Raw genomic sequence first — 55,551 nt, 5'->3', positions numbered from 1 at the left:
TCATACTTTCATCCCCCTTTTTAATAAAACTCAATATAAATATACGGTTTATAAAAAGGCATCTTTAATTAATAGGTAAATATTGGAATTGACTTAATTTTGTTTAAACGATATGATAAAAACTCAGATACTTAAATTCTAGTTTTTTAAATTATAAGAGCTCGAGCGATGTGTTGCGAAATTATTTAATGTCGCCAACATCAGAGCCCGTTGCTCAAATGAGAAAGCTACACACCTAATGTACATTGGGATGTGTAGCTTTTTTACATTTTATTATGTAATTTAGTAATATTTGAATTATAATAGTTTGTACTTATACTAAGCTTTATAGTTTCAATTCGATACGTATCAAAAGATACATTTTAAATAACTAAGCTTTATTCGTTTGAGCTATTTTTTCTGTAGTTTTTTGATCTATTTCTTTCTTCAAATCTTTTAAATAAGATGAGAATTCAACCTTGTCCGAACCGTAAGTAAACTGTAAGTCATATTCTAATGGAATCCAAGTACTAATATCTGCCTCATTATGCTGAATAACTGCTTCTAAATTGTCTAATGCTTTGTAAAGCTTTGCTTCATCAGTCTGACGTTCATTCATTTCCTTTAAAAGATCTGTAAATTCATCACGATAAGGAGCAGGGAAAGTTGAAATCCACTTAAAAAATATCTCATCCTCTTTTTCACTATCTTCTTCTTTCTTTTCGAAAGTAGGAATATCACCTGTAAAGGCTTCACCTAAATCATGAATTAAACACATACGAATTACCTTATCCATATCAATATCTGGAAATTCATCACGCATTAATAATGCCATTAATGCAATACGCCAGCTATGTTCTGCTACACTTTCATGTCGTCCACTTGACGTCCATGAGTGTCTAGTATTACATTTTAATTTTTCTGCTACTGTTAATATTTCTAAAAATGTTGCTGTATTCATACCAAGTTCCCCCTTAAAAATTTATAGTTATCTATATAATACATAAAATACAGTTATTTATCAGTATATATTATCAATTGCCTTGTTTTACGTATATTAGCCACTCTCTATATTTTTTGCAATCATCATATTTTATAGCATATTCTGCATACTTTTGTGCAATTAATTCTGATCCAAATGGTGTCTCTATTATAAATAAGTAATAAGATATTAGATAAGATAAATACGCAACTTCTTTGTAATTTTTCTTATCTAGATGTAAGTAATAAAGGTTTAATAAATAAAAGTATGTATTGTTTATATAAAAATCATCTTCACTAGATATTTCACCTAAAGTATTTTCAGTTATCCAATAAATATCATATATTTCATCTACATAAAATAAATCTATTGCTTTCTTTAAATCCATATTCCCCCCACACACATCTATTTTATTTAGATTATAAAGCTTATAATCTAAATAAAATTTTTAGGTATACATTAATTTTAACAAAAATCTAGGTAATTCTGATGGTTTGCGTGTATAACAGAAATCCAATATAGCAAAGAAAATTACTATAACACAAACTATTAAAAACTTTTTTAAATTAGAATTCATTTTAAGTCTCCTTCAATATTTCTATTTACTCGTGAGTATACCTAATTGATTTTATAAATGTCAATATCTTTAAGTTGTTATATCTAAACTTGAACTTGTTCTTTAACTTCTAGACATGTATCTTCTTTTGATAATTTATTAGATAAATAAACAAAGTAAGATATACATAAAATAATCTGAACAAAAGTAGACATTGGAGTAGCAAGACCAACATTAAATAATGAAACTGGCTCTAGCTTGCTCATTATAAATGACACAGGGATTCTAACACAGAATGCACCTATAATCCCTTGAATCATAACAAAAGTAGTTCTACCACAACCATTGAAATATCCAACCATACTAAACATGATAGCAGTAAATAAGCAATCAATACCGTAAGCTTTCATATAATCCCAAGCAGCTAAAATAACAGCCTCATCCTTAGAGAAAATACCTGATAATAAATTACCATGGAAGAAAGTAATATAAAACATTACAATACCACAACATAAAGATGCGAGTATAGAATATATTAAAACTCTCTTAGATCTATTATATTTCTTAGCACCATAGTTTTGCGCAACAAATGCAGATACAGCCTGAGCAAAAGCCATTGGTATTAACATTATAAAACCAACAAGTTTTTCTGCAACACCTATACCAGCTGAAGCAACAACCCCCATAGAGTTACCAATCATCATAATTACCAAGAATGATAAATTTACAAGGACATCTTGTAGAGCTATTGGTGCACCAAATTTAATAATTTGAGTAGTTAAATTTTTATGGAACTTTATACTTTTTAATGAAAAATCAAACGGAAGTCCACGTTTTTTTATTAATAGTAATGATAAAATTACACTAGTGGATTGAGCCATTACAGTAGCATACGCAGCACCAATTGCAGCCATTTTAAAAATACCTACAAATACTAAATCTCCAATTATATTAACAACACAGGCTATTCCAACTGTGATAAGAGGAGTTTTAGAATCTCCAATCCCTCTAAATACACCACCAATAACATTATAAGAAATTACAAATACTGATCCCATAGCACAGATTTTTATATAAGATACTGTGCTATCAAAAGCTTCAGTTGGTGCGTGCATAAAAGTTGCAATAGATGATGCAAAAGTAACAACCAATACAGTTAAAATTATAGATATAATAGCAAATATTGAAATACCACTACCTACAACATTTCCTGCTTCTTCTCTTTTACCCTCACCTAGTTTTTGACCAATTAATATAGTGATACCCATAGTAAGGCCTGTAATCATAGAAGTTACACCCATCATGACTTGGCTTCCTGTTGATACTGAAGATACATCAGCCGCATTACCAAATTGACCAACTATAAGTAAATCTACAGCACCGTACATAGCCTGCAAAAATAGTGCCATTAATATTGGAATAACAAATTTTAATAATGGTGAAAAGATTTTGCCTTCCGTAAAATTAGATACTTTGTTCATATATCAATCTCCTTTTTGAAATTTAAGTTTTGCACAAAACAACATATATAAAGATAAAACCGCTCTAAATTATTAACGGTTAATCTAAGTTATTTCTTATTTTATCAAGTACTTTATAAAATACTTTTAATTCATCTTCAGTTATTTCTTTGATTAATCTATCTTCAACTGAGTTAATTGCTGTAGAAATTTTTTCGTAAAGCTTATGTGATTTATCTGTTAATACTATTTTCTTCAAACGAGCATCCTCTGCAACAGGAACTCTTTGGATTAAACCATTTTTCTCCATGTTATTTAGCATAAGGCTTATAGAACAACGTTTAAGATCAAGTCCTTTTTCTAAATCTTTTTGAAAAATATCCTTGTCTTCACCTTCTAAGATAATAAAATCTATAGTATAAGCTTGGGCAACAGTTAAGTTATCATCTATGGCTTTTATAACAGCTGCATCTACCTTTCTTGATATTATATGATTGATTTTACCAATATCAAGACCAAGTTTAAGTTTATTTTTGGTTGGCATAAATACACTCCTTTTTATAATAAAATGTTTTGTACTAAACTATAATATCCCATTATATAAATTTATGTCAACGCATAGACGATATAAAAAATTCTATGTCTACATTATATAGATAAAAAAGAAAACCAATCAATTATTATGAAATAACTATTCATATCTAAAATATACCCACTAAGACAATATGTATTGATTAAATTTTACTACAATGATAATTTTAAAAAATAAGTAATATAACCATTAAGATATAAATTTTTAACAAAATATAAATTTTCTGTAACGAAATAAGTTTTTTTCGGATATATGTTTGAAGGAGGTGATGCTGTGCATGAAATGGACTGCATATATGAAGAACATGCACAAATGGTTTTTAAATACTTAATGGTTCTTTGTAAAGAAGAAAATCTGGCAGAAGAGCTTACACAAGAGACATTTTATCGTGCAATAAAATCCTCTAATAGATACGACGGTACTTGCAAAGTATCAACCTGGTTGTGTCAAATTGCAAAGCATATTTGGTATCAAGAAATCGATAGAAAAAAGAGAAAAGAAACATCTGAATTAAGTGAAGAGATTGTATCTAATAATATTTGTATAGAAGAAAAAATCTGTTTAAAAGAACGAAAAATGGAACTTATAAAAAAAGTCTATAAATTAGATCAAATCTCAAAAGAAGTAGTTTTACTTCGGATTACAGGAGCGTTCTCATTTAGAGAAATTGGAGAACTATTTAATAAAAATGAAAACTGGGCTAGAGTTACTTTTTATAGAGCCAAACAAAAAATAGGAAAGGGCGTGTAAAAATGAAATGTGAAATAATAAAAGATCTTTTACCAAGCTATATAGATAATCTTACAAGTGATGAAAGTAATAAAGAAATTGAAAATCATATAATAACTTGTAGTAAATGTAAATCAGAATTAGACAATATGAATCAGGATATAAATATAGAAACATTAGAAATTAATAAAAAAGATATTAAGCCATTAAAAAAATTTGATAAAAAATATAGAAATGTATTTAGAAATATCTCTATATGCTCTTTAATCATCTATTTAATAGCACTTTATTATACACAATACTCTTTTAATGACGTGTATGATACTAGAGCTAGATTAGCAATAGATTTACAGACAATATCTGAAAATCATGATATAAAAAATTCAAATTCATACTCAACTGAATTGCAAAAATTGTTAAACCAAAATTATAAAAATGTTCTTTCTTTAGAGATATATACAACTGATTATAAAAATACTCTATATACATATAAAAATAAATCAAATGCAGACACAGATATAATCTCAACACATATAACGGGAGATGTTTTTAATAAAAAGAAAAAAAATATTGCTACTTTTTATGTAGGTATAGATTATAAACCTGTAATTATGGGAAATGCTATTTTAAAGTATAGTGCTTTAATTGGATGGATATCTTTAATAACATATATAATACTGTTATTAAAGTCTAAATTTGTAAGTAAATTCTAAGTAAAGCCTTTGTTTTAAGAATCTTATTTAAATGTATTAAACATATATTAATAAATAAAATAATGCCTAGGTTTTACCTAGGCATTGTTTTAGGATAGAATATTGCAGCTCTTCCATTTCTAGTTCTTTCATTAATAACAGCATGCTCAAACTCTGCAAAGCTACCTAGCATCTGTAAAAATAGCATCGCTTGTGGTGTTGATGTATCAAAATGTGCTGTAATTCTTACTACTTATTTTCTTTTCATACCACAAGATTTTGGTTCTGCATATTTAAAATTAAATTTAGTATATAATTTATCCGCAGGCTTTTTAGCAAGTAAAATAGTATACGCATCTTCATCTGTATTTAATTCTAAATAATCATCAATTTCTTTCATAATAGCTTTTCCTATGCCTTTTCCTTGATACTCTGAGTCTACCATTATGTCAGAAACAACATAGCTTATTCCTCTATCTCCTACGATTCTTCCAAACCCAATTAATTGGCTGCCTTCCCACACCGAAACTACAAAAATGGAATTTTCTAGAGCACATTCAACGTTTGATAATTTTTTTGCGCCCATATTAGCTTTTATTCTTAAATCGATATATTGCTTAGCTGAAGGTGATTCGTGTCTTATATCCATTTTTATTCCTCCTAATTCATTTTTTCTTATTATATCATTGTTATAAGTTTAATATTAAAATAAGTATTTTCAATGTTTTACTCATAAGTAGTATTATTTGTTGCAATTCATTAATTCAAAAAAATATTTTGAATCATTAGTTTTATAAAGATTTATCCAAGAACTTAATGCTTCTTCTTTAAAGACATCTAAAACTTTTAAGACGTGTATCGTAAATTCTAATGGTGCAATTCCTGAAGCAGTAATTAAATTTTCATCACTAACTACAGATTCTATTTTATAATATTTTTCTCCATTATAACTTGGTATTACCATTTTAAGAAATTCTAAATCATTACTAGTATGATTTCTAAAATCTAGTAACCCTTTTTTAGCTAGCCCTAAAGTAGCACCACAAATAGCTGCAACTACAGACCCTTGTACCAAAGCCTCTTTAGTTTTTTCTAATATTATCTCATGATCTATCGATGTCCAAGTATCCCCTCCTGGTAAAATTAATACATCATTACTTTCCATATTAAACTCATCTATTGTAATCTCAGGTAAAACTTTCAATCCCCCCATTGTTATAATAGGATTTTTATCAATTCCTACTGTAGTTACTTTTAGTGGTTTTAATCCTTTTTTGAAATATCTTCCTGTATTTAATTCAGCAGTTAAATATCCTACTTCCCAATCTGACATAGTATCAAATACATACATATACACTTTTCTATTTTTCATCTTTTTACTCCTTATATGGTTAATTAATATACCTAATTGTAAAATAACTTAACTGACATATTCAGTCAGTTAAGTTATTAAATTTGATAATGATTAATTAATTCAACTAAATTTTCAACTATTTTCTTTCTAAGACTTAATGGTTCAATTATTTGTATCGATTTTCTATAAGGTAAAAGTATATTTGGTATATATGTACATATCACTTCTTCTTGAAGTTTAAATATTACTTTATTTGGAGTTCTTTCTTTCAAGTAATATCCTAAAAACCAATGCTGACATAAGTTATCTAATGCATTTATACTTCCTTCTATAACTAATGGTATAAGATTATCCTCATCTCTTATTTCAGTCATGATTCCTCTTATGAAAAATTCACTTGCTGAAAATTCCTTTGGTCTATTAAATGCGTTTACTGTTTCTATGACACTACTAATTCTATCTACTCTAAAGCTACGAATCTCATTTCTCATTTGACAAAATGCTACTATGTACCAATTATTATTCCAATGAACAATTCCATATGGATTTATAATCCTAGATTTTGATTTTTCTTCGCGACCTGTACGATAATTGATTTCTATAGATAACTCATTTGCTATACTATTTTCCAACTTTTTAAGTACAGATTCTATGGATATTTTTCCAATAGGTTTTATTACTTCAAAGCCTATTAAATGCCTTGTTAAAACTTCTTCTTGTTTTTGATTTGAATGCATTTTTAACTTTGATGTTGCTTTATCTAATGCTTCATCTAAGAAATAGCCCTTTTCTTTAGCAAATATAGCTGCATGAAGTAAAGCAGTTTGCTCTTCTATATCGAAAAAAAGAGGTGCTTTAATAAAATTATTCAAAAGTGTATACCCACCATTATGACCTGTGTCTGAGATTATAGGTACTCCACTGGCAGAAAGTGAATCAATATACCTATAAACAGTTCTTATATTTATTTCTAGTTTTTCAGATATTTGCTTTGCTGTAACTTTTTTATCTGAGTTTAACATCCATAGTATAGACATCATATTATCAATTTTAGCCATGTAGCCTCACCTCTTTATATCTGATATATAAAGTTATTATATATCAGATATATTAATTTTTTACAAATAAAAAATAAAATGAAGAACTCATGCTCCTCATTTTATTTCAATTAATATCAAATTATATTGCTAACTACATAGTATTTCTTTATAATTAAATGCATTTATTTTAACTCTATATTAAACTTATTGTCATTACAATAGTCATCATCATAACTCTCAGTTCCATTGTTATGACTTACAATCCACCACATTTTTAAATTATTTAATTCATCTACCTTTGTTTTAACTAAATTAAACACTGCATATCCTTCACTACTTTGTTTTGCATCTATGTCCACGTCATATGTACCATCTTCTATCAAATCGCCAACTTCTCCAGTATTTGTAACAAAAGGTCTTACTGATGTATAATTAGTAATTGCAAAATCGTTATTATTTTCTACTTTAAATTTAACAACTACAGTTACTTTACCTTTGTTTTCATTATTTAAAACATCTTTACAAATTGTATATTTCTTAGATGCATCAGTCATATTATTAAATACACCGACCTCTTCTATAGTTTGAGTTATCCCTTGATCAGAACTTTTTACATCTTTGATTTCATAAATATTATATTTTTCGGAGTTGCTTTTAATTTTATCCTCTTTAGTCTTGCTACAACCAAAGATTGAGACAGATATTAAACTTATAATTACTAAACTCAGTATTTTTTTCGAAATTTTCATGTTAATCCCCCTTTTATATTATTTAAAGAATCTAACTTATTATGTCCTTTTTTATTCAAGTTATCATTCACTTTGATAACTCATTTTTTATCCTAATTATACAACTTTAATAACTTTAATTCACCTACAAAGTACTGAATTTAAAGAAATACTGTATTTTCTGCATGTTTCTAATAATAATTCTTTGCCAGAATGGTAATAGTCAACTCTGAATCCTTGGTTTCAATAAAATACTCCCTCAATAGAAACAGTTTTATTATTTTAACTGTATACTATAAAGGGAGCATATCACATTTTAGATATGTAGCTTTTTTATATTTTACTATTCAATTTATTAATATTTGAACTTAAAGAATTTATACTTAAATTTTCTAGTTTCTCTTCGATACGTATCAAAAGATACTTTAACTTATTCTTTTTAACTTTTCATTTGAATAACTTCCAATAATAACTGGTACTTTTTCAACACTTATTACACTAGTATCAATTCCATACCATTTAGCTTGCGAAATTGTAAAATGCTTTATCAATAACTTAACACTTATTATGAAGTTATCCCACTTAGATAAATTTGTATTATTAGGTAAAGTTTCTTCTAGCATTACAAATTTAAAATCACCTACTGTTACTCTATTTTCATAGTTCATCCAGTACTTTTTAGGAGATATTTCAATTTCTTTATTTTGTATTAAGTCTTGAATTATTTGAGATAAAAATTCATTAATTTTCTGATCTACCCTAAATCCTAATCTAAAATTAATTACATATGCTTCATTAGGTACTATTGTTTCTACACTATACTCTTTTGTATAAGGTTCATCAGTTACTTTTATATTTACAAACCAATAATATTTTGCTTTCTTAGGCTGTTTATTAAATATAGAGTATATTATCTTACTCTCTATATCTCCATCTATTTTTGCATCTGATAAGTATACTAAGTTAGTACAGAATAATGGTACTGTAGAATCTTCTTTTAAAGATCTTAATTGCTCTTTATAGTCAGATAGTTTAACCCATTGAGTGTATCTTTGTTTTATTTTAGTACCTTGCATCCATATATACATTAAAAATACTAACATACTTGAAATTAGTATTGTCATATATCCACCATGTGTGAATTTAAATAAGTTAGCATAAAGGAAACTTATTTCTATTGTTCCAAATACAATTAATATGACTTTAGATAAAATCGGTTTATTTTTATTGAATTTTATATATTGTGATAATAAAATAGTGGTCATTAACATTGTAATAGTTATAGCAAGTCCATATGCTGCTTCCATATTGCTAGACTCTTTGAAACTAACTACTAGTATGACACACCCAATATATAATATCCAATTTATAAATGGTACATATAATTTTCCTTTATCTTCATTTGGAAATCTAACTTGAAGTTTTGGGAAAATATTTAATTTTATAGCCTCTGATACTAATGTAAACGATCCTGATATTAATGCTTGTGATGCAATTATAGCGGCTGCGGTTGCTATAATTATTCCTGGTAAAACAAACCAATCTGGCATAATCAGGAAAAATGGATTTTCCTTAATAACTTGTCCTTCTCTTGTCATTAAGTATGCACCTTGACCAAAGTAGTTTAATAATAGACACGTTTTAACGTATATCCATGTATAATGTATGTTTTTTCTTCCACAATGACCTAAGTCTGAATATAGTGCCTCTGCTCCTGTTGTGCAAAGGAATACTGCACCTAAGAGATAAACACTCTTTGGAGAATTTAAAAATAATTTTATTCCATAGTATGGATTTATAGCTGCGAAAATTTCTTTATAATGCACAATTTGCGAAACTCCTAATATAGCTAACATTGTAAACCAGATAAACATCATAGGTCCAAATATTTTACCTATAAAATCAGTTCCAAATCTTTGTAGTAAAAATAAAAATGTTAAAATTATTACTACGATAGAAACAGTAGTTGCCTGTTTTAGGTCTACTACTAAACTCAATCCTTCAATAGCTGTGGTAACTGTGATTGGAGGTGTTATCATACCATCTGCTAATAAGCTAGCTCCTCCTATTACAGCCGGTATTATTAACCATTTTCCTCTTTTCCTTAACAAAGTATATAATGAAAATATACCACCTTCACCTTTATTATCTGCTTGTAAGGTAAGAATTACATACTTAATAGTTGTCTGTAATGTCAGAGTCCAAAAAACAAGTGATATACCATCATAAACTATATCTTTTGTTATTAATCCGTCATTAACTCCGATTAGAGACTTAACTACGTATAATGGAGATGTTCCTATATCGCCATAAACAATACCTAAAGCCACTAATAATGATGCAATACTGATTTTCTTTTTCATATGCATTTTCTCCTTTCAAAATAATAATTCCCAATTATACTCTCGCTGTATTTATGTGTCTAGATTACTTTTTTAACTTTATATAAATGATTTTCTAAGAATATTGATAATACAAGGTTGCGTTAGTATTATGTTAAATTTTTTTATCAAATCGGTTTACTAAATAGACGTTTTAAGTAATTTGAAAGCTAATTAATATACTTTAAAACCATATATAAGTTTTATGAAAATGATAAATAAATAGGAGAAGAGATAGATAAAAGAAGTTATAAATATTGCTATAGTAATTATATTGGTTGACATAATTATATTTATTTTTTAGAAATTATGTATTAATGTATAACTTTATATATGTCATAGATTATAATTAATTAAAGCTATTTATTTACATAGAAAAGGATGGAGTACATATGAAAAAACATAACTTCTTAATGTTAGGATGTATACTTATAGCATCAATTTTTATAGTATCATGTAGTTCAAATAATATAGAAACTAATGAAACACTTATAACTAGAGATTACTTAAGTGAACCTAAATTAAGTGGAAATAAATAAAGAATTACCTATTCTAGGATATATAATAGGTGATGAAATTAAAGGAATAGAAAGTTCAAATATTGATGAAATTTTTAATCATAATTCTGAAGGTGAAATTATGATATACATGAAGATAAGTAGTGTAAAATAATAATTTATAATAAAAGAACTTATTTATGGGGGTTAGTATGAATTTAGGCTCAAAGATAGGAAATATTTTAGTTAAAGGATATGATCGTAGGGTTGCTTTTCAAAAAGATGTGAGAAGTGGAATGAAGTTTTTAATAGAATCTCTATTGATGCTCCCTAAAGAGGCTGTACAATATTTTAATTAGAATAAAGAATAGTAATTATTTAATTTAGATAATATTAGGAATAGCTAGAAGTGTTGTAAACAACTAATTCTAGCTGTTTTTTATTATAAATATAATAATTTTAGTCTTTAATGATTTATCAGTTTTTTAGTTTATCCATTTAATTATATTATTAAATAATATTTACCTAAATATATATTTTCTCAATTTAATAATAAAAATTATTGACTTTTCTTGTTAAATTTTATAATATGAAGTTAAGTTCATGTGAAATAAACTTCATATGAACTTAACTTCACACTATATAGGAGGATTATAAAATGAATAAGTTTATTTTGCAAATCATAACATCAATATTTTTTATATCATTTGGTGCAATAGAATTATTTTTTAATAAATCTATAAATAGCTTGCATGGTTATTATGCTGTAATAATAGGTTCTATACTTTTAATTTATAGTATAGTTTCTTATATAAAATATAAGAGAAATCGTAAAGAAGTTGATTTAGAACTTTCAAAAGAGTTTGATGAAAGAGATGAGCTGATACAAGGAAAATCCTCAGGTCTAACATTAATACTTACAACATTTGTATTATTTATAACTATGTCAGTTGCTAACTTTATTACAATACCAGCAACTAACGCTTTATTTATAGTGCTTTTAGCTGGTATCATCATTCAATTTTTATCTAGAAAATATTATGAACGCATAATATAGTTAGGTGGTGTCAATGAAAAATAGAGTTAAGGATTTAAGATCAGAGTATGGTATAACACAGCAAGAATTAGCAGATAAAGTATATGTTTCATCAAGAACAATTATATCTTTAGAGAAACAAACATATAACCCATCTGTTTTACTTGCATTTAGAATAGCGTCGGTATTTGATTTACCGATAGAAGAAGTTTTCATCTTTGAAGATAGTGATAAATAATTAGATTAAAAGAAAAAGGAGAAATTTAAAATGTTAGGTGTAATAATAATAGTTTTCGGATCAATATTAACTGCTTGGGGTACATTTATTATAAAAAATAATAATATGTTATTTGGAAAAAACAAAATAAGTAAAAATGTATTTGACTTAGTAATAAATGGAGAAGCATCAGGAATAGGACAATTTTTAGGTGGTATCATATGCATAATCTTAGGTATAATATCATTCATAGTAAAATAAAGTTGAAATGTTACAATAGTTTTGTATCTAATTAATACATATAATTTGCTTTTTATAAAACTTTATAGAATGTAAAAATAACCTCTTTTTAATAAATGGAAGTAGTGATAAATCCATACTAAAGAGGCTATTTTTATATATTTTAAATTTTAATTAAACATATAGTGATACAATTCATTATAAAAGGGGGATAAATCAATTATGAAAATTATAGAAACAGATAGATTAATATTAAGAAAAATAAATCAAAATGACTATAAAGAAATGAAATCTATTCTTCAAAACAAAGATTTAATGCTTATTGGATGGGGACAAACTTATTCAGATGATGAAGTACAAACTTGGATAAATAAAATCATGGAACAATACGAAAAATATGGATATAGCTATTATATAGCCATAGAAAAGAACAGCAACAGAGTAATTGGAATAATGGGGATAATCCCAGTAAATATAAAAAATACTGATTACATTGAAATTGCATACATATTAAAACAAGAGTATTGGGGAAATGGGTACGCAACAGAAGGTATAAATGCTTGTATATCTTACGCATTCTCTACACTTAATACAGATAAAATTATTGCTCAAGTAATTCCTGAAAATAAAAGCTCTATCAAGGTTTTAGAAAGGCTTGGTATGAAATTTATAGATGAATATATTAGAGATTATGGTGATAAAAAGTCACTTCACTTAATTTATGCATTAATGAAAGAACAATATATTAAAAACATGAAATAAGTCATCAGAAGTAACTTTTAAATCCTAATAAAAAGGCCTATAACCCTGTATATAAGGGTTGTAGGCTCTTTTATTAGATATCTTAAAATTAATTTAATAAATATAATCAAATCTAGAACTTTTTAGAGTATTGATTTGATAGAATTATCTCAAATACATACTTTGAAATAAAAATTGCTAGCAATGAAAAAGTAATCCATGATGGAGAATTCATTGCAATGCACACATAAGCAATTATAATAACCAGCCAATTAATTATTTCTCCTGATTTTGCCTTTGCTTGATATTTTATAAATTTATTTCTTTCATCTTTTCTTTCAACTTCAATTTGCTTAAACTTAGCAGGGTCTTTTTTCAATTTTCTAACCCCGTATAAGCCTCCTAATCCCCCACAGATTGAACCAAAGCCTAATCCAGTACATAAATCTGATATCCTATCCAAAACATCATTAGATGGTCCTAATATTAAAATTACAACTCCTATTAATAATATAATTACACCAAATACAAATAAAAGTTTGCTGAACTTCTCATCTTGTTTAATTTGCATTATAATTCTCTCCCTAATAAATATATTTTTTCTTTTCATTTAATTAATAAACCTAGCTAATGTTAAGCACAATCTATTAATCTATATATTGTATAAAATCCCTTTTTCTAAGTATATTTAACCTATTAGTACTCATTATTTTTTTTAGAAAAATAATAGAAAAATGAAAAAATACGAATAGACCATAAAACAAGTACTGCTAATACAAAACCTACATTATCTGAATATATAGCATATGCAGTTATTCCTAATATAACAAATGTTTCTATATCATAAGCACATGATTTTGATTTTTCTACTAACATTATATTTCTTTCATCTTTAAGTTCAATTTGTTCATTAGTATAAGTTTCAGGTCTTTTGGTAAAAGTACAGACTCTTTTTATTTGGAACAACGAAAGTCCAAGAGATGCTGCTGAAACCCCTAATAACGCTGATGAGTAATTTTCACCATTCAATACAATATAACCTAAACTAAAAAAAATAACAGTACTAAGTATTAAAAATATAAGTTTTACTTTTTCTTTATATAACTTTATAGTTTTCATTTTTAATCCTCCTCATAAATAAATATTTCTTCAATAGACATTCCAAAATATCTGGCAATTTTAAACGCCAAAAGTATAGATGGATTATATCTACCATTTTCTAAAGATCCTATAGTCTGTCTAGATACTTCTAGCGCAGATGCTAATTCCTCTTGAGTCACTTTATTTTGCTTTCTAATTTCTTCTAACCGATTTTTCAAGACATTCTCTCCTTTTCTCGAAGGAAAGTTAACTTTCCATTTATTATTAAATTAAATTTATATGTAAAGGTTACTTTCCATTAAATTGTATAGTTGTATTTATATATTGTCAAGCTTACTTTCCTTTTTCCTATATAAATATAAAGTAATATATATAAATTTAATTGTATTTGAGCAAAAAAAGAAACTATACACTCTACATGGCTACTTGTAGTAGTGCTAGTTTATTAAAAAATATTTTAAGATTTAGTTTAAACCACAGATATTGATTTACCTTAATTATAGCACAGTGACATTAGAATTTGGGCAGATTCATAATTAATATTGTCATCAATAAAAAGCGTAGATTATAGCTTATAAATTTATTTATGTATTTTTATTATTGTACGTATACTAAGTAATAATATAATTTCTTAATAAAACTTAAGATTTACTTATAAATTAATTAATATCTAGAATTTAAAATTATCTTATCAAAAGTAGATAAGGAGAATTCAGATATGAAATTTAAATCAATAATATTAGTAGGAGTACTATCAATAGCAGCATTTTTTATAAGTTATAAATATGAGGACTTAAGTCTTAACTTTGCAAATGACAAAGGAATTCAAGAAGTTGAAGAGGTTGAGCCAAATTTAATTTTAGTTAATAAAGAAAATCCATTAGATTCAGACTATAAGCCTAGCAATCTAGTGAAGCCAAATATACCTTTTGCAGATAGCGCTAATGAGGAAGAAAGGTATATGAAATCAGAAAGTTCAATGGCTATAGAAGAGTTATTTAGATCCGCTGAACAAGAAGGTATAAAGCTTTTAGGAATGTCAGCATATAGATCATATGACTCTCAAAAGAATATATATTATAATAGAATAAGATCTGTTGGAAAAAAAGAAGCAGATAGATATGTTGCAAAGCCTGGTAAAAGCGAGCACCAAACAGGATTCGCAATAGATATAACCAATGAAGATAGATGGTTTGTTAAGTCTACTGAAGAAGCACAATGGCTAGCTAAAAATGCACATAACTATGGATTTATTCTTAGATATCCTGAAAATAAGGAAGATATAACAGGTGTAGCATATGAGCCTTGGCATATAAGGTATGTAGGGAAAGAAACTGCTAAAAAGATTTATGAAGAGCAAATAACATTTGAAGAGTTTATAGAAAATTAATCAGGAGGTAACTTTAAAATTGAAAAATAAAATTCTTGTTGTAGATGATGATAATGAAATAAGAAATCTTTTAGAAATATGCCTTTCTAATGAGGGTTTTAGTGTTGTAAAAGCATGTGATGGGCAAGATGCTCTTGATATTTTAGAAAAAGAAGAATTTCAGTTAATTATATTAGATGTAATGATGCCAAGATTAAACGGAATAGAAGTATGCAGTAAAATCAGAAGAAACTTAAATATACCTATTCTAATGTTAAGTGCTAAGTCAGAGGATATGGATAAAATACAAGGCATAATGACTGGTGCTGATGACTATATTACAAAACCATTTAATACTTTAGAGTTGCTTGTTAGGGTAAAAGCCCTTTTAAGAAGAGCTTATTATTTTAATAATGATAAAAATTCAAATAATCTTATTCACATAGAGAATTTAACTATAGATAAAAATCAACATAGAGTTACCGTAGATGAAGAAGAGATACCTTTAACATCTAGAGAGTTTGATATATTATGCATGCTAGCCGTTAATAGGGGCTCAGTACTTAGTTCCGAAGCTATTTTTAGAAAGATATGGAAAGAAGAATATTACCAATCTAATAACACTGTTATGGTTCATATTAGTAGAATAAGAGATAAAATCGAAAAACATATGAATGGACAAAAGATAATCCATACTGTATGGGGGGTTGGCTATAAAATTGAAAAATAAGATAAAAGCTAACTTACCTATATTAAGATACATGTTTATGCCTATTATTTACCTTATTTTTAGCTGTTCTTTAGCAGCAGGATTGTTATATATTTTATATAATAAAGCAGATGCATTATACAGAACATCTAAATATGACTTTATTACTTACTCAGTTGACTATTTTATGTATCTAAAAAGCCTTTTAAATGGAGACTTAATTTATGTAATTATATTTACAATAATATCACTATGTATATACACTATAATATCGTATAAAAAAAGCAAGAATATAATATCTCTAATAGAAAACGTAGAAGAAATGGCAAATGGAAATTTAAATAACGTAATTGATTTAAATGATGCTGGTAATATAAAAAAATTAGCCAATAACATCAATAATATAGTCGCTCAATTAAGAAATATCACAATTGAAGAAAGAAAAGCTCAACAAACGAAGACAGATTTAATTACTAACGTTTCTCATGATCTTAGAACACCTTTAACATCTATAATAGGCTACTTAAGCATTATTGAGGACGATAAATATAAAGATGAAGTTCAACTTAGGTATTATACAAGTATAGCTTATGAGAAAGCAAAAACTTTAAACTTACTTATAAATGATCTATTTGATCTTACTAAAATGCAAAATAATACTATGACATTAAATACCATTCAAATAGATTTAGTTGAATTATTGGGTCAAATAGCATCTCAGTCTGAGTATATATTTAAAAATGAAAACGTAGAATGTAGAACAAAATTTTCAGAGGACAAGCTTATAATACAAGCTGATGCCATTAAGTTAGTTAGGGCTTTTGAGAACTTAATTACTAATGCTATTAAGTATGGAAAAGAAGGTAAATACATTGATATCGTAACTAAAAAAGAAGATAATATAGCTATAGTTAAAATTGTAAACTATGGAGAACCTATACCAACAATTGACCTACCACATATATTTGATAGGTTTTATAGAGTAGAAAAGTCTAGAAATAGAAATGATGGTGGTTCTGGTCTAGGACTAGCTATTACTAAAAATATTATAGAACTTCATGAAGGCCATATTTCTGTTTCAAGTGATTATGACTGTACAATATTTGAGGTTCAATTAAAGTTAGATAATATTTAAAAGTAATAATTATATACAATATTTATAGATATTTTAAATATGAAATAGATAATAATTTCTTAAGGTGTACTTAAGTTTTTATTATCTATTTTTTTGATTAAATATTAAACTTAAGTTATTTAAAACTTAATAAATCTTAAGGTTTACTTATATTTTTCTTAAAACTCTTTTTATAGAATAAAAGAGCACTAAAAGTGATTTAATAAAAATATTAAAATTTAAGGAGAATTTTTATGAAAATGAATTTAACAAAAATCTTAGTTGCTGCAACAGTTTGTGTGGCCATGGTGGGGGGGATTGTTTGCATATCAATAAAATCAAATGATAAATCTTCTGTAGATTTAAATGATTCTAAAAGTGAATCAAAACAATCAAAGAACATTGAATTTGCAGGAAGACAGTTTGATGACTTAGGAGTTTCATTTACCTATCCTGATAAATGGAAGTCTAAACAAGAAAGTATAGATGCATATGCAACAGAGCCAGAGGAAAATATAAATGGCCAATTAATTATCAGTTTTATACCTGATGAGACTATGGAAAAAGCTAAGAAATTAAATAAAGATTCAGAGAAAATTCCAGAAACGGATAAAGAAAAGATTAAGGAAATTTCTACAAAAATTATGAATTTAACTAATGAATTTAAAGAGCTATGTCGTGTAGTAACCATAGATACAAGCAAGAAAGATGGTAAGGTTCAAAAAGAATTATTTTCAAAATATACAAATAAAGATTCAATAGGTAAAGAAGGGAATTTAGAGTTTTTTTTACTGTACAATGATAAACCAAACACAAGTAACATCTCTGAAAAATCTAAAAAAGATTATGAAAATGTATATAGTGAGATTTCAAACTTTAAAAACTTTGTAAAGGTATATAAACCAGTTACTGAGGTAGAAAAGTTAAGTGAAAATAGTAAGTTTACTTTTAAAACTAAAACTTTAGATAATAAGGACATAGATAGCACTATATTAAAAGATAGCAAACTTACAATGGTTAATATATGGGCTACATACTGTGGTCCATGTATAGAAGAAATGCCAGAACTTCAAGAACTTTATGAAGAAGTTAAAAAAGATGATGTTAATCTAATTGGTCTTGTTTCAGATACACCAGATAAAGATATTGAAGATTTAGCTAGGCAAATAGTATCTAAAAAAGGCGTTAAATATACTAATTTAATTCCAGATAAAAATGTTACAAATGGTTTATTAACAGATGTATCAGGTGTTCCTACTACATTCTTCGTTGATAGTGAAGGTAACATAATAGGTGACTTTATAGTAGGTGTACTTAGCAAAGCTGAATATAAAAAAGAAATTGATAAAAGATTACAAGATTTAAATTAATAGGGTGTGGGACTTATGTGTATATGTAAGATGATAAAAAAAGAGAGTTTTATTAGGTACAGTATTTTAATAATAAGTATTTTGCTTATTTCAACTGGTGTATATAGAGATGAGGTAAGCACCGTACTTAAAAAAGCAATAAATATATGTCTGGAGTGTATAGGAATTGGATAAGAGAACAATAACTCAAATAATTGCATCTATTGCTACGAATGCAAATATAAGCGGATTTTTTAAGGGGAATATATATAAAGGAAATGTAAAGAGTATTTGCGTACCAGGCTTAAATTGCTATTCTTGCCCTGGAGCAATGGGGTCTTGTCCCATAGGATCTTTACAGGCGGTAATCGGTACTATAAAATATGATTTTTCATTATACGTATTAGGATTTATGAGTTTATTTGGAGTAATATTTGGGAGATTTATATGTGGGTGGTTATGTCCGTTTGGGTTTATACAGGATTTATTATATAAAATACCTTCAAAGAAAATAAAAGTTCCTAAGAAAGTTAATAACGTACTTAAGTATTTGAAATATATTATATTAATCTTATTTGTAATAATATTGCCTATGTTCTTGGTAAATGAATTTGGAATAAGTCCTCCATACTTCTGTGAGTTTATATGCCCTGCAGGGACTCTTGAAGGTGGAATACCATTAGTACTTTCAAATCAGTCTTTAAGGGATGCTGTTGGCTATCTATTTGCTTGGAAGATGTTTATCTTAATATCAATTATTTTACTTTCTGTGTTTATATATAGACCGTTTTGTAGGTATGTGTGTCCTCTAGGAGCATTCTATTCATTATTTAATAAAATTAGTTCTTATAAATATGAAATAGATAAAACTAAATGCACAAGTTGTAGTGCTTGCCAAAGTAAATGTAAAATGGATATAAAAGTTTATGAAGACCCTAATAGTCTTGAATGTATTAGATGTGGGGAATGTGCTAAAATATGCCCTAGTAAGTGTATAAAAAAAGGTATTGGAATTTAAATATAAAAAGCTACACATCTCTATATTATTTAGGTGTGTAGCTTTAAAATATAATAAATAAAGTTTTATTACTTATTACTATTTTTATTTATTATGTCAACTATAGCTTGCCCTTTATTTAAAAGTTCATTGTAGCTATTTTCATTTTGAATTTCTTTTACAATATCAATTGCTATATTATCTGGTGATATATTAAAGTATTTACTCAAAATCTCATATTGAGTCTTTCCATCCTTATTGTAACCATCTTCCATATCTTCTTTCCAGTTAATATCAGCTTTATCCATTATTAATCCTAAGGCTGCTCCAGTTTCATATTTAGCTGACCTTTTCAAATAAGATGAATTTACCTTATCTTCTGCAACACAGTTAAATACATATGAAAATGTCACATAATATGGATTTTCACTCACTGGGATTATCTTCAAATTACCACCAATTAAATTATTATATTTATATTCTATATACCTTGCTGTTCCTTCAATTGCTTCAGTATTAGTTTCTGCAAGTAATTGAGGCCACTTTTTATATTTATATGTTTTTATAGTAGTTAATTGTTCTAAGTATTTTTTTACATTATCAACATTTTTAGATTCAATACATTTATCTAACAGTTTAAATTCTAATCCTACTAAAGCATAATACTCTTTATTTTTAGGATAATTTTCTATATATTCTCCATCATCTTTATCATAGGTCCAATATTTTTGTTTATAGGTATGGAATGATTCATGCAAGAAAAATGAATCAAAATCAAAGTATAAATCTGGATTTTCCATCATTTTAGGATGATATTTAAAATAGAAAGTATCATTTTTATCTATATCTAAAACTCCAAAGTTAGATGGCATAAATGTAGAGTATAATATGGGGTCTAAATTACTTATTCTATAGACATCCGGTAGATTAAAGTCTTTTGGTACATCTACTTTTTTAGCAAAAATACTATTTTCTATCCCTTTTACATTAATCGCATATGCATGTTTTCTAATGATCCCTTTATCTTTCTTAGTCCTTATTAAAATAATTGGCTTATCGTTTATTTGATAATTTGAACTCCAAAGATTTTCATATTGATTACTAAATGTATTGTAAATTCTAGATAAATGTTCAAACATTTGTGCATCACATGAGTCAAAATCACTATATTTGGTATGTACAAATTTGTTTCCTAAGATATTTATTATACAAATCATTATTACTAATGTTGATATAACTAAAATACCTTTGTATATTTTTTTCAAGATACTTCACTACTCCATTTCTAATTTGATAAATCAAATATTAATATTATCAAAATAAACACTCATTATTTTAATAATATTAAAGATTCTATCATTATTGACTTTAATATTATTAAAGTGTATATTAATTATATTAAAGAATTTATTATTTTTCAAATACTATTTTTGTTAATTGCCATAAAGTATATAAATAATTAACGATAGTTATATAAATTCATTAGAAATATTTACTTACATAGATAATGTTAATGATAGGAGGAATTTAATGAGGAATTTACCAGATTGGATGGAACATCTAGATGATGAGGATTTAAATTTTATAAAAAAATTTGTACTTGCTTCAGGATCTTTAAAGGAAGTAGCTAACTTATACGGTGTTACTTATCCTACTGTAAGATTAAGATTGGATAAGTTAATACAAAAAATAAATTTACAAAAAGATCAAAGTTCAGATTCATATGTTTCATTAATTAAAAAACTAGCTCTAGATGATAAAGTTGATTTTGAAACAGCTAAATTTTTAATAACAGAATATAAAAAAGTAAAAGAGGAGGTTTAATTAAATGATAATTATATTAATAATGGCAGCTATTGCAGCCCAAATTTATCTTTCAATAAACAAAAATAAAAACTTAGGATTCATTTTACCAGCTCTAAGTGGAGTAGGTTCAGTGCTTACAATGCTTTTAACATGTACATCTACAGGCTTTGGTTTAGGAAATATTTTATCTTATCTAATGTCATTTGTATTATTTAATATCCCAACTTTAGTATTGTTAGGTATTTACTTTATAGCTCAAAAGCGAGTAAAGTTAAATTCTGAAATAGACAGAATGAATATACTAGATTTATAATAAAATGCTTAATAAATTATAGTAAATACATTGGAGAAGAATATGGAATATAATAATAAAGCAAACAAGTTAACTAACATATTATTTGTAATTTATTTAATTATGTTATTTTGGATTATAGTATTTAAATTAGCGCCATTTTCTAATATTAAATTAGTACCATTTTCTGATATGGTAGGAATTAGAAGTGTAAATCTAATTCCATTTAGTAAATCTTTAATTATAAATGGGAAACTTCATTTTAGTGAGATCATTATGAATGTATTGATTTTTATACCACTTGGTATCTATGTAGGAACTTTATTTAAAGACTTGGATATTAGAAAAAAACTTTTCTTATTTTTCTTAATTAGTTTAATATGTGAAGTATTACAATTTATTCTGGGAGTTGGGGCTTCTGATATTACGGATATAATTAATAATACCTTAGGTGGAATACTTGGATTAATGATCTATAAAGGAATTGAAAAAATATTTCCAAATAGTATTAGCACACAAAAACTCATAAATATAATCGGAGCAATAGGAACTATCTTAATAACTTTATTGTTATCATTACTAATAATAAACAACCTATGGATATTTAGATTTTAATATCTAAATATTTTGTAAATAATATAATATTTAATAATAATTTAAATAAAAGACTATCTATTATTTGCAATCTGTGATATAGTAGTATTTGTAGCAATACACAAATAAATTTAAGAAGACCTATTAATAGGTTACAGGAGTATTTTTAATGAATAACGGAATAGTAAAATGGTTTAACAATGAAAAAGGATTTGGTTTCATATCAGTAGAAGGTGGAGATGACGTATTCGTACATTTCTCAGCTATACAAACTGATGGTTTTAAATCATTAGAAGAAGGACAAAAAGTAAACTTTGATATAGTTAAAGGTGCTAGAGGTCCTCAAGCAGAAAACGTAACTGTATTATAATATATATATAAGTTCGTAAGAAGACACATTTTGTGTCTTTTTTTTATTGCAATAAAACTCTTACTAATCAAGTAAAGTAATTTTGCAAAATTTTTTATTATATTTTTCACTCTATAATAGATTACTATCATCTTAAATAAACCAAAACCAAGGAGGAATTTAAAATGGCTGTAGTAGCAACTAAAAATCCAAGTGGATTAAAATTAAGACTTTCAGCAGGCAAAGATCCTGAAACTGATAAGTTAATAGTAAAATCAAGAACTTATGGAAATGTTAATCCATCTGCTTCTAATGATGCACTCTATGAAGTTGGAGAGGTAATATTTAATCTAATGGATAGCACTAAGTTCTCATTATTAGAGGTTTCAAGAGTAGATAATACAGTATTATCAGCTTAATTTTAAATAGGGAGGAAAATATAAATGGAAACTAAAAAGAGATTAGTTATGAGTTTCAAAACAGAATTAGGTAAAAAGGTTTCAATATCAGTTGATGAACCTAGAGAAGATATAAGCCAAGGTGAAATCAAAAATGCTATGCAAACAATAGTTGATAAAAAAGTCTTCTCTGACAATGGAGATGATTTAATAGCTTGTATTGATGCTAGAGTAGTTGAAACTAATACACAAGAATTTGATTTAGCTTAATATAAAATAAATGTGAGAGGGGATGAAAAGCTTGGAAAATTTATATCAAAATATTGCAAATTTAGGCTTTCCAATAGTGATAGCATTTTATTTGCTTATTAGGATTGAAGGTAAGCTTGATACTTTAACAAATAGCATAAATGAATTGAGCTTAAATATAGAAAAGTTAATAAATAAGCCTCTTGCATAAAAACATAAAAAAGGACTTTATTATTAAAGTCCTTTTTTACATGTATTTATAATATATTTTATTTCTATAAATCTCTTGATTTTATATTTCTAGGCCAAGATAATAATAATTTTTTGTCTATTTTTAAATCTTTTTCACCATTAAAATGTATATCGCAAAAATAATTATGATAATTTGCAGTCCATACATACTTGTCCCATACTCTCATATTAGTACTATGAGTGCATAACATTTCTTCTAGCTTATTTTTATGTCTCAATAGTAGCGCATATTGAACTCTTTCAAATTCATACTCATTACTACATTGTGTATAGTATTTAAATATAGTATTTAAGTAGTTTAAGAACCATCTACCATCAGTATCTATTAGAACTTTTGCAGTCTGAGGTGCTACATCATAGTATTTAATATGCTTTTTTAATAGATTAGTTGTTTTATCATCTATTACAATCCTTGGGTAACATGCTAATTTACTTTCTACATTGTGTGCCTCAAGTAATGCTGGTCCAAATACTATATCTTCATTTATGTAGAAATCACCTGTACTAATTCCGCCCCTTACAAATAATCCTTCTAAAGCTAAGTTAAATTGATATTCTGATACATTATCAAGTATTTCATCTAACTCTTGTTCTGCATCCCCTGATATTGGATATGCCACTACCATATTATCAGTAAATATTTTTATCCTACCTTTACTATATTTATTTGGTATTATACAACTTTTATTTTTATTTATTAGGTAGTTTATTTCTGCTAATAAATTATTACCATAACCTTGTTCACATGATTCTTGTATCATTTGTGAAAATCCTAGTATATCTATTGCACATACTATTGAATTTATTAATGCTGGTTTTTCTTCATTATATTCTTGTATACTCATATAACACTTCCTATAAAATAATAATATACTTTATTATAACTTATATTATTATTGTTTGAAAAGTAAATATATATATTTATATTTTAAATAATATACTTAATTAATTACAATAAAAAAAAGACACAAAATGTGTCTTTTTCACGAACTTATATATATATTATAATACAGTTACGTTTTCTGCTTGAGGACCTCTAGCACCTTTAACTATATTAAAGCTTACTTTTTGACCTTCTTCTAATGACTTAAATCCTTCAGTTTGTATAGCTGAAAAATGTACGAATACATCTTCTCCATCTTCTACTGATATGAAACCAAATCCTTTTTCATTGTTAAACCATTTTACTATTCCGTTATTCATTAGATATAACTCCTATTAACCTGTATCAAGTCTTGCTTGATAATTATTTGTTGTATTTCTACAAATATTATTATAGCATGTATAAACATAAATAGCTAGTGTTTTATATTTAACTTTAATTTTATATGCTAAGATTAACTTAAGTTTATAAAATATATAAGGGGTGAAATAATGAAAAAACATAATATATTAGGCATAGTTTTATGTAGCGTTGCAATGTTTTCATTAAGTGTTTTTTTATATTTAATATTTATAGGTGAAATCAATAATAGTTATACATATTTATTTGGTGCAATAATGCTTTTTGGAATAGGAATGGAAGATTTATTTAATAACTACATAGAAAATAAATCTTCACCACCTGATACTAATCTAGACAATCAAATGGATTATTTTTTATATACAAGTAAAGCGAAATCTCTTGATATAACAACTTTTATAATCTCAATAAGTGTATTTATAATAATAACTATGCAATTTTTTAATTTTTATTTTAGTGGTCAAAATTGGATCCTATTCACATTATTATGTATTTGGATAATTTCTAAATCTATAAAAATTACATGTTATCTTAATATGCTTAAGAAATATTAATTTTAAAATCAATAATTTCAATATATTCAATTATATAAATCAATATTTTTAATATAATCATTAAAAATATTGATTTTTTAATGACATTTTTAAAAATATTTAATATACTGATATTAAAGGAAGTGATAAAGTGCATAAAGTTATAACTAAGTGTCCGGTTTGTACGGAAGAGATGAAGATTATGAAATTAAAATGCAATCATTGCAACACAATTATAGAGAATGAATTTTCAATTTCAAAATTTGATAGATTATCAAAAGAACAGCTAAATTTTGTAGAAGTATTTTTAGCTTGTAGAGGAAACATAAAAGACGTTGAAAAACAACTCGGCATATCTTACCCAACTGTAAGAGGTAAGCTTGATGAGATTAACAATGCATTAGGTTTAGTGATAAAAAAGGATACAACGAAAGAAAAAGAAAAAATAATGGATATGTTAGAAAATAAGGAAATAAGCTCTGAAGAGGCTGTTAATCTTTTAAAGAAATTATAAATATATAAAGGGGTGTTGTAAGATGGAAGATAAAAAGAGAATTTTAAAGATGGTTGAAGAAGGAAAAATAACTGCTGAGGAAGCCATTGGGTTATTAGATGTATTAGATACTAACAAAAAGTGTGAAGTTGTTACTAATGATGAAAAATTTGAAGATGATGATTTCTTTGATATAAAAAATGATGGCAAAAGAGGAAAGATGCTATATGTAAGAGTCAAGAGTCAAGATGGAAGTACTGTTAAAATTAACATACCATTAGAATTCATAAAAATAATGGGTGGAATAGGAAGTATGTATAGTGACCAACTAGAAAAACATAACATAGATATAGCAAAATTAATGGATGCAATAGATAATGGATTTGTTGGAAGAATTGTAGAGGTAGAAGATGGAAAAGACAAAGTTATAGTAGATATACAATAGGTGTTTGGATATGAAGATAACAGTAAAAAGCAAAGAGGATAAAGTTAATATAAATCTAATAGTACCTATTGGTGTCCTAACGACTTTACTTCGAGTATCTAAGCCATTTATAAAAATAGATTTTAGCAAACATCTTAAAAATAGTAACGCAGATTATATATTTGGATCTAATGATGTAGATGTAATTATTCAAGGTCTGAAGTACCTAAATAAAGAACATAAGGGGCTACATCTAGTAGATATAGAGCAAGAAAATGGAGATATTGTAAAGATCAAGATTTAAGATTAGAATTTTCAAATGATTTTCTAGTTTAGTTTAAATTGAGATTGAGGTATTTAAGGATTATTATCTATTTAAATAAAGCAAGGGGGATAAAAATGAATTCATATTATTTAACAATTCCATATTGGGTAATTGCAGTATTAGGAGTTGCAGTAATTGGAACTGGTATATTTTTATATAATAAAAATATGCGTAATAAGTAATTTATATATGTATATGCTTTAGATAGAAGTAGACATAGAAACAATCAATATAAAAAGCGAGTATGTAGATAGATTTGTGCAAAAACAAATTTACCTACATCCTTTTTAATATATTTAAATAGTAAATTTTGAATAATATTCATATATGAATTTAAACTCGAGTACGCATCCTATTAAGCTTAATATAATTACAATTCATTTATCATTTCTGTTACAGATATGTTTCGAATTCGTTTTGATGGAGCATAAACCGCCGCAACAGATGCAATAAAAACAAATAGAATTATAATTAATAACGGTATAACAGGCACACTCCAAGTAGCGTAGTTAAAATGAGATGTAATAAGATTGTCATATAGCAGTTTACTAATCAATAGACCGACTATACAACCGACAGCACATCCAGATAAAGCATAGGTAAATGCTTCAGCAGCTATCATTTTTGTTATTTGATGTTCGTCCATACCTATCGCACGCATTGATCCATACTGCTTTATTCTTGCAGATACACTCATAGAAATACTATTCATAATATTTAATACCGTAACTAAAGCAATAATTGCTAAAAATCCGTATACAAAGAATAAAAATGCCATATATGTGCTAGTAGTCTGCTGATCACGTTGATCATTAAATTTGTACTCTCCTCCAACTACATCATGAATTGCTTTGACATTTTCATCCGTCACATTTTTTTTAGTTTGTATCATAACAAGTGAATAATCATTTATACCAGTCAGGTTCCTAAAGGTTTCTCCAGAAGTAATGATGGTTATTTTTCCATTTGTATTGCCATCACTGCTGAATGGGTCAAATTTTAATAAACCTGCAATTTCAAGTTCCTTGCTGCCTACTCGTATTTTATCACCAATCTCTAATGTACTTTCTTTATCCCACGTTGCAAGTACATATTTGCTGTCACCATATACCTTTGAAATATCGCTACCTTTTTTAAGCTGTTTATCCTTAGTAAGGCAATCTAAGTCAAATTCATCATAGGATATAATATCAATCGTATTTGATGGCACATTAGATTTGTTTAATTCTGCTGGAATATCAAGAAGGTTCCTACGACCAAAAACACGTTCTACACCTTCCATGTTACTAATCTTATAAAGTAGTTCACTATTTATGGAATTTGAATTTTTATTACTTAAAATATTGATTTCAGAAGCATTCGATGACTGAGGCATAAGACAATTAACAAATTCTATCATGACAGAAAAGCTTAAAAAAAGTATAATACTAAGCGCAAACGAGCTTGTCATAAGTATTAAATTTTTCTTTGCTGATACTGCATGATGAATACCAAGGGCAGTTTCAATTTTTAAGAAACGTGTATTCACACCATAAGTCATATTTTTTGTATTTTGTGAATTACCTGATACTGCTGTTATAGAAGAGACTTTAGCAGCTCGTTTAGCCGGAACGCTGGCAGCAATAAGAACTGTAACAATACCAACAACAATTCCACTAATAATACCAATTGGGCTGATTCCAAAAACGGGCATATCAGAAAACTCCTCGACTACAACAAAGCGTAATAAAGCACATAATCCCCATGTGATTATAATTCCAAGTATAACACCTATGGGAACTGCAGTTTTACACCAGTTAAGAGATTCCAGTCTTACAAAACGAATAATTTGTTGTTTACTCATTCCAATACAGCGCATCATTCCGAAAAACTTTGTTCTTTGAGCAACAATACTATTTATACTACTTGAAATCATCAGTACTCCTGAAATAAGTATCAAAACAAATAATACTATAGCAGTAGAGTATAGTGTATGTGCCGTTTCATTGCTGCTTAATCCTTGAAGTGCCATACTACCATGCTTATTCAGTAATCTTATTTTCTCCATTCTAACGCCCATGTCTGCCATACTAAACACAGCTGTTACCAAAAATACAGCAAAGATAATACATAGAAGCGTCATACGATTCTGACGTCTATGCACTTTTGCAGAAATCGGAATTAGGCTAAGATAGCTTTTCATTCTTAGCACCTCCCAAAATCAGTCAGTACCCCGTCTGAAACTTGCAGTATCCTGTCTGCTGTCTGAGCGATACTTCGGCTATGTGTAATCAGAATAATTGTCTGTTCATACTTTTTTGCAGCCTCTTTCAGTAATGCAATTACTTCGCTACTGTTTTGCGTGTCCAAATTACCAGTTGGTTCATCGGCAAGTATAATGGATGGTCGTGTAATCAGAGCACGTCCTATCGCTACACGCTGCTGTTGTCCACCAGATAATTGACTTGGTAAATGATTACGGCGTTCTTTCAAATTAAGTACTGTAAGTAATTCTTCCAGATATTTTTTGTCTGGTTTTTGGTAATCAAGTAATACAGGAAATATAATATTTTGCTCAACTGTTAATTCTGGAATTAAATTAAAACTCTGAAAAATAAATCCAATATTTCTACGACGAAATATTGTTAAGCTACTATCTTTCATTGTAAAAATATCATTTCCATCAATAAATACCTTTCCTGAAGTAGGGGTATCAAGTCCTCCTACCATATTCAAAAGTGTACTTTTGCCAGATCCTGACTCTCCGATGACTGCCACAAACTCGCCTTTTGGGACGGAAAAATTGGCGTCTTTTAATGCGTGTACAGCAGCCTCACCGCTGCCATATGTTTTAGAAATTGATTTAACTTCTAATAAATTCATAGTCTAAACACCTCTTTCTGTATTTATATAGAAAGATTATCATGTCAATCTTACTGTAAAATTACACTAAGCCTACAATTCTGTAGGAATTAAAAAATTGATTGTAAATGTTGTACCAATACCTAATTCGCTGTCAACCTCTATTGTTCCGCTGTGTGCTTCTATAATAAGCTTTGCAAGGGGCAATCCAAGTCCAATACCTTGTGTATCTTTAGAAAAACGGCTGCGATAAAATCTTTTAAAAATATGATGTAAATCCTCTATATGAATACCACTTCCGTTATCTTTTATAATAATTTGAATAATAGAAGCGAATTGTTTCCATTCTATGCAGATTGTATTACCTTTTTTAGTATGGTCAAAAGCATTTTTAACAATGTTGCTAATTGCTTCAATTATCCAATTACGGTCACATAATAAAGTAATAGTGTCATCTCCAGAAAAATTTAGTATCTTTCCTTCTTGCTCGTTACGGTAGGTAAAGTGTCTTTCAATATAGCCCATCATTTCAGATACATTCTCTATAGATTTTTCTATTACGATTGTTCCTGCATCAAATTTTGTGATTTTTAAAAGGTTTTGTACAAGTATTTCTATTCTATCAAGTTCTTGCTCTGAAAGATAAGTAAATTCCTTTATTACAGGTAAATCATTTACTTCTTCCTGCATAATACCGTTATATATATTAAGATTCGTAAGTGGGGTTTTCAATTGGTGCGAAATATCTGATATGGTATCTTTTAAAAATTTTTTTGATTTTTCTTTGTTTGTAGCGTTGGCACTCAAAGTAGAAACTAAGGAATTTACTTCATGAAATAGTCTATACAGCTCACCCTCATCATTACATTCAATACGTGCATTTTGATTTCCAGAAATATATTGCCTAATTTGTGCTGTGGCATTTTCCATAATTTTATTTTGTTCCTTAAAGTACCAATACCCAATCGCCAGTATAAATATATCCATACATAAAGAAGATAGAAGTATATATAATGCTGCGTTTTCTAATTTAAAACCTATGAAAGCAACTGAAATAAGTGTAAACACTATCATGAATAACAACACTATGTAAAAAAGTAATTTAGTTTTTCTGTTTGATAATATTTTCATATTGTACCTCAATTTATAGTCTTCCATTTATATCCCATACCTCTAACAGTCACTATGTTTCGTGGTTCACCTGGGTTATCTTCAATTTTTGTACGAAGTCTACGTATATATACAGTAAGGGTGTTGCTATCTATATAATTTTCGTTGCAATCCCATAATTTCCCTAAAATTTATTCTGGCGAAAGAACATTATTTGGATTTTCCATAAAAAGACATAATAATTTATACTCGCTTGCAGTTAAGTCAAGTTGTTCTCCATTTTTATAGACTTCTCTTTTTAGTAATTGTACTTTTATATCATTAGAGTTTAACTCAGTATCTAATTGATTAAAATTATCACTTCTACGAAGCAACGCATTTATTCTAGACAGAAATACTGCCAACTTGAAAGGCTTTGTAATATAATCATCACCGCCGATGTCAAGTCCCATTATAATATCAGTTTCCTCATCAGCAGCAGTAAGAAACATAATCGGTACCTTTGATACTTTACGAATTTTTTTACATAAATCGTATCCTGAGCCGTCGGGAAGTGATACATCTAAAATTACTAAATCATATTTTCCATTTATCCATAATGCTTGTGCTTCAATACTTGTACGAGCAATATCTATTTCGTATCCTTGCTTTTTAATAGCAAAAGATAATCCATTGCTTAAATTTAAATCATCTTCAACAAAGAAAATACGTTTCATTTGCTTTCACCGTCCTTCAAAAATCTATACGATATTATTATATACAGTCAGTCCAGTAAGTACAATAAACAAACTGTGAGTACTATTATAATAACTTCTGCTAAACCCTAAATAATAAGATATAATTTAAAATGTAATTACTAACTAAATAAAAGGAGCCTATCTTATGAAAAACTATATTAATACTAACATTCCTAATTTCAAAATTAGATTTGCAACAAAAGAAGATAATAACTTAATACTTACATTTATTAAAGAATTAGCAGATTATGAAAATCTATTAAGTGAAGTAGTTGCAACAGAAGAAATATTATATGAATCTTTATTTGTTAAAAAGCAGGCTGAAGTAATAATAGGTGAATATAATAATGAACCAATTGGATTTGCGTTATTCTTCCATAATTTCTCTACATTCTTAGGTAAAGCTAATTTATACTTAGAAGATTTATATGTAAGACCAAGTATGAGAGGTCTTGGAGCTGGAAAGGCATTACTTTCAGCTTTAGGAAAAATAGCTATAGATAGAGACTGTGGCAGACTAGATTGGTGGTGCCTTGATTGGAATAAATCTTCTATAGAATTCTATAAAAAAATGGGAGCAATTCCTATGGATGAATGGACTGTTTATAGAGTAGAGAACCAAGCTCTTATCGATCTAGCTAATGGCCTAAACGGGTAAACGTTTTATTTGAAATATAAACTATACATCTTTAAACTTATAAAATGCTTATAATTATATTAATTTATTTAACTTAGGGGATGGTTGAGTGAGAAAAAATTTATTAAAACAAGTTGTAACTAAAAGTTCAAAAGAACTAACTTTAAGGTGTTCTAAGCCAAGTGATGCAAAGGAACTAATTGAATATCTAAATATTATTGGTGGAGAAAGCGACAATATGACATTTGGTAAGGATGAATTTAGATTATCAGTTGATCAAGAGGAAACCTATTTAAAAGCATTAGATGAAGATAATACCTCTATAATGATTGTAGTTACTGAAAGTAACAAAATTATAGCCCAAGGATCAATTGTAAGTGACAAACGAAAAAGATTTTGCCACAATAGTGTTTTAGGTATATCTGTTAGAAAAGAGTTTTGGTCTGATGGTATCGGATCTATAATTATGGATGAGTTAATAAACTTTGCAAAACAATGTGAAGTAACTAAAATAGTTACATTATCTATTAATACAGAAAATAAAAATGCTATAAAATTGTATAAAAAATTTGGATTTGATGAAGTTGGAATACATAAAAATAAATTTTTTATAGATGGTAAATTTTATGATGAAATAATCATGGATTTGCATTTGATATAAATTAAAATATACTTATACTAAAATTAAAGCCCTTGGAATCCATTTTAAAAGATTATAAGGGCTTTTTTACTAAACTATCTTATTACATCATAATTACTTTAATCTACAAAACTACAAGCTCTAGTAGTTACTAAATCACAAACTTCTTTTGGACTGCTAAAACTTAGTTTTGCTTCTGCACAAGAAACTCCTGAACCATTCCACGTTACTAACCCTGATATAACTCCTGCATTATTTGCACACTGTATGTCAGTTGGCATATCCCCAATGTAAATACATGAATCTTTATCTGCTCCTGTTAGTTCAATATATTTAAGTAATGGTTCTGGATTTGGCTTATGATCCTTTGTATCATCTTCCAAAACAATAGTCGTGAAAAATTCTTCTAAATTAAATGTTCCAAAGAATTTTTCGTACTCATTTTTGCTCCTCGATGATACAGCTCCTAGAGAACATCCATTATCTTTTAGATATTTAAGCATTTCTTTTGCTCCATCGAAAAAATCTGCTTTTGAAGAATACTTCTCATAATTTTCCTGCCATTTATACGTGTATTTCTTATCCACATTAGCATTCAATCGTTGCAGGCCTATATCTGTTGTAACGCCTAGCACCACTTTTACTTCATCTAATGTATATTCATGACCATATTCTTTTAATGTATATTGCCATGTTTTTAATATAGCATGTTCTGTATCAATTAATGTTCCATCTAAATCAAATATATAATGTTTTAAATTCATATCTATTTCCCCCCTATAAGTTCCGTTTTAAAACTTATTTGTTATGTTAACTATAGCATAATTTTATTGTTTAATATAGCAGATGTAGATATGTACCAACAAAATTAAAACAATAAGGGTATCGAGGATTGATCATAGGGGCATGGTCGATATAGGAGTATACTTAATTGACTATAATTTTTATAAATCAATTTTTTTAAGCTACCTTAAAATCTATTTATCTGGTGATTTTGAGGTAGCGATTGTAGTGAAAATCCTTTTGAGTGTTTTTTGATCCATTGCGGTAGCGAAACACTTTGCTTAATGTGTAAGGTCATAACCCCAACATATAAATAAGTAGAATTTATGTTGATAAAGTTTTTGATCCTACTTCAACGTTCTTCATTTATCGTATATCATGAAACATATGGATAGGTTTTAAATATATTATATAATATATTTAATGTACTCCCTAAAAATTGCACATATATAGTTTTTTATACAATTAAAAATATATTCTTTTTTATAGTTACAAAAACAAATAAAATTCATATATTAGTATTAAAATATGCATTTTATAAGGAGTGTATTTAAAGTATGTATAATAGAAATATGACTATATATCCTTGTGATGATATGAAGTTCATGCCTATTGATGAATGTTCTAATTCATCCCATGGATCTTGTCTGATAGTTCCTGTATATATTCATAATGTATGTGAAAATGAAAATTTATTAGTTATAGTAGAAGTTTATAAAAATGATAATTTATACGCTAGAGAAATAAAAAAAGTTTTTACTGGATGTAATAAAAAAAGTTGCTGTACGTACAATAATAAAAATTGTTGTTGTGATAGTAATATGATTGATAAACTATTCATTGGAAACTTTGAATTTTATTTTTTAGATGAATGTAATCCTAATTGTATATGTGTAAAAGTAAAAACTCAATATATATATGATTGTTAATTAAACTATATAAATATGGGGGGAGGGATAATTTTGCTTGATAATATATCAATAACAGGAATAACACCCTTAGAATGTTATCCTAAGGGGTGTAACATAAAAAATTGTAAACAAAATATACAACAAATTAATGTATGTATTCCTTGCCAAAAGCCTGAGATGGAATCAATTAATGAAATAAAAGCTACTATATGCATAAACAAATACAAATTATTAAATACAATATTAGGACCTAAGATTTTAATTAATGGAGTAATTAAAATTAAAGTAATATATACAGCTAAAAATATAGAGCAATCTCTTCATTCTGCTCATTGGGACATTGAATTTTGTGACTTCATATTATTAGATAATATATGCTATGATGAATGCAATATTTGTCTCTCTAATTTTTTTACAGGGATAGAGGATATATGCATAAATTCTTGTGATGAAAGGTATATAGATTTATCACTACTATATATAATTTGTGCTAATTTTAATAGTCAATTACATGAAAAAAACTATAGTTGTAATCATTTTCAAGATTCTTGCTCTAAAGGATATAAAGCTACTTACAAGTCTAATGGTAAAAATAATTTAAATACTTATTACTATCCTGCTCAACATTATGAAAATTTAGATTCTAATAATATTAAATAAAAAAATAAACTTAATTAAAATTAAGTTTATTTTTTTATTTAATAATTTATTTTTTATAATTTTTATTTTATCATAGAAACTTAATTGCTTATTTTAATTGCATGCAGTACTTGGTTTAGCTTTTAAAAATATTGTTACATTTTTAAATATTCTTCTTAAATCTAATGGATATACATAGATATCTTCTATACATTTTTCAACATTAAATTCTTCACATAAATCTACATTTATACCATTAACTTCACTATATATATATCCATTTATAAGTTTAGGCCCACCAGTTTCAGGATCATACACTTGTATACCTTCTTCGTATTCTAATCCTTCAAATTTAGCATATGGTATTATGAATGCTATAAATGGAACTTCATAATGAGCTGAATGGACAGATTGAATATCTACTTCAGCTGTATAAACTACTTTTTGTTTTAATATGCCTTCTATTATTAATTTTCTACCACTTAAACAAGTTCCTTCAGCATTAGGAATTATTTCAAATGCTGATGATTGATCACAGTTAACTGGAAGTAATGCATTTAATATAGCAGTTATTGCTGCATTTACTGCTGCTATTGCTGGAGTCAAAAGAGCAGTTATCAAATTATTTACAGCAGTTATAAGGTCACTGATTAAAGTACCTAGTCCTGGAATACCTGCTGCCGCTGCTGATATAGCATTTAATAGTCCATTTATTATACCTACTATAGAGTTAATTAACGTACTTAATGTAGTTAATGTATCTGTAAGAGTTTTCACCGCTTGACATATTAATTCTGCTGAGAAAGGTACTGTCAATATAGCTGCTAATAAATTATTAGCAGCCGTAACAACTGCAGCTAGAGCTTGATCTATACTATCTACTAAATTAGCAATAGTAGTTATTGCTTGTTGTACCACTGTAATTAGTGCTGCTAATCCTGGAGGCTTTATTGGTATAAGATTTAAAGCATCTAATAAATCAGTTAAAAGAGTTGTTAAATCATTACTTAATATATCAGTAACATCACCAACAGTTCCTGTTAAATCGATTATTAAATCTGTCAATGTTCCTGTTAAATCATTTGCTGCATTATAAAAGCTAAATAGAACATAGCTTTTATATGCAAAAGGTGTTTCTATAAGTTTAATATTATCTAAAATTACATTTGCATAAACTTGGTCGATCTCTTCAATATCTGGTTTTAAGTCTGGTATAGAAAGTATTTCAGGGACAGATATTTCTGTCCAGTTTAAGTCTGATCTATTACTACCATTTATAGTAATTCTTGAAACATCACATGTTCCAACTGTTTTTATATTAAAATCACAGCCGCATTTTACATTTTTATTACAATCCATTACTAATCCTCCTTATTTTATTAGCATATTCTTGATGCTTTTATAAATATAGTTGTATTTTTAAATACACTTCTTTCTGATAATTTACACGCAAATATATCTTCAATATATGGAGTTATTCTGAACTTTTGAGATAGTGGTGTGTCTTTTTCTATTATTATAAATGTAGAAAAAGGTATATCGAAATGTGCTGAATGAAGAGATTGTTCATCAACCGCTGCAGTGTATATTATTTTTTGCTTTAATATTCCCTCTATTATTAATTTTCTCCCTGTCAAATTAGTACATTCTGCATTTGGTATATTTTCACCTAATATCGGTGTTGAATTAGATGAAGTGTATCCAGTTACAACAGGAGTTTTTATTACTCTTTGAGATATAATTTCTATACAAGAATTAACTTCAACTATCCCCTCTATATCAGGCTTTTGAGTTGGTATATCCACTATTTCTGGTAGGAAAAATTCAGTCCATTTATCTGTATCTGTAAAACAAGATAATACTTTTTCAATTTTATTGGCAGGATATTGTCCAATCATATTTATACTTTCATTTTCTACACAACATTTGTTATAAAATTTATAGCTTGTGTTCCCTGTATAATCACAATTTAGCATTGTCTTCACTCCTTGATGATTTATTTTATACTGATTGATTTGGAACGGCATATAGTAATAAAGTTACTTGTTTTAATATATTCCTAAAATCTAACATTTTAATAGCAACATCTTCTATACATGCATTAACTTGGAAATCTACATCTAGTGAATCTATAGTAGTAGTAGTAGTTCCATTAGTAAACTCGATTTCACTTGGAACTACTATATACGCTGAGAATGGGACATAAAAATGTGCTGAATGGACTGATTGATCAGGTTCATTAGCTGTATATACAACTTTTTGACACAATTGACCTTCTATTATTAACTTTCTACCTGTAGATACTTTACCTTCTAAATTAGGTATAAATTCTCCATTTGCATCTACTGGTGAAACTGGTACTTTAACAACTTCATTTCTAATTATATTAACAGAAATATTAACAGAGTTTATTTGTTCAACGTCTGGTTTTTGCTCAGGTATAGTAAGAGTTTCAGGAATATTCATCTGAATCCAATACGGATATTGACTTATAACACCTGTAACATCAGATGGGTTGCAAAGTCCTGATATATCTATTAATTCACAATTGCAATTTGTTATACTAGACTTCATATTATATTTTTCTCCTTTTTATTCTAAATTAAGGTTTTTTTCTCCTTAATTTATAATACTTTTATTGATAAAAAATGTTACTAAGTTTTACGGTTTATTTAAAATATAGTTAAAGTAAAATTAATTTTATTTTAACTTTTAGTAAGTATTTATATGAAAAATGTTTCTAAAAATCTCAGATCTTATTTACATATAATATGATTTATATTAGCAGGTTTATATTTAATCGCATCTTCTAGTAGTATGTACAAGTTGCATTATTAGTTATATCCATAGCACTTTTTATTAAGGCTCTATTTAATTCTAAAGATAAATATAACTAATTTAAAAATTATTCTTCACTTAAAAGTTCTCATTGCAAGCTAAATATACTTGTAAATAAATTTAAGCCTCACCTTCACTATGACCAATTAAAAAGTATATCATAAGTTGAAAATGAGGCTTATTCCCTTAACTAATATAAGCATCCCGTCTTAAATTTTCTAATTTATAGGCTCAGAGTACTGTTCCTTTAAATCATTCAGTTTATCAAGCATTTTATTTAAATCTTCATCAACACGTTCACGTGTTTTTTTCCACCCATAACCTAATTCCTTATTTACATCAAACACATCATCTACCGGATCAACATCAACATCAATCGTTGCAGACATAACTTTCCATTCTCCATCTACCTTGGATAGATATACAATATAATCATTGCCTGCTCCAGCGTCTTTATTTATTTGTCCTGTATCCTCATCCTCATATGAATAATTTTCATCCATGTAAACATTAACCTTTACGCAATCTCCCCATTTTGAAAAATCTTTATAGTCAAATTCAAACTTTTGTGAAAGAACTTTTTTATAACTACTCTTATGATTTGTATATTTTACAGCATTTCTTGCTATTAAATATTTTTTTAAATTTTCATTTCCAACTGTTGAAAAATCATTCTTCCCTCCATTATAGTTATAATCATCTTTTATGAACGTTTCTAACACTTCTTTTATAGATTCTTTTTCAGCATCAATGTTATATTTTTCTCCAGTTGCAGTCTTTAGATATATTAAAATACCAAAGATAAGAATAATTGATAACACTAGTGAAAAAGTAAATACTTTATTTTTATTTTTCATTAGTAAATCCCCCTAATTTTACTATACATGTATTTTTTCATAAAAAATATAGCAATATTTATTAAACCTAACGTAAAACTGTAATTATAGCAGTTTAGGCCCATTTTTATATTTGAGCTAATATTATTTTAACATATAAAATTTAAATATTTTAAAACATATCACTATAGAAAATTAAAATTTAAATATTATTTGATTTTTATATATAAACCTTATAAACTTTATGCCGATAAATAAAGTGAAGAATGCAGTTAAATTCATATTTGTGATAAAAAGTCTATATTGTAACCATTACATAAAGGATTAAATTATAATAAGGGGAATGAATTTAATGAAAAAAAAATCAATATTAATTGGAATTATAACTATTTTTATGATTTGGGGAATTAGCAACACAAGTATAGTTCAAGCAGCAACTAATGCAACAGGTATGTATGTTAATCCTGTAAATGAAAAACCATCAGATATTATGACTACTGATTGGAGTTCGATCAAAAATCCACCATATACATATTGGGCGGTTCATAATTGGAATGCCGGTGGAGAAGGTGGCGGTTATGCCGGTTTCCAACAACAGGCTAATAAACGTACAGCACATTTTGCAATTTGGGATCCAGTATCTGTTAGAAAACCAATAGAAGCAGAATACCTTTCTCCAAATTCATCTGCATCACGTTTTGGTGGTGAAGGTGAAGGAATGAAAGTTGAAACAAATTATAATTGGCAACCAAATAGTTGGTATAAGATGACTATGCGTAATTGGCAAGAAGATGGCCATACAAAATTTGGTCAATGGATACAAGATGAATCTACAAAACAATGGAAACAAATAGCTATTTTAGATTTTCCAGTAGCAAATGTTCATTTTAATTGGGGTACTGGAATGTTCCAAGAGGATTGGGCTGGAAATGGTCAACAAGAAAGAGAAGCCAGATTAAAAAACTTTTATAGTAGAAATATTTCTGATGGAGCATGGAACTCTTTAAATAAACAGAGAATAACTAGCCAGTATCCTAGTATGAATTGGAATGGTGGAGGAAACTCAGATTACGTTTGGGTTAGTGCCGGGGGTAATACAAAACCATCTATTAATAGTGGACAAGTATTTACGCTGAATCAACCAAATAAACCAGATGTTGGGGTTTTAGACTTTGATATTGTAAATAATCAATATGAAAATGGAAAATTAAATATTTCATGGAAACTAAATAATGAAAGTACACCTCAATTTAAAGGGAAAATAGAGGTGTATAATAATTCTTCTATGACAGGTGCAGCAATAAAAACTATTGATAATATAAAATCATATAAGAGTGAAGTAAACGAATATATTTCATTAGATAATACAAATGATCTTTATGCAAAAGTAATAATAACAGATTTATTTGATAATACCGTTGTAAAGGCAGTTAAGCTTAACAGTGATAACAAACCAGGCGAGGATAATGATACTGAAGCACCTACAGCGCCTAAGAATGTTAAGGCTATTAATATAACAGCTACATCAGCACAAATACAATTTGATCCTTCAACTGATAATGTAGGAGTTTCTAAATACTGGGTTTGGGATGATATTAATAAAAAATATATAGGTTCTTCTACCTCTACAACAGTTGATTTAAAGGATTTAATGCCTAATACAGATTATTCTTTAATTATTAGAGCTTTTGATGCAGCAGGAAATTATTCATTACCATCTTATGTATCATTGAAAACAAAATCAGAAAGTGAAGTAATAAATGATACTTGGAATCCTCATATAAACTATACAACTCCTGGAACAAAGGTAGTTTTTGAAGGAAATACTTATGAAAATAATTGGTGGATTAATGCTGGAGTGAAACCAGATCCAAAAGATAGACAAGGAAAATCTACAGGATGGAAATTAATCTCTGGCCCAGCTCTAAATGATAATGCATGGTATTCAGATGTAGTTTATATTGAAGGTGATGAAGTAGTTTACAATGGAAAAACATATATTGCAAACTATTGGACAAAAGGCGATAATCCTGAAAACTCACATGGTATGGGAAAACCTTGGAGATTAAAATAATAAATGTCTTGTAATTTTAAAATATGTATGTGAATCATAAATATTGAACAAAGTATTATGATAAAATATAATTTTACAAGTAAATATAGTATATAAATATGATTGTGCATTCTTCAAATCAAATCCAAATTTTATTACTTCATTTATAGCCTCTGTTGCAAATCCTTGTCTCCAGTAATTTGAGTTAATATCATATCCTATGGTAAATACTTTTAAGTATACAAACATCTATCATCCTTAGATATATATCAAGCTTATTGAACTAAATTAAATCATGAGTGTCTTAGTATAGATATTTCTTATTTGGAAAATTCTTAAATAAGGAGTATAATGTAAAAAATTAACTATTACTATATAAATTAAGATTGGAGGAAACATAGTGAAGAATAATTTTAAGTTAAAAAAAGGAGATGCTATCGGCATTTTTTCGCCATCAACACCTATAACAGCCTATGCTCCCAAAAGATTTCAAAGAGGGGTTAAATATCTACAAGATAAAGGCTTTAAGATTATAGAAGGTAACTTAACAGGAAAAAGTGATTTTTACAGATCTGGAAGTATTAAAGAGAGATCAGAAGAACTAAATAACTTAATTAGAAATCCTAAAGTAAAGTGTATCATGTCTACTATTGGAGGAATGAACTCAAACTCATTACTTCCATATATAGATTACGAGGCGTTTAAGGAAAATCCAAAACCTATAATCGGATTTTCAGATGTTACAGCTATATTATTGGGGATTTATGCTAAAACAGGCATTTCAACATATTATGGGCCAGCACTAGTAGCCTCTTTTGGTGAGTTAAAACCATATGTAGATTTAACTTATAAATACTTTGAAGATATATTAGTAAATGATATTAGTTACCCTCATATGCTTGAAAATCCAGAATTTTGGACTGATGAATTCATTGATTGGGAAAATCAAGATAGAGAAAAGAATAGAGTAAAAAATGAGTTAATTACGGTCTATGAAGGTAAAGTACAAGGTAGATTAATTGGTGGAAATTTAAATACTATGACAGGCATTTGGAATACAGAATATATGCCTGAGATAAAAGAAGGAGATATACTTCTTATTGAGGATTCTCTACACGATTGTGCTACTATTGAGAGAAGTTTTTCATTATTAAAGTTAAGTGGCGTATTTGATAAAGTTTCAGGAATTATCTTAGGTAAACATGAATTATTTAAAGATTCTAATACAGGTAGAAAACCATATGAAATATTATTAGAAGTCTTAGGTGATAAAGAGATTCCTTTCTTAGCTGAATTTGATTGCTGCCATACTCATCCAATGATAACTTTACCAATCGGATGTACGGTTGAACTTGATGCAACAAATAAAAGGATTTCTATTATTAAATAATTACATGTTAGAATCGAAATGCAAATAATAATTTAGAATTTCTTTAATAAAAAGTGGACAATTGTATATCTCATAATTATTTTTTAATGTTTTTATAAAAAGTCCTCTATTAGTCCACTTTCTTATTTTTAAAATAAATAGTTTGATCTATTTTTATGTATCATATTTAAATATTAAAGTTATTTGAGATATTATTTCTTAATTTTTCTAAAAATATAAGTAACAAAGAAACCTCTATCATCTTCATTTTCAGCATACTTAACTAGTTCAAAAAATTTATTTATATCTTCAAAATCATCAGGCTTAATTAAGTCATCTTTTCTAATTTTAGAATCTACTTTATGTTTGTGGCCAAATCCACAAATAAATAAAATTCCACCATCTGATATATGACTTGTGATAACATTAAGTTGATCCTTGCTTAACCTATAATGATTAATTAGTATATTATCAAATACACCTACCTCACTTAATGCATTCAAATCACTTAGATCAATTAGTTTTGTGTCTACTAAATAATTAGCTCTTTTAGCAAATATCTTTAATCGCTCTATGGCTTTAATGCTAAAATCAACACCAGTTACTTTAAAACCATTCTTAAGTAGAAATAAAGTATTTCTTCCATCGCCACAAGCTATATCAAGAACAGAGCCTTTTTTGAAATACATAATATTTTCAATCAGTGCTTTTTCTGGATTGAGTGGACTATCTTTTCTATTTTCAAATTTGTTATTCCAAAACTTCTCATTTCCCATATATTCCATTGTATACACCCCACTTTAAAGTTTTTATTGCTCAATAATTTAGTTTGATTATACCAAAACTTATTGGCTTACAACATAAAATAAATGCTCCTTTAAAATTACTGTGTAATATACAGGTACTGTATTTTATAGCTTTATTTTTTTAAAACATTAATTACATATTCATAGCAGTCATCGATTCCATAAATGTAATTTTTATATGTTTGTTTTATCTGTACATCTGGCTTAACGCCTCCATTATATCCTTCTTTTAATTCTCTAAAACTATAAGGATGTTTAACTTTTATTTTAGAATTAGGTAGTGTAATAAATTCACCTTCAGTTCCAAATATATTTACATTTCCACCAGTTTCCTCACCTATTATAGTTGCACCTAATTCATTTTGTAATCTCCACGCTAAAATCGCTCCAGCTGACAAAGTTTCTTTTCCTGTTATAACTACTATATCTTCACTATTTAAGTTTATTTTATATTTTAAATCATGTATAAGTAAATCAACTAACTTAAATGCACCACCACGATTTTGTCTTAAGTCTATAACAAGTTTTTCATAATTATTATTATTTATTTCTTCTAAAAGATTGTTATGAAAATCATAATAATCTGGATAATTAGCTGAATCCTGTTTGTCAATATTAGCTCCCTGATTTGTTAGACACTTATTATATTTAAAATATAGTACATTATCTTCTTTCATCTGTTTTGTCCAGTAAAAATCATATTTGCCTTCAAATTTAGTACTTATTTTAGATTGAGTTTTATCTAAGTTAACATAATTAACTTCTTTATTTTTTATAGCATTGACATTTATTTTTATTTTTTCTTTATTATCATTTTCAAATACGTACTCTGCCTTAGTCCCATCCACTATTTGTAAAAATTTTAAGTATTCATAGATTTGCATTTGTGACCTAGCTAGCTCTTTGGCAAATTGTTGATTATCATAACTTATAAGAGTTGATACTTTTTTTACTATCTCATCTGTACATACGTTATTAATAGATATTAACTAATAACCTAGTATACTCTTATACTGGCTATCACTAGCTATAGCTCTTAACTCATTTGAAAAATAGTCAAATTTAATTGGAAATTCAACTATTTCATCATAGTTAAATTTTTCCTTTCCTATAGGTGTTAATATTTCAAGAAAATCTATACTTGTATGAGCATCCCCTATTGAAGATATAATTTGGCTTATTCTCATAGAAATCTCAATATCGGATAAATTCTTTAGGTCTGAGTTTAACTTTTGTATATTTTCGTTCCATGTTTTTTCTGATATGCACCTAAATAAATCTGGATGTTTCTTTCTTAAATTTTCGTCCATATTGTTAATATCTTCTTCCCATTTTTTATTAGATAATATCTTTTCTCCGCTTATCGTGTTACCACATCCTAATGTCATGATTGTTGATAATATAAAAATTATGACAATCAACTTTTTCATATTTTCCTCCTTTATTTAGTTAATTTAAACTTTATACAAAGATTTATCTATCCTATTTTAAGTTAATATTCTGATTTTAATAAAAAATTCCTTTAAAATAAAAACTACATAGTTAGTAAAGTTTTTTATCTCAAAAAATAGCTATCTTAGTCCACTTTTATTGATTTTTAAGATTTAATAATCTAATGTATTAGTATAGGAACAAAATAATTTAGTAGTCTTAATATATTAATTTATAAAATTAACTAATAATATTTAGACTTAGATAAAAAGGGGAGAAATTTTTTGGAAGATTATATAGGCAAAACAGTAAAAGCTAACTACTATAGAGGTATTGAGGCCGTTGGAGGTCATATTTACTTTGATAAAACTGGACTTGTATTCGGTTCTCATTTGGCAAATATTCAAACAGGTGAAACTCGAATTGAATATAAAGATATTAATTCAGTAAATAAACGTAATACATTAGGCTTTGCACCAAATGGACTTTCTATATTTACAAATGATAAAGTACAGCATAAATTTGTAGTTTACAATAGATCCTCAATACTAGAATTTTTAGAGCGTGTAATATCTATCACACAAATATAACTGTTATAAAAGTCAGAATGGAGGTAATATAAATGTCATCTTTAACAATAACAGCAACTTCAATTATATTAACATCTATTTGGCATTTTAATAGAGGTGATAAGTTAAGAAAAACTAAAGATATTAAAAAATATATATGGCCTTATCATAGAAATATAAAAGATATTGATGGATATATAAATTTTTATTCTAAAATGTATTTTTCAGAAGGAGTTTTCCTTATTACTTTAGGTATATTTATTATATTAAATGAATGCTATTTCGACTTATCTATAAGCATATTGACAATATTATTTTTTATACTTATTCTTATAGGATCAACTATAATTGAGAAAAAGATTAAAAAATTTCTTTAATCTTTTTCTTTTTTAATATAATCAATCATTCGCACTTCCTAGAATCCATTTTTAATTTCACTTAAACGTGAAAATTATCATATTAAAATTCATAATTTTGAACTCAAATTCAAGTCAATTTTCTGTTAAAAAAAGGTAAAATTTTAACAGGAAATTTTATGCTAAAATACAGTGTTTTAAAGGTTTTCAAGTTTTCCTTAATACTAGAATTAAAATGCTAAAAATAAAATCTATTGACATTAAAGCTAATCCACGGTTTAATATCAATAGATGGGTTTTCAAAAGTCTATCAATAAATATGACAAAAGGGGAATATTATCATGAATAACTATAACGCAGTATTATCTAGAAATTCGGAAAACGTTAACAAAGAATCTTTATCTTCACAAACTGTAGCTTTCTCTCATTACAATAATCTTTCAGCTCAATTACCTATCGATTCAGAAACTGGTAAATTAGTAGCTGGTGGTATAAAAGAGCAAGCTGAACAGTGCTTTAAAAACATCAAGTCAATTGTAGAAAGTATCGATCATGTTATGAATGATATTGTTAGAATCACTGTATTCGTTAAAAATATTAAAGACATGGATGCTGTAGACGAAGTTTACAAAGCATACTTTACAAACTATGTTCCTACACGTACTGTAGTAGCAGTTGCAGCTTTACCAATGGATGCTTTAGTACAAGTTGAAGCACTTGTTTCAAACGCTGAAGGTACAATTCCGAATGCACCACAAGCAGGCGACATAATAAAGCTTACAAATAATACAGCAAATGCACCAACAAGTGCTTTATCTTCACAAACTGTAGCTTTTTCTCATTACAATAACATTTCAGCTCAATTACCTATAGATCCGAAATTAGGTAGAATTGTAGCTAATGGTGTAAAAGATCAAACTGTACAATGCTTAAAGAATATCAAGGCAATTTTAGAAAGTATCGACGTTCCTTTTGACGATATTGTTAAAATTAATATATTCCTTAAAAATATCTCAGATACTGATGCAGTAAACGAAGTTTATACTACATTCTTCCCTGATTCAGCTATAGCAAGAGCAGTAGCATATATGCCTGCACGTACAATAGTTGAAGCATCAGCTTTACCAATGGATGCTTTAGTACAAATTGAAGCAGTAGTATCACATGGAGATGGTACACCTCCACAAGCTATTGAAGATAGACATGGACTAATTATAGAAGCAAACAATACTGAGAATGCACCAATAGATTCTCTACATACACAAACTGTAGCTTTCTCTCATTATAATCATCTTTCAGCTCAATTACCTTTAGATCCAAAAACTGGTGAAATGGTAGCTGGTGGTGTAAAAGAGCAAGCTGAACAATGTTTAAAAAATATTAAGGCAATTATAGAAAGTGTTGACCACGTTATGGATGATGTAGTTAAGGTAAACGTATTCCTTAAAAACATTGAAGATATAGACGCTGTAAACGAAGTTTACGCAACATTCTTCCCAGGCGGAGTTCCTGCAAGAAGAATAGTTGGGGTATCAGCTTTACCTAAAGATGCTTTAGTACAAATAGATGTAGTTGTATCAAATGCTGAAGGAACTCCTCCACAAGCATAATAGAAATTAACTTGAAAATGCAAGCATTACCGAAGTTACTTGTTTATGGCAAAGGTGAATGCTAAATATATAATATACTAATTAATAAAGGGAGCTAAAAATATTATCAGCTCCCTTTATCCATAAATACCAACTCGTATTTAAATATATTTTATAACCACCTATTTAACTCTCAAATTTAAATGATTATTTATTTTAATTATATTAAATTACCAAGGTAACCATATCTTCTAGTAACTTCTTTGCAAATTCATCTAATTTAGCAATAGTATTTTTTATGTCTTCTTTAGTAGTCTCATGGTTGATGCAACACATTCTTAAAACAACTTTATTGTTTAAAACAGTTGTAAATATTCCTGCATAATTACTTTGAAGCATTAATTTAGAAATATTATTATTTATATCCTCTATTTGTTTTTGTGAAATACCGCAAGGAGCATATCTAAAATTAATAATAGCTAAACTTGGCTTTGAAATTATTTCCCAGTTATCCAAACCTTCTAGCAATTCTTCAACATACTCTGTAATATTAATACCATATTCTATTCTTCTACTTATTTCATCAGTACCTAAAGTCTGCAAAGTAGTCCAAAGTTTAAGATATCTAGCAGGTCTAGTTAATTCCATTCCAATATTTCCATAGTTGATTAGACCATTGTCTACATCTAAATCTCTTAAATACTCTGGATTTTCACTAAAACTGTTTACTGAATTATTTTTATCTTTTACAATAACCACTCCACAAGCGTATGTTTGGAATAACCATTTATGAGCATCCCAACTTAAACTATCAGCATTTTCAATACCATTTAATAAATTATTATAGTTTTGGGATAATAATATTGATGCTCCATACGCTCCATCAACATGCATCCATAATTTATACTTGGAGCATACATTAGAAATTTTATACATTGGATCAATACTTCCTGTATTAGTTGTTCCAGCACTTGCAATTATTACAAATGGTTTTAATCCTTTTAAAATATCCTCTTGTATCGTTCTTTCAAGTTCACTTATATTCATTTTATAATTTAAATCAGAAGATATCTTTCTTATGTTTTGAGGAGATATCCCAGCTATTTTTAAAGCCTTTTTAATGGAACTATGTGTTTGATCAGAGACATAAGCAACTCCTAAATGAAATGTTTCCGGTGAAAGTTTATTATCTCTCGCAGTTACTAAAGCGGTAATATTTGCCATAGAACCTCCTGAGACAAATAACCCAACAGATTTAGTTGTATCATATCCTACCTTTTTAGATAACCATTCAATTAATTTTTTTTCAATACAGCTTGCACCAGATGATATCATCCAGCTTGCAGTATGTAAATTATATGCACTTGTCATAACATCCCCAATCCAAGAAGTAATATCTGCTGGTCCAGGTACAAATCCAAAAAATCTTGGGTGATCTACTTTCCCTCTATAATCATAAACATCTTCAATCATTTCATTTATAACTTCTTGAATTTTTCTACCTTCGTTGGGTATATTAATATTTTTAATTTTTTCAAGTTGACTAGAATCAGCTATTTTTAATATATCACTTGATGGTAGATTTTCTATTTCTTGAAAATATTGTTCGATAAAATAATTTAAATATTCTTTTATTTGTGTATTATTCACTTTAAAACGCCCCCATTTTTATCCAAAATTTGGATTTTGCAAATTAATAGTAGCACTAAAGTATACATTAATCAAGTTAGCAGGTTGTAATTTTATTTAAATGAATAATTATCTATATATTCAAATTTTTAATCACAATATACGATTTAATCCATCATAAATTGCTATTTAGTAATTAGTTATCTTGATTTATAGCATCTTCAATATATGATAATGAAATTGTCATTGCATCTATTATCTTTTTTAAACGTGTATATGTTCCTGTACCTTCTTTTGCATTAATCATTGCCTTTTGACTTTTACTAATAATAGAAGTAACTTGAGGTACTGATTTTAATAATTCTTCTTGTGTGTAGTCCTTTTCTTGACTTGTAATTAAAGATTTTGAAATATATAAAGCCTTTATACGATTTCTAGAAAGAGAGAGTTGAGGTGTCCCTTCTTTGAATTTAGGTTGTATTTTTTCACAATTTCTAATTGTAGACTCTATGATATTTAAAGTATCATCTATTTGCTGATTGGTATATTTGTTCATCATATTCCTCCTTGTGTCGTTATAGCATTTAAATTTTATAATTTAATATTTACTTTAAGTGATTATTTATTAACTCGGTTTGATAATGTTTTTAAATAGTCTTGAAGCAACAAGTATAATCCAACTCCAAGCAATATAGTAGCTATTATCATTGGAAAAATTAATACTGATGCGCCTGTGCCCTCTATTGCAGTCATGAATTTACCTGGCGGATCTGACCACCCACCTAATTTATTTACATGAAATGATATGCTTATTAATAAAGCAATATTTGAAAATGCTCCAACCATAGTTAAGCAGCATCCGATAATTATTTTTTTCATATTTACTTTCTCCCTTATTTTATTTCAGTTTTTCCTACATATTAGTTATAACTTAAATTTATTATAACATAGCATATATTTTACCAAATTCAACAATGTTTAAGTCATAAAAATAGTTAAATATAATAACATTAATAATCTAATTACCTATATCTTATTGAATTAAATTAAATAAATTTATAAAATAACAGATGAGGGATTAATAAATAGAGGGAGATGTATAATGAAAAGATTATTACTAATGTTTTTGATTTCGATACTTATGGTTGGATGTTCAAATGTAAGTACTGAAGTTAAAAATTCAAGTAAGCAAACCATAACTAGTTTTTTTGAAGCAATAAACAGTATGGAAGACTACTCGTCTGAATCAGAATTAAATAAATTAAAGGTTTATTTTACTAACGATAGTTCTATAACAGATAGTCTAATTGAATATTTAACTACTTTTGAATCAGATAGACAAAATGAGTTAGTAAATTATGATTTTAATATTTCTGAATTTAAAAAGTTGAATGGAATGTATAAAGTAAAAGTTGAATATGACATAGTCTCAAAAGAAGACAAATCAATACTGGATAACAGCGACATGTATGTTTATTTAAAAGATGAAGATGGTAAATTCAAAATTGAAACTGCTGATTGTCGTGGTTAAAAACTAAAAAAATCTCTAAAGGCTTTAGCTATAAAGCCTTTAGAGATTTTTCATTCTAATTTACCTTTGAAGATTTAATTTCTTCTATACAATAAGATACAGTTTGTACTAACCATATAATAATTACCATTGTCATAGGAACAATACCAAAGTCCCATAATTCATAACCTATGATACTAACTAAAAAAAGTATTAAACATGTTGTTGAAACACACTTAAGTGACTTATATGAACTTTTATATATTCTCATTTTTATAGACTCATCGCAGCTATCTATCCATTTTTTTGAAAATTTCATATCATATATGCTACCTTTTAAGAAAGGATTAATTTCTTTTCTTAGATTAATTACTTTCTTCTGAATTAATGTAGTAGATACAAAACACAATATAAATCCTATCATGAAACAATTAGCTTTTAGCATGCTAGGATCACCATTTATATCATCAAAAGGTAACAACATACCTCCAGTTGCCATAAAGAAAAATCCTAAAATTTGATTTACTGAAATAATTAACATTAAGTAAGATAAATTTTTTTCAATTCTATCAATGCTATTATCATCTTCATTCGCTTGATTCCACAAATCATATCCTTTTCGTGAATTAGTATATACTATTGTACTTACTATTATAACTAATATAGAAAGAGCCAGACTTGCAAATGGTGTAATTACCTCAAGTATATTTATTACTAAACTAGATAAACTTTCCCCAAAAACTTCTTTTAAATTGCTATAAGTAGAACCAAAAACGCCTCCAAGAATTGTACTAATTATTAATATAATAAAAAAACCTTTAAAAGCCTTCTTATCTTCTTTTTTAATCTCATTTACACGGCTATTATCCATCAATCTCATCCTCCTCATAAATAAAAATATCTTCTACACTCACATTTAATATCTTTGCTATCTTTAATGCTAAAGTAACTGATGGAGAATAGTCTCCACGTTCAATTTGACTTATCGTTTGCCTAGATACTCCAACTAATTTCCCCATCTCAGTCTGATTTACGTTAATTTTAGCTCGATATTCTTTTAATCGATTATTTAATGGCATGTAATTCCTCCTGACTATTTTTATCACCATGATGACAACTATAATTGTCAATATAATAATAGTTTATGACAATTATAGTTGTCAAGGTGTAAATTCATCTTTTTTATATCTTTGAAGTTTTTAACGTAAAAAAAGTATTTATCTTAGATAACAAATCATCTAAAATAAATACTTTTCTTAATAGCTATATACCTGTACCTACTCGGTTATTTATATATATTAAAATCTATTACTTTATTTTCTATCTCTACTTTTAACTTAATTTACTTATGTATATTTCTTCTTCTATAAAAAATTGTTCCAAATACTGCTTCAACTATTATAATTTATTAAATCAGCACTTCTTTTAACTATATATCTAACATAGTTTGGACTAATTTGGTGTTTTCTTGCTATTTCTACAATTGCCATTCCATCTCTATACAGCTCTAATATTTCATCATTTCTAAAGTGATTTTTTAGAGTTTTTACTGTTGGAAAATATATATTGCCACCACCATATAAATAGCAAAACTCAATAAATTTATCTATTCCCATCATTGAAGCAATATCTTGATATGCCTCTGGTATATCAGACAATGTTACATTATACCTAAAATTATCAAATTTCATCTAATCCCCCCCTTACTACTATTATTATATTATGTAAACTTAAATATATCAATAATACATATCCTCTATTAATAAGCCCTAATTTCCATTTTTATAACAAACATAACTAGTTAGTCAACTTCAATTACAAAACCGTTCTTATCGCGTCCTATCAGCTCAAATAGTATAGTATACGCTCTAAATATATATATAAATTTAATCTATAAAACTATAAAAAAGTATAACCTTTAAATCCTCTCAATTTCATTACTTTCACAGTTATCAAATTGACATATTAAATCATTTCTAAGAAGTACATATCTCAGTTATAGTCATTCCAATGATTGTGCACGATAGTCTACATAGGTGGTATACTTTTGTCTACATTCTTTATTATAGATAATCTATTTATAGATTATCTTCTTTGTATTGTTATGTTTTTAATTATTTATTCTATATGAAAAGTCGCTTCACTCCTATCGCCAACTACTTCGTCCGTTTCTCAAAATGTAGCGTAATAAAGTATGATAAGTAAAGGTTGTAGGGTAATTTTTATAAATAAAAGGTAAATTTTTCATATTTTTATTTTTATGTTATTATAATTTACGTAAAAAACGTCTGAATATTTCAGGGGAGCATTCAGGCATTAGCTAGATTAAGTTATAATAATCAACCACAATGTATCTAGCTTAATTAACTAAAAAGAAAGGCAATTAAAGTATGGGAATTGAGAAAACAACAGAGTATAATCCTATTTTGGAGGCTTTTGAGAATTACAAACAAAGTGAAACTTATAGGCTCAGACGAATTCATATAAAAGAACTTGAATATCAAAGATATATGCTGTTTAAAAATGATTACATTAAAGAGGACACAGCCATTTCAGGGAAACCCGTCAAGGAGGTTTTTTGCCTACCAATGCCAAGTTCAAATGAAATCTTAAGAAATAGACAAATAGACTTAAGAACCTATGGATCAATAATGTTAGAAAGCAACTGGGGAGGCAATTACAAGAATAAAAATAATAGATTCATATATAAAGAAAAGCTAGACTCTAGGCTAAAAGAAATCGCTCAAGAAATAGGAATTAGTGAATCTAAATTAAAAAAGGATATTATAAAACTTAGAAAGTGCAATGTTGATGGAGATATAAAGTTAATTGAACTAACTAAAGACAATAAAGATAATCCTGTATATATTTTAAATTACGGTGTAAAATGTGATGTTACAGAAGTATTGAAACAATATGTTACAATAAGTAATGTTGCTTTGAAAATCCTTAAAAAATCAAATAATGATAATATAATTAGAATTTATCTTATTTTATTATATAAATTAAGAAATGGAGATACTTGCTTAACTCAAGAAGAGATATGTGACAATATGGGCTTTAGTTACAAAAGTCGTAAAGTTATTTCAGACTGTTTAAATTCTCTTGAAAAACTAGGTTTTATAGATATTAGACAGGACTATAAGGAAATTGTAGCCACTAGAAAAGATGGATTAAATTATGCTCAAATGATACCAAAGTTTTATTATAAACTTTCAGATAGATACTTAGAAAGTACTAAAAAAATCGTTACATAAGTGTTTAATCAAGATAAAACAGATTTAAAACACAATATATAAACCAAGGCACATTAATATTATGTGCCTTTTTTAATTATAATAATATTATAATACTGAAAAATATAGGAATTAGTTTAATAAAGTTTTTGTAACATATATATTGCATTTTGTAATATATATGTTACAATTCATAGTATGGAGGATAATATTTTGGAAAATAAAGTAAAGATAGCACGTGTAAAAGTAGGTTTAACTCAACAACAGTTAGCAGATAAAGTAGGAGTTACTAGGCAAACAATAAGTTTGATTGAAAAAGGTAAATACAACCCATCTCTAAATTTATGTCTACAAATTTGCTATGTAGTAGAAAGTAAATTAGATGAAATATTTTGGGTTAATAAGGAGGATTTAAATGAAAGTAATTAATGATGAAAGATTAAAAATTAAAAATTTAAAACATATTAAAGTTGCATTTATTTTAGAGACACTAGGTATTATGGTAATTTTGCTTTGGAATTTTATAAATAATGGGGCAAGAGCTGTTTTTGATAGTCCATTATTTTTTCTGCTTATTTTAGTTAGTACCGTACTTTGTTATATGTCTTTAGATATCTCTGTTGAATATGATGAAATTAAATCACCGAAAAAATCTCTAATTATACATACAATAGTTTCATTAATAGTTTCAATTGGATTTGGTTTTATTGCTACTTTATTAGGATCTAATTATGCGGAGGGAATAATTCTAGGTATTGTATTTTTCATATGCTTTTTTATATCATCAATATATCTTTATAAATTAAGAAGCAGCAAACTAAAAGAATTTGATCAAGAAGATTAATTTATTTAAATTATTTAAAATATTAGTAAAAATAAAAATAGGATAAACTATCCTATTTTTATTTTTACATGTAATATACTAATATCATCTACCAAAGCATTTCCATCTCTTGTCTATGTTTGATATCTTGTTGTTCCTCAATTCTATACTCGATAATTTTATTATCTAAAGTACCTTTAAAAAATTTATAAGATACTGCTTTTATACTTTCTACATTATCCTTATCAAATGTAATCATTACCGCATCATTAAAGGCTTTCTCCATATATTGATTTTTAAAATCAATACTTTTAAAATCAAGTTTAAAACTTCTTAATGTCCCCGTTGTAAATACTGATTCATCTGGTACAAATATATCTTTTCTATCTAATTGGTCTATATCATTTGAATATAAACTTATAATATCTTGATTTTCACTATCTCTTTCATCGTAAGGTATTACAACATCTTCTAACATAGAATTAGGAATTTCATTTATAACATCATCTTTGCTGAAATACTTTCGCTTATCCAAATCTTGTACTATAAAGTCAATAGAGTCAACCTTTCTACCAACTTTATTCTCTTTAAAATCTATATCAAAATACCCAGTTTCATTAAGTTCTTTTATAGCTGGAACTACTATCCTTCTTTTAAAATCATTGTATCTATCATATTTACCTTCAATCATCAAAAGTTCTTTGAGGTCATCTACCTTATAATTTATAATAGACTTTGTTCCACTCCAAAGCCTTAATAAATCATAAAATCTTTGAGCATTTGGATTTATAAGTCCAAAAAATATAGCTAGGTTAATAGGTGTATACCCAGTATCCAAATAATTTTTTATATACGTATGTATTTCTTTAGATGCTTCAATTTTAAAAGTTTTTCTAGATTTTATATATTTAAATCCATTTATAAAACCATATTCACCCCATCCCTCTTCATCTTTAAAATAAATACTTTGCTTTCTTAAATTAACTAATAAATTTGAAATCGAATCTATTGAACTAGTTTGCTTTTTCTTTATTATAGTTTTAAACTCTTCATGAGAAATTTCACATTTAATTACATCATCATTATTTTTTTGTAATTTGTATAAAAGCATTAAAAATATTCTATTCTCTAATGTAGATATATTGTATTTAGCCTTTATAATTATGTTATTTTTCATAACTATATTTTTTTCATTTCTATCCATCCCTATTCCTCCACCCAATAATTAACTCTATTTATAATTTAATATAAAACTTTAAGTACGTCAATTTTTTAATTTATGCGTACTTAAGGTTCCTAGATGTCGTATTAAAAGTTCCCTCCTGTCGTACTTAAGGTTCCCAGGTGTCGTATTAAAAGTTCCCTCCTGTCGCACTTAAGGTTCCCA

77 protein-coding genes (1 of these 77 only partly in view) are annotated in these 55,551 nt (G+C 27.2%); 39 read left to right on the top strand and 38 right to left on the bottom strand.

Features of this window, described 5'->3' with window-relative positions:
* The 5 genes from BLP75_RS16085 to BLP75_RS16065 form a co-directional block, all read right to left on the bottom strand.
* On the bottom strand, positions 1-4 hold the 5' portion of the coding sequence (locus tag BLP75_RS16085; protein WP_092727560.1) for a hypothetical protein. Its footprint begins 689 nt before the window's first position; 4 of the gene's 693 nt are visible here — the first part of the coding sequence; the start codon lies at positions 2-4; its stop codon lies off the left edge, out of view.
* A gap of 366 nt (positions 5-370) precedes the next feature.
* The gene (locus BLP75_RS16080; RefSeq protein ID WP_092727559.1) at positions 371-940 is read right to left on the bottom strand and encodes an HD domain-containing protein; all 570 of its coding nucleotides are present in this window, start codon (positions 938-940) and stop codon (positions 371-373) included.
* Between the two features lie 73 nt (positions 941-1,013).
* Positions 1,014-1,349, bottom strand: coding sequence for a hypothetical protein (locus tag BLP75_RS16075; protein ID WP_092727558.1), 336 nt, complete (start codon positions 1,347-1,349; stop codon positions 1,014-1,016).
* Between the two features lie 272 nt (positions 1,350-1,621).
* Positions 1,622-2,998 carry an MATE family efflux transporter gene (locus BLP75_RS16070; RefSeq protein ID WP_092727557.1) on the bottom strand — a complete coding sequence of 459 codons (1,377 nt, stop codon included), beginning with the start codon at positions 2,996-2,998 and terminating at the stop codon, positions 1,622-1,624.
* 79 nt (positions 2,999-3,077) lie between these two features.
* Positions 3,078-3,521 carry a MarR family winged helix-turn-helix transcriptional regulator gene (locus BLP75_RS16065; protein WP_092727556.1) on the bottom strand — a complete coding sequence of 148 codons (444 nt, stop codon included), beginning with the start codon at positions 3,519-3,521 and terminating at the stop codon, positions 3,078-3,080.
* 330 nt (positions 3,522-3,851) lie between these two features.
* Here BLP75_RS16065 and BLP75_RS16060 point away from each other — a divergent pair, with 330 nt between their 5' ends.
* Positions 3,852-4,319 carry an RNA polymerase sigma factor gene (locus BLP75_RS16060; protein WP_330385836.1) on the top strand — a complete coding sequence of 156 codons (468 nt, stop codon included), beginning with the start codon at positions 3,852-3,854 and terminating at the stop codon, positions 4,317-4,319.
* Positions 4,320-4,321: 2 nt separating this feature from the next.
* Complete coding sequence (locus BLP75_RS16055; protein ID WP_092727554.1) at positions 4,322-5,011, top strand: zf-HC2 domain-containing protein; 690 nt, start codon at positions 4,322-4,324, stop codon at positions 5,009-5,011.
* A 73-nt stretch (positions 5,012-5,084) separates the two neighbouring features.
* Here the strand turns inward: BLP75_RS16055 and BLP75_RS16050 are convergent, their stop codons facing one another.
* The 6 genes from BLP75_RS16050 to BLP75_RS16025 all read right to left on the bottom strand — a co-directional run bounded on the left by BLP75_RS16050 (position 5,085) and on the right by BLP75_RS16025 (position 10,475).
* Complete coding sequence (locus tag BLP75_RS16050) at positions 5,085-5,234, bottom strand: recombinase family protein (RefSeq protein ID WP_278335061.1); 150 nt, start codon at positions 5,232-5,234, stop codon at positions 5,085-5,087.
* A 9-nt stretch (positions 5,235-5,243) separates the two neighbouring features.
* Positions 5,244-5,639, bottom strand: a complete 396-nt coding sequence (locus BLP75_RS16045) for a GNAT family N-acetyltransferase (protein WP_092727552.1) — start codon at positions 5,637-5,639, stop codon at positions 5,244-5,246.
* A 93-nt stretch (positions 5,640-5,732) separates the two neighbouring features.
* Positions 5,733-6,362: a type 1 glutamine amidotransferase family protein gene (locus tag BLP75_RS16040; protein ID WP_092727551.1), complete on the bottom strand. Its 630-nt coding sequence runs from the start codon at positions 6,360-6,362 to the stop codon at positions 5,733-5,735.
* 77 nt (positions 6,363-6,439) lie between these two features.
* Positions 6,440-7,402, bottom strand: coding sequence for a helix-turn-helix transcriptional regulator (locus BLP75_RS16035; RefSeq protein ID WP_092727550.1), 963 nt, complete (start codon positions 7,400-7,402; stop codon positions 6,440-6,442).
* Between the two features lie 164 nt (positions 7,403-7,566).
* A complete protein-coding gene (locus tag BLP75_RS16030) occupies positions 7,567-8,133 on the bottom strand; it encodes a hypothetical protein (RefSeq protein ID WP_092727549.1) in 567 nt (188 codons plus the stop codon).
* 404 nt (positions 8,134-8,537) lie between these two features.
* Complete coding sequence (locus BLP75_RS16025) at positions 8,538-10,475, bottom strand: KUP/HAK/KT family potassium transporter (protein WP_092727548.1); 1,938 nt, start codon at positions 10,473-10,475, stop codon at positions 8,538-8,540.
* 410 nt (positions 10,476-10,885) lie between these two features.
* Between BLP75_RS16025 and BLP75_RS18225 the strand changes: the two genes are divergently transcribed.
* The 7 genes from BLP75_RS18225 (at position 10,886) to BLP75_RS16005 (ending at position 13,245) form a co-directional block, all read left to right on the top strand.
* Entirely contained in the window at positions 10,886-11,032 is a 147-nt protein-coding gene (locus BLP75_RS18225) for a hypothetical protein (RefSeq protein WP_170139257.1), read from the top strand.
* Positions 11,019-11,165: a hypothetical protein gene (locus BLP75_RS18220; protein WP_170139258.1), complete on the top strand. Its 147-nt coding sequence runs from the start codon at positions 11,019-11,021 to the stop codon at positions 11,163-11,165. The genes BLP75_RS18225 and BLP75_RS18220 overlap by 14 nt, the downstream gene beginning before the upstream one ends.
* Before the next feature lie 37 nt (positions 11,166-11,202).
* Positions 11,203-11,349, top strand: a complete 147-nt coding sequence (locus tag BLP75_RS18215; protein ID WP_170139259.1) for a hypothetical protein — start codon at positions 11,203-11,205, stop codon at positions 11,347-11,349.
* Positions 11,350-11,648: 299 nt separating this feature from the next.
* Positions 11,649-12,047, top strand: coding sequence for a DUF2178 domain-containing protein (locus tag BLP75_RS16020; RefSeq protein ID WP_092727547.1), 399 nt, complete (start codon positions 11,649-11,651; stop codon positions 12,045-12,047).
* Between the two features lie 13 nt (positions 12,048-12,060).
* The gene (locus BLP75_RS16015) at positions 12,061-12,264 is read left to right on the top strand and encodes a helix-turn-helix transcriptional regulator (protein ID WP_092727546.1); all 204 of its coding nucleotides are present in this window, start codon (positions 12,061-12,063) and stop codon (positions 12,262-12,264) included.
* A 30-nt stretch (positions 12,265-12,294) separates the two neighbouring features.
* The gene (locus tag BLP75_RS16010; RefSeq protein ID WP_092727545.1) at positions 12,295-12,504 is read left to right on the top strand and encodes a hypothetical protein; all 210 of its coding nucleotides are present in this window, start codon (positions 12,295-12,297) and stop codon (positions 12,502-12,504) included.
* A gap of 201 nt (positions 12,505-12,705) precedes the next feature.
* Positions 12,706-13,245 (top strand): GNAT family N-acetyltransferase, encoded by a 540-nt coding sequence (locus BLP75_RS16005; protein ID WP_092727544.1) that lies wholly within the window; start codon positions 12,706-12,708, stop codon positions 13,243-13,245.
* Positions 13,246-13,357: 112 nt separating this feature from the next.
* Here BLP75_RS16005 and BLP75_RS16000 read toward each other — a convergent pair whose 3' ends face one another.
* The 3 genes from BLP75_RS16000 to BLP75_RS15990 form a co-directional block, all read right to left on the bottom strand.
* Positions 13,358-13,795 (bottom strand): hypothetical protein, encoded by a 438-nt coding sequence (locus BLP75_RS16000; protein ID WP_092727543.1) that lies wholly within the window; start codon positions 13,793-13,795, stop codon positions 13,358-13,360.
* Between the two features lie 125 nt (positions 13,796-13,920).
* On the bottom strand, positions 13,921-14,343 hold the full coding sequence (locus tag BLP75_RS15995; protein WP_092727542.1) for a hypothetical protein: 423 nt from the start codon (positions 14,341-14,343) through the stop codon (positions 13,921-13,923).
* A gap of 2 nt (positions 14,344-14,345) precedes the next feature.
* Positions 14,346-14,543 (bottom strand): helix-turn-helix transcriptional regulator, encoded by a 198-nt coding sequence (locus tag BLP75_RS15990; RefSeq protein WP_092727541.1) that lies wholly within the window; start codon positions 14,541-14,543, stop codon positions 14,346-14,348.
* Positions 14,544-15,043: 500 nt separating this feature from the next.
* Here BLP75_RS15990 and BLP75_RS15985 point away from each other — a divergent pair, with 500 nt between their 5' ends.
* From BLP75_RS15985 to BLP75_RS15960, 6 genes are all read left to right on the top strand, one after another.
* Entirely contained in the window at positions 15,044-15,715 is a 672-nt protein-coding gene (locus tag BLP75_RS15985) for a M15 family metallopeptidase (RefSeq protein ID WP_092727540.1), read from the top strand.
* A 19-nt stretch (positions 15,716-15,734) separates the two neighbouring features.
* On the top strand, positions 15,735-16,424 hold the full coding sequence (locus BLP75_RS15980; RefSeq protein WP_092727539.1) for a response regulator transcription factor: 690 nt from the start codon (positions 15,735-15,737) through the stop codon (positions 16,422-16,424).
* Positions 16,414-17,538 carry a sensor histidine kinase gene (locus tag BLP75_RS15975; protein WP_330385834.1) on the top strand — a complete coding sequence of 375 codons (1,125 nt, stop codon included), beginning with the start codon at positions 16,414-16,416 and terminating at the stop codon, positions 17,536-17,538. Before BLP75_RS15980 ends, BLP75_RS15975 begins: the two co-directional genes overlap by 11 nt.
* A 233-nt stretch (positions 17,539-17,771) precedes the next feature.
* Positions 17,772-18,887: a redoxin domain-containing protein gene (locus BLP75_RS15970; protein WP_092727538.1), complete on the top strand. Its 1,116-nt coding sequence runs from the start codon at positions 17,772-17,774 to the stop codon at positions 18,885-18,887.
* Positions 18,888-18,902: 15 nt separating this feature from the next.
* The gene (locus BLP75_RS18615; protein ID WP_425262139.1) at positions 18,903-19,061 is read left to right on the top strand and encodes a CD1871A family CXXC motif-containing protein; all 159 of its coding nucleotides are present in this window, start codon (positions 18,903-18,905) and stop codon (positions 19,059-19,061) included.
* Positions 19,054-19,884, top strand: coding sequence for a 4Fe-4S binding protein (locus BLP75_RS15960; protein WP_092727537.1), 831 nt, complete (start codon positions 19,054-19,056; stop codon positions 19,882-19,884). Before BLP75_RS18615 ends, BLP75_RS15960 begins: the two co-directional genes overlap by 8 nt.
* A 68-nt stretch (positions 19,885-19,952) precedes the next feature.
* Here BLP75_RS15960 and BLP75_RS15955 read toward each other — a convergent pair whose 3' ends face one another.
* A complete protein-coding gene (locus tag BLP75_RS15955) occupies positions 19,953-21,128 on the bottom strand; it encodes a hypothetical protein (RefSeq protein ID WP_207645440.1) in 1,176 nt (391 codons plus the stop codon).
* 265 nt (positions 21,129-21,393) lie between these two features.
* Here BLP75_RS15955 and BLP75_RS15950 point away from each other — a divergent pair, with 265 nt between their 5' ends.
* The 7 genes from BLP75_RS15950 (at position 21,394) to BLP75_RS15920 (ending at position 23,762) form a co-directional block, all read left to right on the top strand.
* Entirely contained in the window at positions 21,394-21,687 is a 294-nt protein-coding gene (locus tag BLP75_RS15950) for a DUF2089 family protein (protein ID WP_092727536.1), read from the top strand.
* Between the two features lie 4 nt (positions 21,688-21,691).
* Complete coding sequence (locus BLP75_RS15945; RefSeq protein WP_092727535.1) at positions 21,692-21,982, top strand: hypothetical protein; 291 nt, start codon at positions 21,692-21,694, stop codon at positions 21,980-21,982.
* Positions 21,983-22,024: 42 nt separating this feature from the next.
* Entirely contained in the window at positions 22,025-22,576 is a 552-nt protein-coding gene (locus BLP75_RS15940; protein ID WP_092727534.1) for a VanZ family protein, read from the top strand.
* Between the two features lie 148 nt (positions 22,577-22,724).
* The gene (locus BLP75_RS15935; protein ID WP_092727533.1) at positions 22,725-22,925 is read left to right on the top strand and encodes a cold-shock protein; all 201 of its coding nucleotides are present in this window, start codon (positions 22,725-22,727) and stop codon (positions 22,923-22,925) included.
* Between the two features lie 164 nt (positions 22,926-23,089).
* Positions 23,090-23,323, top strand: coding sequence for a DUF1659 domain-containing protein (locus BLP75_RS15930; RefSeq protein ID WP_092727532.1), 234 nt, complete (start codon positions 23,090-23,092; stop codon positions 23,321-23,323).
* 24 nt (positions 23,324-23,347) lie between these two features.
* On the top strand, positions 23,348-23,572 hold the full coding sequence (locus tag BLP75_RS15925; protein ID WP_092727531.1) for a DUF2922 domain-containing protein: 225 nt from the start codon (positions 23,348-23,350) through the stop codon (positions 23,570-23,572).
* Between the two features lie 31 nt (positions 23,573-23,603).
* Entirely contained in the window at positions 23,604-23,762 is a 159-nt protein-coding gene (locus BLP75_RS15920; protein WP_092727530.1) for a YvrJ family protein, read from the top strand.
* Positions 23,763-23,826: 64 nt separating this feature from the next.
* Here BLP75_RS15920 and BLP75_RS15915 read toward each other — a convergent pair whose 3' ends face one another.
* The gene (locus BLP75_RS15915) at positions 23,827-24,648 is read right to left on the bottom strand and encodes a hypothetical protein (RefSeq protein ID WP_092727529.1); all 822 of its coding nucleotides are present in this window, start codon (positions 24,646-24,648) and stop codon (positions 23,827-23,829) included.
* Between the two features lie 157 nt (positions 24,649-24,805).
* Positions 24,806-25,006, bottom strand: a complete 201-nt coding sequence (locus tag BLP75_RS15910; RefSeq protein WP_092727528.1) for a cold-shock protein — start codon at positions 25,004-25,006, stop codon at positions 24,806-24,808.
* 171 nt (positions 25,007-25,177) lie between these two features.
* Here BLP75_RS15910 and BLP75_RS15905 point away from each other — a divergent pair, with 171 nt between their 5' ends.
* The 4 genes from BLP75_RS15905 (at position 25,178) to BLP75_RS15890 (ending at position 26,800) form a co-directional block, all read left to right on the top strand.
* On the top strand, positions 25,178-25,600 hold the full coding sequence (locus tag BLP75_RS15905) for a hypothetical protein (RefSeq protein WP_092727527.1): 423 nt from the start codon (positions 25,178-25,180) through the stop codon (positions 25,598-25,600).
* A gap of 130 nt (positions 25,601-25,730) precedes the next feature.
* On the top strand, positions 25,731-26,093 hold the full coding sequence (locus BLP75_RS15900; protein ID WP_092727526.1) for a DUF2089 domain-containing protein: 363 nt from the start codon (positions 25,731-25,733) through the stop codon (positions 26,091-26,093).
* Positions 26,094-26,115: 22 nt separating this feature from the next.
* A complete protein-coding gene (locus BLP75_RS15895; RefSeq protein ID WP_092727525.1) occupies positions 26,116-26,517 on the top strand; it encodes an SHOCT-like domain-containing protein in 402 nt (133 codons plus the stop codon).
* A 10-nt stretch (positions 26,518-26,527) separates the two neighbouring features.
* Positions 26,528-26,800 carry a hypothetical protein gene (locus tag BLP75_RS15890; RefSeq protein WP_092727524.1) on the top strand — a complete coding sequence of 91 codons (273 nt, stop codon included), beginning with the start codon at positions 26,528-26,530 and terminating at the stop codon, positions 26,798-26,800.
* A 391-nt stretch (positions 26,801-27,191) separates the two neighbouring features.
* On the opposite strand, the gene BLP75_RS15885 is transcribed toward BLP75_RS15890, so the two are convergent.
* The 5 genes from BLP75_RS15885 to BLP75_RS15870 all read right to left on the bottom strand — a co-directional run bounded on the left by BLP75_RS15885 (position 27,192) and on the right by BLP75_RS15870 (position 31,488).
* On the bottom strand, positions 27,192-29,003 hold the full coding sequence (locus tag BLP75_RS15885; RefSeq protein WP_092727523.1) for an ABC transporter permease: 1,812 nt from the start codon (positions 29,001-29,003) through the stop codon (positions 27,192-27,194).
* Between the two features lie 2 nt (positions 29,004-29,005).
* Entirely contained in the window at positions 29,006-29,683 is a 678-nt protein-coding gene (locus tag BLP75_RS15880; protein ID WP_092727522.1) for an ABC transporter ATP-binding protein, read from the bottom strand.
* 72 nt (positions 29,684-29,755) lie between these two features.
* On the bottom strand, positions 29,756-30,793 hold the full coding sequence (locus BLP75_RS15875) for a sensor histidine kinase (RefSeq protein WP_092727604.1): 1,038 nt from the start codon (positions 30,791-30,793) through the stop codon (positions 29,756-29,758).
* A gap of 8 nt (positions 30,794-30,801) precedes the next feature.
* Positions 30,802-30,963 (bottom strand): helix-turn-helix domain-containing protein, encoded by a 162-nt coding sequence (locus BLP75_RS18620; protein ID WP_330385835.1) that lies wholly within the window; start codon positions 30,961-30,963, stop codon positions 30,802-30,804.
* Positions 30,964-31,488, bottom strand: a complete 525-nt coding sequence (locus tag BLP75_RS15870) for a response regulator transcription factor (protein ID WP_330385833.1) — start codon at positions 31,486-31,488, stop codon at positions 30,964-30,966.
* Between the two features lie 166 nt (positions 31,489-31,654).
* Here BLP75_RS15870 and BLP75_RS15865 point away from each other — a divergent pair, with 166 nt between their 5' ends.
* Both BLP75_RS15865 and BLP75_RS15860 read left to right on the top strand, forming a co-directional pair.
* The gene (locus BLP75_RS15865; RefSeq protein ID WP_092727521.1) at positions 31,655-32,167 is read left to right on the top strand and encodes a GNAT family N-acetyltransferase; all 513 of its coding nucleotides are present in this window, start codon (positions 31,655-31,657) and stop codon (positions 32,165-32,167) included.
* Between the two features lie 88 nt (positions 32,168-32,255).
* A complete protein-coding gene (locus tag BLP75_RS15860; RefSeq protein WP_092727520.1) occupies positions 32,256-32,807 on the top strand; it encodes a GNAT family N-acetyltransferase in 552 nt (183 codons plus the stop codon).
* A gap of 98 nt (positions 32,808-32,905) precedes the next feature.
* Here the strand turns inward: BLP75_RS15860 and BLP75_RS15855 are convergent, their stop codons facing one another.
* Complete coding sequence (locus BLP75_RS15855) at positions 32,906-33,550, bottom strand: HAD family hydrolase (RefSeq protein ID WP_092727519.1); 645 nt, start codon at positions 33,548-33,550, stop codon at positions 32,906-32,908.
* A 576-nt stretch (positions 33,551-34,126) separates the two neighbouring features.
* Between BLP75_RS15855 and BLP75_RS15850 the strand changes: the two genes are divergently transcribed.
* Both BLP75_RS15850 and BLP75_RS15845 read left to right on the top strand, forming a co-directional pair.
* A complete protein-coding gene (locus tag BLP75_RS15850; RefSeq protein ID WP_092727518.1) occupies positions 34,127-34,498 on the top strand; it encodes a hypothetical protein in 372 nt (123 codons plus the stop codon).
* Between the two features lie 33 nt (positions 34,499-34,531).
* Positions 34,532-35,140: a DUF3794 domain-containing protein gene (locus BLP75_RS15845; protein ID WP_170139254.1), complete on the top strand. Its 609-nt coding sequence runs from the start codon at positions 34,532-34,534 to the stop codon at positions 35,138-35,140.
* A gap of 93 nt (positions 35,141-35,233) precedes the next feature.
* Here BLP75_RS15845 and BLP75_RS15840 read toward each other — a convergent pair whose 3' ends face one another.
* From BLP75_RS15840 to BLP75_RS15825, 4 genes are all read right to left on the bottom strand, one after another.
* Positions 35,234-36,478 carry an SPOCS domain-containing protein gene (locus BLP75_RS15840; protein WP_092727516.1) on the bottom strand — a complete coding sequence of 415 codons (1,245 nt, stop codon included), beginning with the start codon at positions 36,476-36,478 and terminating at the stop codon, positions 35,234-35,236.
* A gap of 20 nt (positions 36,479-36,498) precedes the next feature.
* Positions 36,499-37,095, bottom strand: coding sequence for a DUF3794 domain-containing protein (locus BLP75_RS15835; protein WP_170139255.1), 597 nt, complete (start codon positions 37,093-37,095; stop codon positions 36,499-36,501).
* A 25-nt stretch (positions 37,096-37,120) separates the two neighbouring features.
* Entirely contained in the window at positions 37,121-37,693 is a 573-nt protein-coding gene (locus tag BLP75_RS15830) for a DUF3794 domain-containing protein (RefSeq protein ID WP_092727515.1), read from the bottom strand.
* Positions 37,694-38,175: 482 nt separating this feature from the next.
* Positions 38,176-38,814 (bottom strand): hypothetical protein, encoded by a 639-nt coding sequence (locus BLP75_RS15825; protein ID WP_092727514.1) that lies wholly within the window; start codon positions 38,812-38,814, stop codon positions 38,176-38,178.
* Positions 38,815-39,145: 331 nt separating this feature from the next.
* Here BLP75_RS15825 and BLP75_RS15820 point away from each other — a divergent pair, with 331 nt between their 5' ends.
* The gene (locus BLP75_RS15820; protein WP_092727513.1) at positions 39,146-40,867 is read left to right on the top strand and encodes a DUF3472 domain-containing protein; all 1,722 of its coding nucleotides are present in this window, start codon (positions 39,146-39,148) and stop codon (positions 40,865-40,867) included.
* On the opposite strand, the gene BLP75_RS15815 is transcribed toward BLP75_RS15820, so the two are convergent.
* Entirely contained in the window at positions 40,859-41,095 is a 237-nt protein-coding gene (locus tag BLP75_RS15815; RefSeq protein ID WP_092727512.1) for a GNAT family N-acetyltransferase, read from the bottom strand. The two genes, BLP75_RS15820 and BLP75_RS15815, sit on opposite strands and share 9 nt — an antisense overlap.
* A gap of 151 nt (positions 41,096-41,246) precedes the next feature.
* On the opposite strand from BLP75_RS15815, the gene BLP75_RS15810 reads away from it, so the two are divergent.
* Entirely contained in the window at positions 41,247-42,236 is a 990-nt protein-coding gene (locus tag BLP75_RS15810) for a S66 family peptidase (RefSeq protein ID WP_092727511.1), read from the top strand.
* A 191-nt stretch (positions 42,237-42,427) separates the two neighbouring features.
* Here the strand turns inward: BLP75_RS15810 and BLP75_RS15805 are convergent, their stop codons facing one another.
* The 3 genes from BLP75_RS15805 to BLP75_RS15795 form a co-directional block, all read right to left on the bottom strand.
* Positions 42,428-43,000, bottom strand: coding sequence for a class I SAM-dependent methyltransferase (locus BLP75_RS15805; RefSeq protein ID WP_092727510.1), 573 nt, complete (start codon positions 42,998-43,000; stop codon positions 42,428-42,430).
* Between the two features lie 134 nt (positions 43,001-43,134).
* A complete protein-coding gene (locus BLP75_RS15800; RefSeq protein ID WP_092727509.1) occupies positions 43,135-43,905 on the bottom strand; it encodes a S41 family peptidase in 771 nt (256 codons plus the stop codon).
* 105 nt (positions 43,906-44,010) lie between these two features.
* Positions 44,011-44,451: a hypothetical protein gene (locus tag BLP75_RS15795; protein WP_092727508.1), complete on the bottom strand. Its 441-nt coding sequence runs from the start codon at positions 44,449-44,451 to the stop codon at positions 44,011-44,013.
* A 285-nt stretch (positions 44,452-44,736) separates the two neighbouring features.
* Between BLP75_RS15795 and BLP75_RS15790 the strand changes: the two genes are divergently transcribed.
* The 3 genes from BLP75_RS15790 (at position 44,737) to BLP75_RS15780 (ending at position 46,987) form a co-directional block, all read left to right on the top strand.
* The gene (locus BLP75_RS15790) at positions 44,737-45,042 is read left to right on the top strand and encodes a PH domain-containing protein (protein ID WP_092727507.1); all 306 of its coding nucleotides are present in this window, start codon (positions 44,737-44,739) and stop codon (positions 45,040-45,042) included.
* A gap of 32 nt (positions 45,043-45,074) precedes the next feature.
* Positions 45,075-45,398: a hypothetical protein gene (locus tag BLP75_RS15785; protein WP_092727506.1), complete on the top strand. Its 324-nt coding sequence runs from the start codon at positions 45,075-45,077 to the stop codon at positions 45,396-45,398.
* Positions 45,399-45,718: 320 nt separating this feature from the next.
* Positions 45,719-46,987: a RidA family protein gene (locus BLP75_RS15780; protein ID WP_092727505.1), complete on the top strand. Its 1,269-nt coding sequence runs from the start codon at positions 45,719-45,721 to the stop codon at positions 46,985-46,987.
* Positions 46,988-47,191: 204 nt separating this feature from the next.
* Here BLP75_RS15780 and BLP75_RS15775 read toward each other — a convergent pair whose 3' ends face one another.
* From BLP75_RS15775 to BLP75_RS15765, 3 genes are all read right to left on the bottom strand, one after another.
* Complete coding sequence (locus BLP75_RS15775) at positions 47,192-48,616, bottom strand: pyridoxal phosphate-dependent decarboxylase family protein (RefSeq protein ID WP_092727504.1); 1,425 nt, start codon at positions 48,614-48,616, stop codon at positions 47,192-47,194.
* A gap of 175 nt (positions 48,617-48,791) precedes the next feature.
* Positions 48,792-49,151, bottom strand: a complete 360-nt coding sequence (locus BLP75_RS15770) for a hypothetical protein (RefSeq protein ID WP_092727503.1) — start codon at positions 49,149-49,151, stop codon at positions 48,792-48,794.
* Between the two features lie 62 nt (positions 49,152-49,213).
* Positions 49,214-49,474 (bottom strand): hypothetical protein, encoded by a 261-nt coding sequence (locus BLP75_RS15765; protein ID WP_092727502.1) that lies wholly within the window; start codon positions 49,472-49,474, stop codon positions 49,214-49,216.
* 223 nt (positions 49,475-49,697) lie between these two features.
* On the opposite strand from BLP75_RS15765, the gene BLP75_RS15760 reads away from it, so the two are divergent.
* On the top strand, positions 49,698-50,126 hold the full coding sequence (locus BLP75_RS15760) for a putative periplasmic lipoprotein (RefSeq protein ID WP_092727501.1): 429 nt from the start codon (positions 49,698-49,700) through the stop codon (positions 50,124-50,126).
* 55 nt (positions 50,127-50,181) lie between these two features.
* Here the strand turns inward: BLP75_RS15760 and BLP75_RS15755 are convergent, their stop codons facing one another.
* The 3 genes from BLP75_RS15755 to BLP75_RS15745 form a co-directional block, all read right to left on the bottom strand.
* Entirely contained in the window at positions 50,182-50,976 is a 795-nt protein-coding gene (locus BLP75_RS15755; RefSeq protein WP_092727500.1) for a DUF3169 family protein, read from the bottom strand.
* Positions 50,969-51,184, bottom strand: a complete 216-nt coding sequence (locus BLP75_RS15750; protein WP_092727499.1) for a helix-turn-helix transcriptional regulator — start codon at positions 51,182-51,184, stop codon at positions 50,969-50,971. Before BLP75_RS15750 ends, BLP75_RS15755 begins: the two co-directional genes overlap by 8 nt.
* A gap of 312 nt (positions 51,185-51,496) precedes the next feature.
* On the bottom strand, positions 51,497-51,796 hold the full coding sequence (locus tag BLP75_RS15745; protein ID WP_092727498.1) for a Mor transcription activator family protein: 300 nt from the start codon (positions 51,794-51,796) through the stop codon (positions 51,497-51,499).
* An 897-nt stretch (positions 51,797-52,693) separates the two neighbouring features.
* On the opposite strand from BLP75_RS15745, the gene BLP75_RS15740 reads away from it, so the two are divergent.
* From BLP75_RS15740 to BLP75_RS15730, 3 genes are all read left to right on the top strand, one after another.
* Positions 52,694-53,362 carry a MarR family transcriptional regulator gene (locus BLP75_RS15740; protein WP_092727497.1) on the top strand — a complete coding sequence of 223 codons (669 nt, stop codon included), beginning with the start codon at positions 52,694-52,696 and terminating at the stop codon, positions 53,360-53,362.
* Positions 53,363-53,554: 192 nt separating this feature from the next.
* Positions 53,555-53,770 carry a helix-turn-helix transcriptional regulator gene (locus BLP75_RS15735; protein WP_092727496.1) on the top strand — a complete coding sequence of 72 codons (216 nt, stop codon included), beginning with the start codon at positions 53,555-53,557 and terminating at the stop codon, positions 53,768-53,770.
* Positions 53,757-54,185, top strand: a complete 429-nt coding sequence (locus tag BLP75_RS15730) for a hypothetical protein (RefSeq protein ID WP_092727495.1) — start codon at positions 53,757-53,759, stop codon at positions 54,183-54,185. The genes BLP75_RS15735 and BLP75_RS15730 overlap by 14 nt, the downstream gene beginning before the upstream one ends.
* 88 nt (positions 54,186-54,273) lie before the next feature.
* On the opposite strand, the gene BLP75_RS15725 is transcribed toward BLP75_RS15730, so the two are convergent.
* Positions 54,274-55,368 (bottom strand): replication initiation protein, encoded by a 1,095-nt coding sequence (locus tag BLP75_RS15725; RefSeq protein WP_092727494.1) that lies wholly within the window; start codon positions 55,366-55,368, stop codon positions 54,274-54,276.
* Positions 55,369-55,551: the final 183 nt, after the last annotated feature.

The organism is Romboutsia lituseburensis DSM 797, assembly GCF_900103615.1.
Classification (GTDB): Bacteria; Bacillota; Clostridia; order Peptostreptococcales; family Peptostreptococcaceae; genus Romboutsia_F; species Romboutsia_F lituseburensis.
The sequence above is the reverse complement of the archived record's forward strand: the minus strand, read 5'-3'. Positions and strand labels throughout refer to the sequence as shown.

Excerpts from the sequence above, each read along its gene's own strand:
- BLP75_RS16080 (WP_092727559.1), bottom strand. The coding sequence starts at position 940 with ATGAATACAGCAACATTTTTAGAAATATTAACAGTAGCAGAAAAATTA.
- BLP75_RS16075 (WP_092727558.1), bottom strand. The coding sequence starts at position 1,349 with ATGGATTTAAAGAAAGCAATAGATTTATTTTATGTAGATGAAATATAT.
- BLP75_RS16070 (WP_092727557.1), bottom strand. The coding sequence starts at position 2,998 with ATGAACAAAGTATCTAATTTTACGGAAGGCAAAATCTTTTCACCATTA.
- BLP75_RS16065 (WP_092727556.1), bottom strand. The coding sequence starts at position 3,521 with ATGCCAACCAAAAATAAACTTAAACTTGGTCTTGATATTGGTAAAATC.
- BLP75_RS16060 (WP_330385836.1), top strand. The coding sequence starts at position 3,852 with ATGGACTGCATATATGAAGAACATGCACAAATGGTTTTTAAATACTTA.
- BLP75_RS16055 (WP_092727554.1), top strand. The coding sequence starts at position 4,322 with ATGAAATGTGAAATAATAAAAGATCTTTTACCAAGCTATATAGATAAT.
- BLP75_RS16045 (WP_092727552.1), bottom strand. The coding sequence starts at position 5,639 with ATGGATATAAGACACGAATCACCTTCAGCTAAGCAATATATCGATTTA.
- BLP75_RS16040 (WP_092727551.1), bottom strand. The coding sequence starts at position 6,362 with ATGAAAAATAGAAAAGTGTATATGTATGTATTTGATACTATGTCAGAT.
- BLP75_RS16035 (WP_092727550.1), bottom strand. The coding sequence starts at position 7,402 with ATGGCTAAAATTGATAATATGATGTCTATACTATGGATGTTAAACTCA.
- BLP75_RS16030 (WP_092727549.1), bottom strand. The coding sequence starts at position 8,133 with ATGAAAATTTCGAAAAAAATACTGAGTTTAGTAATTATAAGTTTAATA.
- BLP75_RS16025 (WP_092727548.1), bottom strand. The coding sequence starts at position 10,475 with ATGAAAAAGAAAATCAGTATTGCATCATTATTAGTGGCTTTAGGTATT.
- BLP75_RS18225 (WP_170139257.1), top strand. The coding sequence starts at position 10,886 with ATGAAAAAACATAACTTCTTAATGTTAGGATGTATACTTATAGCATCA.
- BLP75_RS18215 (WP_170139259.1), top strand. The coding sequence starts at position 11,203 with ATGAATTTAGGCTCAAAGATAGGAAATATTTTAGTTAAAGGATATGAT.
- BLP75_RS16020 (WP_092727547.1), top strand. The coding sequence starts at position 11,649 with ATGAATAAGTTTATTTTGCAAATCATAACATCAATATTTTTTATATCA.
- BLP75_RS16015 (WP_092727546.1), top strand. The coding sequence starts at position 12,061 with ATGAAAAATAGAGTTAAGGATTTAAGATCAGAGTATGGTATAACACAG.
- BLP75_RS16010 (WP_092727545.1), top strand. The coding sequence starts at position 12,295 with ATGTTAGGTGTAATAATAATAGTTTTCGGATCAATATTAACTGCTTGG.
- BLP75_RS16005 (WP_092727544.1), top strand. The coding sequence starts at position 12,706 with ATGAAAATTATAGAAACAGATAGATTAATATTAAGAAAAATAAATCAA.
- BLP75_RS16000 (WP_092727543.1), bottom strand. The coding sequence starts at position 13,795 with ATGCAAATTAAACAAGATGAGAAGTTCAGCAAACTTTTATTTGTATTT.
- BLP75_RS15995 (WP_092727542.1), bottom strand. The coding sequence starts at position 14,343 with ATGAAAACTATAAAGTTATATAAAGAAAAAGTAAAACTTATATTTTTA.
- BLP75_RS15985 (WP_092727540.1), top strand. The coding sequence starts at position 15,044 with ATGAAATTTAAATCAATAATATTAGTAGGAGTACTATCAATAGCAGCA.
- BLP75_RS15970 (WP_092727538.1), top strand. The coding sequence starts at position 17,772 with ATGAAAATGAATTTAACAAAAATCTTAGTTGCTGCAACAGTTTGTGTG.
- BLP75_RS18615 (WP_425262139.1), top strand. The coding sequence starts at position 18,903 with ATGTGTATATGTAAGATGATAAAAAAAGAGAGTTTTATTAGGTACAGT.
- BLP75_RS15950 (WP_092727536.1), top strand. The coding sequence starts at position 21,394 with ATGAGGAATTTACCAGATTGGATGGAACATCTAGATGATGAGGATTTA.
- BLP75_RS15945 (WP_092727535.1), top strand. The coding sequence starts at position 21,692 with ATGATAATTATATTAATAATGGCAGCTATTGCAGCCCAAATTTATCTT.
- BLP75_RS15940 (WP_092727534.1), top strand. The coding sequence starts at position 22,025 with ATGGAATATAATAATAAAGCAAACAAGTTAACTAACATATTATTTGTA.
- BLP75_RS15935 (WP_092727533.1), top strand. The coding sequence starts at position 22,725 with ATGAATAACGGAATAGTAAAATGGTTTAACAATGAAAAAGGATTTGGT.
- BLP75_RS15930 (WP_092727532.1), top strand. The coding sequence starts at position 23,090 with ATGGCTGTAGTAGCAACTAAAAATCCAAGTGGATTAAAATTAAGACTT.
- BLP75_RS15925 (WP_092727531.1), top strand. The coding sequence starts at position 23,348 with ATGGAAACTAAAAAGAGATTAGTTATGAGTTTCAAAACAGAATTAGGT.
- BLP75_RS15915 (WP_092727529.1), bottom strand. The coding sequence starts at position 24,648 with ATGAGTATACAAGAATATAATGAAGAAAAACCAGCATTAATAAATTCA.
- BLP75_RS15910 (WP_092727528.1), bottom strand. The coding sequence starts at position 25,006 with ATGAATAACGGAATAGTAAAATGGTTTAACAATGAAAAAGGATTTGGT.
- BLP75_RS15905 (WP_092727527.1), top strand. The coding sequence starts at position 25,178 with ATGAAAAAACATAATATATTAGGCATAGTTTTATGTAGCGTTGCAATG.
- BLP75_RS15895 (WP_092727525.1), top strand. The coding sequence starts at position 26,116 with ATGGAAGATAAAAAGAGAATTTTAAAGATGGTTGAAGAAGGAAAAATA.
- BLP75_RS15890 (WP_092727524.1), top strand. The coding sequence starts at position 26,528 with ATGAAGATAACAGTAAAAAGCAAAGAGGATAAAGTTAATATAAATCTA.
- BLP75_RS15885 (WP_092727523.1), bottom strand. The coding sequence starts at position 29,003 with ATGAAAAGCTATCTTAGCCTAATTCCGATTTCTGCAAAAGTGCATAGA.
- BLP75_RS15880 (WP_092727522.1), bottom strand. The coding sequence starts at position 29,683 with ATGAATTTATTAGAAGTTAAATCAATTTCTAAAACATATGGCAGCGGT.
- BLP75_RS15875 (WP_092727604.1), bottom strand. The coding sequence starts at position 30,793 with ATGAAAATATTATCAAACAGAAAAACTAAATTACTTTTTTACATAGTG.
- BLP75_RS15870 (WP_330385833.1), bottom strand. The coding sequence starts at position 31,488 with ATGAAACGTATTTTCTTTGTTGAAGATGATTTAAATTTAAGCAATGGA.
- BLP75_RS15865 (WP_092727521.1), top strand. The coding sequence starts at position 31,655 with ATGAAAAACTATATTAATACTAACATTCCTAATTTCAAAATTAGATTT.
- BLP75_RS15855 (WP_092727519.1), bottom strand. The coding sequence starts at position 33,550 with ATGAATTTAAAACATTATATATTTGATTTAGATGGAACATTAATTGAT.
- BLP75_RS15850 (WP_092727518.1), top strand. The coding sequence starts at position 34,127 with ATGTATAATAGAAATATGACTATATATCCTTGTGATGATATGAAGTTC.
- BLP75_RS15840 (WP_092727516.1), bottom strand. The coding sequence starts at position 36,478 with ATGGATTGTAATAAAAATGTAAAATGCGGCTGTGATTTTAATATAAAA.
- BLP75_RS15835 (WP_170139255.1), bottom strand. The coding sequence starts at position 37,095 with ATGCTAAATTGTGATTATACAGGGAACACAAGCTATAAATTTTATAAC.
- BLP75_RS15830 (WP_092727515.1), bottom strand. The coding sequence starts at position 37,693 with ATGAAGTCTAGTATAACAAATTGCAATTGTGAATTAATAGATATATCA.
- BLP75_RS15825 (WP_092727514.1), bottom strand. The coding sequence starts at position 38,814 with ATGAAAAATAAAAATAAAGTATTTACTTTTTCACTAGTGTTATCAATT.
- BLP75_RS15820 (WP_092727513.1), top strand. The coding sequence starts at position 39,146 with ATGAAAAAAAAATCAATATTAATTGGAATTATAACTATTTTTATGATT.
- BLP75_RS15815 (WP_092727512.1), bottom strand. The coding sequence starts at position 41,095 with ATGTTTGTATACTTAAAAGTATTTACCATAGGATATGATATTAACTCA.
- BLP75_RS15805 (WP_092727510.1), bottom strand. The coding sequence starts at position 43,000 with ATGGAATATATGGGAAATGAGAAGTTTTGGAATAACAAATTTGAAAAT.
- BLP75_RS15800 (WP_092727509.1), bottom strand. The coding sequence starts at position 43,905 with ATGCAAATCTATGAATACTTAAAATTTTTACAAATAGTGGATGGGACT.
- BLP75_RS15795 (WP_092727508.1), bottom strand. The coding sequence starts at position 44,451 with ATGAAAAAGTTGATTGTCATAATTTTTATATTATCAACAATCATGACA.
- BLP75_RS15785 (WP_092727506.1), top strand. The coding sequence starts at position 45,075 with ATGTCATCTTTAACAATAACAGCAACTTCAATTATATTAACATCTATT.
- BLP75_RS15780 (WP_092727505.1), top strand. The coding sequence starts at position 45,719 with ATGAATAACTATAACGCAGTATTATCTAGAAATTCGGAAAACGTTAAC.
- BLP75_RS15770 (WP_092727503.1), bottom strand. The coding sequence starts at position 49,151 with ATGAACAAATATACCAATCAGCAAATAGATGATACTTTAAATATCATA.
- BLP75_RS15765 (WP_092727502.1), bottom strand. The coding sequence starts at position 49,474 with ATGAAAAAAATAATTATCGGATGCTGCTTAACTATGGTTGGAGCATTT.
- BLP75_RS15760 (WP_092727501.1), top strand. The coding sequence starts at position 49,698 with ATGAAAAGATTATTACTAATGTTTTTGATTTCGATACTTATGGTTGGA.
- BLP75_RS15755 (WP_092727500.1), bottom strand. The coding sequence starts at position 50,976 with ATGGATAATAGCCGTGTAAATGAGATTAAAAAAGAAGATAAGAAGGCT.
- BLP75_RS15750 (WP_092727499.1), bottom strand. The coding sequence starts at position 51,184 with ATGCCATTAAATAATCGATTAAAAGAATATCGAGCTAAAATTAACGTA.
- BLP75_RS15745 (WP_092727498.1), bottom strand. The coding sequence starts at position 51,796 with ATGAAATTTGATAATTTTAGGTATAATGTAACATTGTCTGATATACCA.
- BLP75_RS15740 (WP_092727497.1), top strand. The coding sequence starts at position 52,694 with ATGCCAAGTTCAAATGAAATCTTAAGAAATAGACAAATAGACTTAAGA.
- BLP75_RS15730 (WP_092727495.1), top strand. The coding sequence starts at position 53,757 with ATGAAAGTAATTAATGATGAAAGATTAAAAATTAAAAATTTAAAACAT.
- BLP75_RS15725 (WP_092727494.1), bottom strand. The coding sequence starts at position 55,368 with ATGGATAGAAATGAAAAAAATATAGTTATGAAAAATAACATAATTATA.